Annotated in this window: 59 protein-coding genes and 2 pseudogenes (1 of these 61 running past the window's edge); 18 read left to right on the top strand and 43 right to left on the bottom strand. The window is 41.0% G+C overall.

From position 1 onward, the window contains the following. Positions 1–183 precede the first annotated feature (183 nt). Positions 184–531 (top strand): YgzB family protein, encoded by a 348-nt coding sequence (locus NST39_RS04810; protein ID WP_126741963.1) that lies wholly within the window; start codon positions 184–186, stop codon positions 529–531. A gap of 34 nt (positions 532–565) precedes the next feature. Here the strand turns inward: NST39_RS04810 and perR are convergent, their stop codons facing one another. Further along, positions 566–1,003 carry a peroxide-responsive transcriptional repressor PerR gene (gene perR / locus NST39_RS04805; protein WP_003217782.1) on the bottom strand — a complete coding sequence of 146 codons (438 nt, stop codon included), beginning with the start codon at positions 1,001–1,003 and terminating at the stop codon, positions 566–568. Positions 1,004–1,160: 157 nt separating this feature from the next. After that, positions 1,161–1,628, bottom strand: a complete 468-nt coding sequence (gene bcp / locus NST39_RS04800; RefSeq protein WP_065097425.1) for a thioredoxin-dependent thiol peroxidase — start codon at positions 1,626–1,628, stop codon at positions 1,161–1,163. A 128-nt stretch (positions 1,629–1,756) separates the two neighbouring features. Between bcp and NST39_RS04795 the strand changes: the two genes are divergently transcribed. Next, positions 1,757–3,052 (top strand): glutamate-1-semialdehyde 2,1-aminomutase, encoded by a 1,296-nt coding sequence (locus NST39_RS04795; protein WP_044139666.1) that lies wholly within the window; start codon positions 1,757–1,759, stop codon positions 3,050–3,052. Between the two features lie 246 nt (positions 3,053–3,298). Further along, positions 3,299–4,372, top strand: a complete 1,074-nt coding sequence (locus NST39_RS04790) for an FUSC family protein (protein WP_341027349.1) — start codon at positions 3,299–3,301, stop codon at positions 4,370–4,372. Positions 4,373–4,403: 31 nt separating this feature from the next. Here NST39_RS04790 and NST39_RS04785 read toward each other — a convergent pair whose 3' ends face one another. The 10 genes and pseudogenes from NST39_RS04785 to fabL form a co-directional block, all read right to left on the bottom strand. Then, a complete protein-coding gene (locus tag NST39_RS04785; protein WP_341027347.1) occupies positions 4,404–5,300 on the bottom strand; it encodes an ABC transporter permease in 897 nt (298 codons plus the stop codon). 17 nt (positions 5,301–5,317) lie between these two features. Beyond that, positions 5,318–6,319 (bottom strand): ABC transporter permease, encoded by a 1,002-nt coding sequence (locus tag NST39_RS04780; RefSeq protein WP_341027345.1) that lies wholly within the window; start codon positions 6,317–6,319, stop codon positions 5,318–5,320. 60 nt (positions 6,320–6,379) lie between these two features. Continuing rightward, complete coding sequence (locus NST39_RS04775) at positions 6,380–7,966, bottom strand: ABC transporter substrate-binding protein (protein ID WP_341027344.1); 1,587 nt, start codon at positions 7,964–7,966, stop codon at positions 6,380–6,382. Continuing rightward, positions 7,941–8,918: an ABC transporter ATP-binding protein gene (locus NST39_RS04770; RefSeq protein ID WP_106066790.1), complete on the bottom strand. Its 978-nt coding sequence runs from the start codon at positions 8,916–8,918 to the stop codon at positions 7,941–7,943. Before NST39_RS04770 ends, NST39_RS04775 begins: the two co-directional genes overlap by 26 nt. Beyond that, positions 8,887–9,909: an ABC transporter ATP-binding protein gene (locus tag NST39_RS04765; protein ID WP_106036200.1), complete on the bottom strand. Its 1,023-nt coding sequence runs from the start codon at positions 9,907–9,909 to the stop codon at positions 8,887–8,889. The genes NST39_RS04770 and NST39_RS04765 overlap by 32 nt, the downstream gene beginning before the upstream one ends. A gap of 112 nt (positions 9,910–10,021) precedes the next feature. Then, positions 10,022–11,764, bottom strand: a complete 1,743-nt coding sequence (locus NST39_RS04760; RefSeq protein WP_326287162.1) for an ABC transporter ATP-binding protein — start codon at positions 11,762–11,764, stop codon at positions 10,022–10,024. 95 nt (positions 11,765–11,859) lie between these two features. Beyond that, complete coding sequence (gene ntdP, locus NST39_RS04755; protein WP_003217818.1) at positions 11,860–12,390, bottom strand: nucleoside tri-diphosphate phosphatase; 531 nt, start codon at positions 12,388–12,390, stop codon at positions 11,860–11,862. Between the two features lie 147 nt (positions 12,391–12,537). Further along, positions 12,538–12,798 (bottom strand): YgaB family protein, encoded by a 261-nt coding sequence (locus tag NST39_RS04750; protein WP_003217867.1) that lies wholly within the window; start codon positions 12,796–12,798, stop codon positions 12,538–12,540. A 176-nt stretch (positions 12,799–12,974) separates the two neighbouring features. Continuing rightward, a pseudogene (locus tag NST39_RS04745) lies at positions 12,975–13,121 on the bottom strand (gamma-type small acid-soluble spore protein); the annotation flags it as partial. Positions 13,122–13,195: 74 nt separating this feature from the next. Next, positions 13,196–13,948: an enoyl-[acyl-carrier-protein] reductase FabL gene (fabL, locus tag NST39_RS04740; protein ID WP_024425211.1), complete on the bottom strand. Its 753-nt coding sequence runs from the start codon at positions 13,946–13,948 to the stop codon at positions 13,196–13,198. 81 nt (positions 13,949–14,029) lie between these two features. On the opposite strand from fabL, the gene NST39_RS04735 reads away from it, so the two are divergent. Beyond that, positions 14,030–14,254 (top strand): hypothetical protein, encoded by a 225-nt coding sequence (locus NST39_RS04735; RefSeq protein ID WP_044139672.1) that lies wholly within the window; start codon positions 14,030–14,032, stop codon positions 14,252–14,254. Here the strand turns inward: NST39_RS04735 and mutY are convergent. Further along, positions 14,241–15,341 (bottom strand): A/G-specific adenine glycosylase, encoded by a 1,101-nt coding sequence (gene mutY / locus NST39_RS04730; RefSeq protein ID WP_341027340.1) that lies wholly within the window; start codon positions 15,339–15,341, stop codon positions 14,241–14,243. The two genes, NST39_RS04735 and mutY, sit on opposite strands and share 14 nt — an antisense overlap. 191 nt (positions 15,342–15,532) lie before the next feature. On the opposite strand from mutY, the gene NST39_RS04725 reads away from it, so the two are divergent. Then, positions 15,533–16,513, top strand: a complete 981-nt coding sequence (locus NST39_RS04725; protein WP_341027338.1) for a metal-dependent hydrolase — start codon at positions 15,533–15,535, stop codon at positions 16,511–16,513. A 27-nt stretch (positions 16,514–16,540) separates the two neighbouring features. Here NST39_RS04725 and rsoA read toward each other — a convergent pair whose 3' ends face one another. Next, positions 16,541–16,762: a sigma-O factor regulator RsoA gene (rsoA, locus tag NST39_RS04720; protein ID WP_341027336.1), complete on the bottom strand. Its 222-nt coding sequence runs from the start codon at positions 16,760–16,762 to the stop codon at positions 16,541–16,543. Next, positions 16,710–16,972 (bottom strand): annotated as a pseudogene (locus NST39_RS04715) (sigma-70 family RNA polymerase sigma factor); the annotation flags it as partial. The pseudogene NST39_RS04715 and the gene rsoA, both read right to left, overlap by 53 nt. Before the next feature lie 204 nt (positions 16,973–17,176). Here NST39_RS04715 and NST39_RS04710 point away from each other — a divergent pair. Further along, entirely contained in the window at positions 17,177–18,307 is a 1,131-nt protein-coding gene (locus tag NST39_RS04710; RefSeq protein WP_341027334.1) for an FAD-dependent oxidoreductase, read from the top strand. A 22-nt stretch (positions 18,308–18,329) separates the two neighbouring features. Here NST39_RS04710 and NST39_RS04705 read toward each other — a convergent pair whose 3' ends face one another. The 3 genes from NST39_RS04705 to NST39_RS04695 all read right to left on the bottom strand — a co-directional run bounded on the left by NST39_RS04705 (position 18,330) and on the right by NST39_RS04695 (position 22,553). Then, positions 18,330–20,921, bottom strand: coding sequence for a YfhO family protein (locus NST39_RS04705; protein ID WP_341027331.1), 2,592 nt, complete (start codon positions 20,919–20,921; stop codon positions 18,330–18,332). Positions 20,922–21,008: 87 nt separating this feature from the next. Next, the gene (locus NST39_RS04700) at positions 21,009–21,992 is read right to left on the bottom strand and encodes a glycosyltransferase family 2 protein (protein ID WP_003217835.1); all 984 of its coding nucleotides are present in this window, start codon (positions 21,990–21,992) and stop codon (positions 21,009–21,011) included. A gap of 288 nt (positions 21,993–22,280) precedes the next feature. Then, on the bottom strand, positions 22,281–22,553 hold the full coding sequence (locus NST39_RS04695) for a YfhJ family protein (protein WP_326287160.1): 273 nt from the start codon (positions 22,551–22,553) through the stop codon (positions 22,281–22,283). Between the two features lie 116 nt (positions 22,554–22,669). Between NST39_RS04695 and NST39_RS04690 the strand changes: the two genes are divergently transcribed. Together NST39_RS04690 and NST39_RS04685 are read left to right on the top strand one after the other, a co-directional pair. Next, positions 22,670–22,819, top strand: a complete 150-nt coding sequence (locus NST39_RS04690) for a small, acid-soluble spore protein K (RefSeq protein WP_003217849.1) — start codon at positions 22,670–22,672, stop codon at positions 22,817–22,819. A gap of 25 nt (positions 22,820–22,844) precedes the next feature. Beyond that, positions 22,845–23,018: a YpzG family protein gene (locus tag NST39_RS04685; protein ID WP_003217811.1), complete on the top strand. Its 174-nt coding sequence runs from the start codon at positions 22,845–22,847 to the stop codon at positions 23,016–23,018. Positions 23,019–23,183: 165 nt separating this feature from the next. On the opposite strand, the gene NST39_RS04680 is transcribed toward NST39_RS04685, so the two are convergent. Continuing rightward, complete coding sequence (locus NST39_RS04680; RefSeq protein WP_044139691.1) at positions 23,184–23,498, bottom strand: YfhH family protein; 315 nt, start codon at positions 23,496–23,498, stop codon at positions 23,184–23,186. A gap of 3 nt (positions 23,499–23,501) precedes the next feature. Next, positions 23,502–24,293, bottom strand: coding sequence for a recombination regulator RecX (gene recX, locus NST39_RS04675; RefSeq protein WP_065097456.1), 792 nt, complete (start codon positions 24,291–24,293; stop codon positions 23,502–23,504). Positions 24,294–24,387: 94 nt separating this feature from the next. On the opposite strand from recX, the gene NST39_RS04670 reads away from it, so the two are divergent. The 3 genes from NST39_RS04670 to NST39_RS04660 all read left to right on the top strand — a co-directional run bounded on the left by NST39_RS04670 (position 24,388) and on the right by NST39_RS04660 (position 25,664). Further along, positions 24,388–25,284 (top strand): TIGR01777 family oxidoreductase, encoded by an 897-nt coding sequence (locus NST39_RS04670; protein WP_341027327.1) that lies wholly within the window; start codon positions 24,388–24,390, stop codon positions 25,282–25,284. A 52-nt stretch (positions 25,285–25,336) separates the two neighbouring features. Continuing rightward, on the top strand, positions 25,337–25,447 hold the full coding sequence (locus NST39_RS04665; RefSeq protein WP_341027325.1) for a YfhE family protein: 111 nt from the start codon (positions 25,337–25,339) through the stop codon (positions 25,445–25,447). A gap of 61 nt (positions 25,448–25,508) precedes the next feature. After that, the gene (locus NST39_RS04660; RefSeq protein ID WP_003217852.1) at positions 25,509–25,664 is read left to right on the top strand and encodes a YfhD family protein; all 156 of its coding nucleotides are present in this window, start codon (positions 25,509–25,511) and stop codon (positions 25,662–25,664) included. Positions 25,665–25,702: 38 nt separating this feature from the next. Here the strand turns inward: NST39_RS04660 and NST39_RS04655 are convergent, their stop codons facing one another. Continuing rightward, positions 25,703–26,290, bottom strand: a complete 588-nt coding sequence (locus NST39_RS04655; protein ID WP_341027323.1) for a nitroreductase family protein — start codon at positions 26,288–26,290, stop codon at positions 25,703–25,705. A gap of 274 nt (positions 26,291–26,564) precedes the next feature. On the opposite strand from NST39_RS04655, the gene NST39_RS04650 reads away from it, so the two are divergent. Further along, positions 26,565–27,821: a helix-turn-helix domain-containing protein gene (locus NST39_RS04650; RefSeq protein ID WP_282061941.1), complete on the top strand. Its 1,257-nt coding sequence runs from the start codon at positions 26,565–26,567 to the stop codon at positions 27,819–27,821. Positions 27,822–27,857: 36 nt separating this feature from the next. On the opposite strand, the gene NST39_RS04645 is transcribed toward NST39_RS04650, so the two are convergent. From NST39_RS04645 to mprF, 3 genes are all read right to left on the bottom strand, one after another. Then, positions 27,858–28,325 (bottom strand): thiol-disulfide oxidoreductase DCC family protein, encoded by a 468-nt coding sequence (locus NST39_RS04645; protein WP_003217856.1) that lies wholly within the window; start codon positions 28,323–28,325, stop codon positions 27,858–27,860. A 336-nt stretch (positions 28,326–28,661) separates the two neighbouring features. Continuing rightward, on the bottom strand, positions 28,662–29,210 hold the full coding sequence (locus tag NST39_RS04640) for a thioredoxin family protein (protein ID WP_341027318.1): 549 nt from the start codon (positions 29,208–29,210) through the stop codon (positions 28,662–28,664). 91 nt (positions 29,211–29,301) lie between these two features. Beyond that, positions 29,302–31,872, bottom strand: coding sequence for a bifunctional lysylphosphatidylglycerol flippase/synthetase MprF (gene mprF, locus NST39_RS04635; protein WP_044139697.1), 2,571 nt, complete (start codon positions 31,870–31,872; stop codon positions 29,302–29,304). A 168-nt stretch (positions 31,873–32,040) separates the two neighbouring features. Here mprF and NST39_RS04630 point away from each other — a divergent pair, with 168 nt between their 5' ends. Further along, positions 32,041–32,520 carry a MarR family transcriptional regulator gene (locus NST39_RS04630; protein WP_008341672.1) on the top strand — a complete coding sequence of 160 codons (480 nt, stop codon included), beginning with the start codon at positions 32,041–32,043 and terminating at the stop codon, positions 32,518–32,520. 22 nt (positions 32,521–32,542) lie between these two features. On the opposite strand, the gene NST39_RS04625 is transcribed toward NST39_RS04630, so the two are convergent. The 6 genes from NST39_RS04625 to NST39_RS04600 form a co-directional block, all read right to left on the bottom strand. Next, a complete protein-coding gene (locus NST39_RS04625) occupies positions 32,543–32,824 on the bottom strand; it encodes a hypothetical protein (RefSeq protein ID WP_341027315.1) in 282 nt (93 codons plus the stop codon). Between the two features lie 12 nt (positions 32,825–32,836). Beyond that, positions 32,837–33,364 carry a YfiT family bacillithiol transferase gene (locus NST39_RS04620; protein ID WP_341027313.1) on the bottom strand — a complete coding sequence of 176 codons (528 nt, stop codon included), beginning with the start codon at positions 33,362–33,364 and terminating at the stop codon, positions 32,837–32,839. After that, positions 33,361–34,386, bottom strand: a complete 1,026-nt coding sequence (locus NST39_RS04615; RefSeq protein WP_341027311.1) for a zinc-binding alcohol dehydrogenase family protein — start codon at positions 34,384–34,386, stop codon at positions 33,361–33,363. The genes NST39_RS04620 and NST39_RS04615 overlap by 4 nt, the downstream gene beginning before the upstream one ends. A gap of 89 nt (positions 34,387–34,475) precedes the next feature. After that, positions 34,476–34,979 (bottom strand): hypothetical protein, encoded by a 504-nt coding sequence (locus tag NST39_RS04610; RefSeq protein WP_113768309.1) that lies wholly within the window; start codon positions 34,977–34,979, stop codon positions 34,476–34,478. 95 nt (positions 34,980–35,074) lie between these two features. Further along, the gene (locus NST39_RS04605) at positions 35,075–35,821 is read right to left on the bottom strand and encodes an anti-sigma factor (protein WP_341027309.1); all 747 of its coding nucleotides are present in this window, start codon (positions 35,819–35,821) and stop codon (positions 35,075–35,077) included. Beyond that, positions 35,818–36,384, bottom strand: coding sequence for an RNA polymerase sigma factor (locus tag NST39_RS04600; protein ID WP_050944756.1), 567 nt, complete (start codon positions 36,382–36,384; stop codon positions 35,818–35,820). Before NST39_RS04600 ends, NST39_RS04605 begins: the two co-directional genes overlap by 4 nt. A gap of 355 nt (positions 36,385–36,739) precedes the next feature. Between NST39_RS04600 and NST39_RS04595 the strand changes: the two genes are divergently transcribed. After that, positions 36,740–37,066, top strand: a complete 327-nt coding sequence (locus NST39_RS04595) for a YnfA family protein (protein WP_341027307.1) — start codon at positions 36,740–36,742, stop codon at positions 37,064–37,066. Between the two features lie 79 nt (positions 37,067–37,145). On the opposite strand, the gene NST39_RS04590 is transcribed toward NST39_RS04595, so the two are convergent. The 7 genes from NST39_RS04590 to NST39_RS04560 all read right to left on the bottom strand — a co-directional run bounded on the left by NST39_RS04590 (position 37,146) and on the right by NST39_RS04560 (position 44,781). Further along, entirely contained in the window at positions 37,146–38,861 is a 1,716-nt protein-coding gene (locus NST39_RS04590) for an ABC transporter ATP-binding protein (RefSeq protein ID WP_341027305.1), read from the bottom strand. 12 nt (positions 38,862–38,873) lie between these two features. After that, a complete protein-coding gene (locus NST39_RS04585) occupies positions 38,874–39,803 on the bottom strand; it encodes an ABC transporter substrate-binding protein (RefSeq protein ID WP_111913218.1) in 930 nt (309 codons plus the stop codon). A gap of 134 nt (positions 39,804–39,937) precedes the next feature. Further along, positions 39,938–41,521, bottom strand: coding sequence for a helix-turn-helix domain-containing protein (locus NST39_RS04580; RefSeq protein WP_341027303.1), 1,584 nt, complete (start codon positions 41,519–41,521; stop codon positions 39,938–39,940). A gap of 272 nt (positions 41,522–41,793) precedes the next feature. Beyond that, complete coding sequence (locus tag NST39_RS04575; protein ID WP_106067558.1) at positions 41,794–42,837, bottom strand: NAD(P)/FAD-dependent oxidoreductase; 1,044 nt, start codon at positions 42,835–42,837, stop codon at positions 41,794–41,796. Between the two features lie 154 nt (positions 42,838–42,991). Beyond that, positions 42,992–43,621, bottom strand: coding sequence for a rhamnogalacturonan acetylesterase (locus NST39_RS04570; RefSeq protein WP_003217853.1), 630 nt, complete (start codon positions 43,619–43,621; stop codon positions 42,992–42,994). A gap of 150 nt (positions 43,622–43,771) precedes the next feature. Further along, a complete protein-coding gene (locus NST39_RS04565) occupies positions 43,772–44,236 on the bottom strand; it encodes a DUF6884 domain-containing protein (RefSeq protein WP_106033159.1) in 465 nt (154 codons plus the stop codon). Next, positions 44,233–44,781: a VanZ family protein gene (locus NST39_RS04560; RefSeq protein WP_341027302.1), complete on the bottom strand. Its 549-nt coding sequence runs from the start codon at positions 44,779–44,781 to the stop codon at positions 44,233–44,235. The genes NST39_RS04565 and NST39_RS04560 overlap by 4 nt, the downstream gene beginning before the upstream one ends. 173 nt (positions 44,782–44,954) lie before the next feature. On the opposite strand from NST39_RS04560, the gene NST39_RS04555 reads away from it, so the two are divergent. The 3 genes from NST39_RS04555 to NST39_RS04545 all read left to right on the top strand — a co-directional run bounded on the left by NST39_RS04555 (position 44,955) and on the right by NST39_RS04545 (position 46,273). Further along, a complete protein-coding gene (locus tag NST39_RS04555; RefSeq protein ID WP_088001729.1) occupies positions 44,955–45,533 on the top strand; it encodes a TetR family transcriptional regulator in 579 nt (192 codons plus the stop codon). An 80-nt stretch (positions 45,534–45,613) separates the two neighbouring features. Beyond that, positions 45,614–45,958 (top strand): DMT family transporter, encoded by a 345-nt coding sequence (locus NST39_RS04550; protein WP_003217798.1) that lies wholly within the window; start codon positions 45,614–45,616, stop codon positions 45,956–45,958. After that, positions 45,959–46,273, top strand: coding sequence for a DMT family transporter (locus tag NST39_RS04545; protein WP_003217878.1), 315 nt, complete (start codon positions 45,959–45,961; stop codon positions 46,271–46,273). Between the two features lie 53 nt (positions 46,274–46,326). On the opposite strand, the gene NST39_RS04540 is transcribed toward NST39_RS04545, so the two are convergent. The 3 genes from NST39_RS04540 to NST39_RS04530 are packed head-to-tail and all read right to left on the bottom strand — an operon-like array spanning position 46,327 to position 53,416. Further along, on the bottom strand, positions 46,327–46,653 hold the full coding sequence (locus tag NST39_RS04540) for a hypothetical protein (protein ID WP_217013002.1): 327 nt from the start codon (positions 46,651–46,653) through the stop codon (positions 46,327–46,329). Further along, positions 46,646–47,248 (bottom strand): class D sortase, encoded by a 603-nt coding sequence (locus tag NST39_RS04535; protein WP_341027300.1) that lies wholly within the window; start codon positions 47,246–47,248, stop codon positions 46,646–46,648. The genes NST39_RS04540 and NST39_RS04535 overlap by 8 nt, the downstream gene beginning before the upstream one ends. A gap of 21 nt (positions 47,249–47,269) precedes the next feature. After that, positions 47,270–53,416, bottom strand: a complete 6,147-nt coding sequence (locus NST39_RS04530; protein WP_341027298.1) for a SpaA isopeptide-forming pilin-related protein — start codon at positions 53,414–53,416, stop codon at positions 47,270–47,272. Positions 53,417–54,125: 709 nt separating this feature from the next. Between NST39_RS04530 and NST39_RS04525 the strand changes: the two genes are divergently transcribed. After that, positions 54,126–55,634, top strand: coding sequence for a helix-turn-helix domain-containing protein (locus NST39_RS04525; RefSeq protein WP_341027297.1), 1,509 nt, complete (start codon positions 54,126–54,128; stop codon positions 55,632–55,634). A 53-nt stretch (positions 55,635–55,687) separates the two neighbouring features. Here NST39_RS04525 and NST39_RS04520 read toward each other — a convergent pair whose 3' ends face one another. The 3 genes from NST39_RS04520 to NST39_RS04510 all read right to left on the bottom strand — a co-directional run. After that, complete coding sequence (locus NST39_RS04520) at positions 55,688–55,969, bottom strand: hypothetical protein (protein WP_003217864.1); 282 nt, start codon at positions 55,967–55,969, stop codon at positions 55,688–55,690. A 312-nt stretch (positions 55,970–56,281) separates the two neighbouring features. After that, positions 56,282–57,571: a hypothetical protein gene (locus tag NST39_RS04515; RefSeq protein ID WP_341027296.1), complete on the bottom strand. Its 1,290-nt coding sequence runs from the start codon at positions 57,569–57,571 to the stop codon at positions 56,282–56,284. Positions 57,572–57,588: 17 nt separating this feature from the next. Then, positions 57,589–57,671, bottom strand: partial view of a hypothetical protein gene (locus NST39_RS04510; protein ID WP_341027295.1) — the end only. Its footprint extends 484 nt past the window's final position; 83 of the gene's 567 nt are visible here — the last part of the coding sequence; its start codon lies beyond the right edge, outside the window; the stop codon is at positions 57,589–57,591.

Below are 57,671 nucleotides of genomic sequence, written 5' to 3'. Positions count from 1 at the left end.
TCCTCCAATACTCGGGTGTAAAGTTCTTCTCTAATGCTATGTATTTCTCCTCATAGAATCAAAATTCCTTCAATTCAAGAAAAAAGATCATTGAATCATTATAAGCAATTTATTCACAAAACTCTATAACTAATTCAAACGGAAAGGTAAAATGTGCTATATTGGAGACAAGGGGGGCTAGGGATGGCGAAATACTCCAGTAAGATTAATAAAATCAGAACATTTGCACTTAGTTTGGTTTTTGTTGGCTTTCTGATCATGTATATCGGTGTGTTCTTCAAGGAATCGATTTGGCTGTCGACTTTCTTTATGCTGCTCGGCGTCTTATCGATCGGATTGAGTACAGTGGTTTACTTTTGGATCGGTATGCTTTCTACGAAGGCAGTCCGTGTCGTATGTCCAGGCTGTGAGAAGGAAACAAAAGTGCTTGGGCGGGTGGACATGTGCATGCATTGCAGAGAGCCGCTTACACTCGATCAAGCATTAGAAGGCAAAGAGTTTGATGAATCCTACAATCGAAAAAAGTCATAAAAAAAGCTGACCATTTAACCGGTCAGCTTTTTCATTAATGATTTTCTTTTTTCGCACATTCTTGACAAGTCCCATAGATCTCCAAGCGATGATGACTCACTGTAAAGCCCGTCACATGGGATGCAAGCTGTTCAACTTCATCAAGGCCAGGATAATGAAAGTCCACTATTTTTCCGCAGTTTTCACAAATCGCATGGTAATGGTCAGATGTCGCAAAATCAAATCGGCTTGAGGAATCACCGTACGTTAATTCCTTTACTAATCCAGATTCCCGGAAGACTCGTAAATTGTTGTAAACCGTTGCGACACTCATATTTGGAAATTTCCCTTCAAGTGCTTTATATATATCGTCCGCGGTTGGGTGAGTCATAGAATTTACGAGAAACTCCAAGATGGCATGGCGCTGCGGAGTAATTCGAACACCGGTTTCTTTTAAAGCATCTAAAGCGTCTTTTAGTTCGTGAGCAGCCATTTCATCATGCACCTCTCTTCAAAAATATTCTTATATTATAATCTTTATAAATAGTGTACCCCCAGAGCCGAATCTTTGTCAATTACAATCCTCTTTTTTACCTATTCTTCTTCACAAAAAAGACCGGTGTGTCTGCCGGTCCTATCCTGTGATGATATTAAGCGTGAGCTTTCAGTTCCTCAAGCGCTTCTTCTACGTGGTCTTTCACCTTAACTTTTCTCCACTCTTTCACAAGCGTTCCTTCTTTATTAATAAGAAACGTTGAACGTTCGACGCCCATGTATTCTTTGCCAAAGTTCTTTTTCAGCTTCCATACTCCAAAGGCTTCAGACAATTTCTGTTCATCGTCTACAAGAAGTAAGAACGGTAAATCATGTTTTTCTTTAAACTTCTGATGCTTGTCCTGACTGTCTGGGCTTACGCCAATAATGACAGCATCTAATTCTGCAAAGCTTTGATGGCGATCTCGGAAATCACATGCTTCTGTTGTACAGCCGGGTGTCATATCTTTTGGATAGAAATAAAGGACAATGTGTTTTCCTTTAAAGTCAGAAAGCTTTACTTTCTCCCCGTTGTCACCGGTTAATTCAATTTCAGGTACTTGCTGGCCTACTTCGATTGTCATAACACAATCCCTCCAACCTATTTTTAAATAGCCTATCCAATTTTGAGAAGATATTCAACTAAGGACGCTTGCATCGGCATGTTAAAATAATGATAGACGACGTGATACGTTGAGATAGGAGGCTATTTATGAAATTCACAGAATCAGAAAAATTACATCAAGAGGCGCTGGAGCATATTGTTGGAGGTGTCAACAGCCCCTCTCGTTCATATAAGGCAGTAGGCGGCGGTTCACCCGTGGCTATGGAAAAAGGAGAAGGCGCTTATTTTTGGGATGTTGACGGAAATCGCTATATCGATTATCTAGCAGCATACGGCCCAATTATTACAGGACATGCCCACCCTCATATTACAAAAGCGATTACAAAAGCGGCTGAAACAGGTGTCCTTTTCGGAACGCCAACGAAGCATGAAGTCACTTTTGCTAAAATGCTGAAGGAAGCCATGCCTGCTTTGGACAAAGTTCGCTTTGTCAATTCAGGTACTGAAGCGGTGATGACAACGATTCGTGTCGCACGTGCATATACAGGCAGAACAAAGATCATTAAGTTTGCTGGATGTTATCACGGTCACTCTGATCTTGTACTTGTGGCAGCTGGCTCTGGTCCTTCCACTTTAGGAACCCCTGATTCAGCGGGCGTACCAAAAAGCATCGCCAATGAAGTGATTACCGTTCCATTTAATGATATTGACAGCTACAAAGAAGCATTGGATCGATGGGGCGATGAAGTCGCAGCTGTCCTTGTCGAGCCAATTGTCGGGAACTTCGGCATCGTGGAGCCTAAGGACGGTTTCCTGCAGCAGGTCAATGACCTCACTCATGAAAAGGGCGCACTTGTGATCTACGATGAAGTGATTACAGCTTTCCGCTTTATGTACGGAGGCGCACAGGACTTGCTTCAAGTAAAACCTGACCTCACTGCATTAGGAAAAATCATTGGCGGCGGACTTCCGATCGGTGCTTATGGCGGTAAAAAAGAAATTATGGAGCAAGTCGCTCCTCTTGGACCAGCCTATCAAGCTGGCACGATGGCAGGAAATCCCGCATCCATTCTTTCTGGTATTGCCTGCTTGGAAGTGTTAAAACAAGATGGTGTTTACGAGCGTCTTGATCAGCTTGGCGCTATGCTAGAAGAAGGCATTTTAGCCCATGCAAAAAAACATCAAGTAGATATTACAGTGAACCGCTTAAAAGGGGCTCTCACGATCTATTTCACAAAAGAAACCATTGTGAACTATGAACAGGCTGAAAATACGGATGGCGAAATGTTCGCCCGCTTCTTTAAATTAATGCTTTCGCAAGGGATTAACCTCGCTCCTTCTAAATATGAAGCTTGGTTCTTAACGATCGCACATACTGAAAAAGATATTTCTGAGACGCTGCAAGCAGTAGATCATGCGTTTGAACAGTTGAAACAATCATAATAGGGTCAAAAACAGGCGTAAAAAAATGCGCCTGTTTTTTTATTTATCAGCTCTTGTTTGTCAAAAGCGTGTGAATCTGTTACATTTCTTCTCAATACCTTCTTTTGATGTTTTCATGAACTTTCAAAAATCACTTGAATATTTCGGAAGACCGCTGTATATTACTTAGTTGTTCATCAAAATATTTATAATAAATGACGAGTGATCATCTATTATCTAAAAGAAAGGAATGCAGGGACAAAACCAATGAAACTTGGAGCCCGTATTTTAAAAACTGGTATTGCCATTGTACTCGCGCTTTACCTGGCAACATGGCTTGGGTTGCCAACGCCCGTCTTCGCGGGAATTGCAGCTGTATTTGCTATCCAGCCATCTATTTATCGATCTTTTTTAACGATTGTTGATCAAGTGCAAGCCAATATTATTGGAGCAGCACTTGCCATTACGTTCGGCCTGCTTTTTGGTACTGGACCAGTCATTATCGGTTTAACCGCCGTCATGGTCATTGCCATTAATTTAAAACTGAAGATTGAACACACGATTCCAATTGCACTTGTAACCGTCATTGCGATTTTAGAAAGTGCAGGGGATCATTTCCTTTCCTTTGCCTTAATTCGAACAGCTACTGTGGTGTTAGGAGTTCTTTCTTCATTTTTAGTGAATTTAATCTTCCTGCCGCCAAAGTATGAAACAAAGCTTGTTCATCACATTATGGAAAATACGGAGGAGATTTTAAAATGGATCCGTCTGAGCTCCAGACAGTCTACTGATCATTCCATTTTAAAAGATGACATCGATCAAATAAAAGAACGCATGATCAAATTAGATCACATTTACTTGTTATACAAAGAGGAACGAAGCTATTTAAAGAAAACAACCTATGTAAAATCAAGAAAGCTCGTTTTGTTCAGACAGGCCATTATGACATCGAATCGTGCCCTTTACTTGCTGAAAAAGCTTCATAAATTAGAAAATGAAATTCTTTTGATGCCAGAGCATTTCAAGGAAAGCTTAACAGATGAAATTGATTACTTACTGTATTGGCATGAGCGCACCTTGATGAAATTCGTCGGTAAAATGAAACCGCAGGACGATGAATTTCAAAATGAATGCTCTCTTCGCCTTGAAACGTTAACGAAATCATTTCTCCAGCATCAGCAAAACCAAGAAAACGACTTGCTCGATTACAATATGCTAAATGTCATGTCCAGCATCATCGAATACCGTGATGAACTAGAGCATTTAGATACATTGATTACAAGCTTCCAGACGTATCACCCAAAAGACAGTGAAATTGAGACAGAAGAAAAAGAAGCATAAACTGAGAAAAGACCAATTCCTAGAATTGGTCTTATTTGATTTTCTTCATTTTAGGATCCAGTGTGTCTCTTAATCCATCTCCCATCAGGTTAAAACCTAAAACTGTCAGCATGATCGCTACACCTGGGAAAATTAATGTCCAAGGGGCTTGAACGAGATAAGGTCTCGCATCGGCGAGCATTTTCCCCCACTCTGGGCTTGGTGCCTGTGCACCTAATCCTAAAAAACCTAAAGCCGCAGCCTCGATAATCGCTGTTCCGATCGCAAGCGTCGCCTGTACGATGATCGGCACCATACTGTTTGGCAGAATGTGACGCAGCACGATGCGGCGGTGTGACATCCCAATCGCCTTTGCTGCTAGCACGTATTCTTCTTGTTTAATACTCAGCACTTTTGAACGAACGAGTCGTCCAAAGGTTGGGACATTAATAATCGCAATGGCAATAAGGGCATTTTGTAAAGAGGGACCTAAGATGGAGACGATCGCAATCGCTAGTAGAATACTAGGAAAAGCGAGTAAAATATCAAACACTCTCGAGATCACAGCATCTAGCACTCTTCCGCCATAGCCTGCAATTAATCCAAGCAGTGTGCCTAAAATGACAGACCCGAGAACCGAGAAAAAACCAACCCATAAGGAAATCCGCGCGCCATGCACAACTCTTGAGAATATATCTCTACCGAAATCATCTGTACCAAACCAGTGCGCAGCTGATGGCGCACTAAATCGCTCACCGAGAGATTGTTCATTGATTCCAAAAGGAGCAATGAGCGGTGCAAATATCGCTAAAATGAGAAATAAAAAGACAATCACACTGCCAATGACCGCCAGCTTGTGCTGAAAGAACAGCTTCATCGATTCAAGAATCAATGATTGAGAGCGTTCTTCTTTTGGCTGAGGTGGTTCAAGCTCTTTTTGCGCTTCCATGTTATCACTCTCCCTCCCTAATATTTAATCCTTGGATCAATGACCGCATACAAGATGTCCACAATGAAATTGATCAGGACAAATATGAGCGCAACGACGAGAATGCCTGTTTGAATGACTGGGTAATCACGATAGCTGATGGCGTCATATATATACCGCCCAATGCCCGGCCATGCAAAAATGGTCTCTGTTAAAATGGCTCCGCCTAGCAAGAGACCTGTTTGAAGACCAATAATCGTCAAGATCGGAATAAGCGCATTTTTCAACCCATGCTGATAAATGATGAAAAATGAACGCACCCCTTTTGCTTTTGCTGTTCGAATAAAATCTGAATGAAGCACTTCCAGCATACTTGCCCTTGTTATCCTCGCAATAATCGCAGCAGGGATTGTAGCAAGTGCTGTACTTGGTAAGATCAAATGCTTGATGCTGTCAGTGAATTGATCAAACCGGCCTTGCAAAAGCGTGTCCAGCGTATGAATATAGGTGATTGATTCCACTGGAATTCTTACATTTTCACGTCCCGTTGTCGGTAAAATACCTAATTCAATCGAGAACAGCCACTGCCCCATTAAGCCTAACCAGAAAATCGGCATGGACACTCCAATGAGTGCAACAAACATCGCGACATAATCAAAGAAAGAATGTTTAAACCAAGCACTGATGATTCCAGCATTTACCCCCACAACAATCGCCAACACCATGGCAAAAAAGGTCAATTCTAACGTCGCAAATAAGTACGGCTTCATTTCCTGGGCAATAGCCGCTCCTGTTCGTATCGAAGTCCCTAAATCTCCTTTTAAAAGGCCCAGCATGTAATGTCCGTATTGAACATACCAAGGCTGGTTTAAACCGAGCTGGATGGTTAACTGTTCTACCGCTTCTTTCGTTGCCCGCTGTCCTAAGATGACCTGTGCTGGGTTCCCTGGAATAAACCGTATAATTGAAAACACGACCAATGTCATTCCGATCAATACTGGGATGAGCATTCCTGCCCGCTTCATACAATAAGCAAACAAACAGCTTTCACCGCCTTTTCTTTGTTTGAATAAGGGAGATACAAGATCTCCCTTATTTGCTTATTCGAAATACACGTCAGTCAAAGCTTCTGAACCAGTTGGATGCGGCTGGTAGCCTTTTAAATCACTAGATGCTGCAAGCATTGGGATTGAATGCACCAATGGAATCCAAGGTGCTTCATCATGAATGATTTCTTGTGCTTTTTTATATAGCTCATTTCGTTTCTTTTGATCTGTGTCTGTTTGTGCTTCAATGAGGATGTCGTGCATTTTATCGTTTTCGAAGAATGTATAGTTGTTGCCGCCAATGCTGTCTTTGTCCAAAAGTGTGTAGATGAAATTATCAGGATCGCCATTGTCCCCTGTCCAGCCTAATAAGAACACATCAGCCTCCCCTTTACTTGCCTTATCTAAATAGGTCGCCCAGTCGTAAGTCACAATTTCTGCTTTGACTCCGACCTTTTCAAAGTTTGATTGAATGACTTCTGCTACCTTCATCCCATCTGGCATATATGGACGCGGTACAGGCATCGCCCAAAGCTTGATGCGAAAGCCGTCAGGAAAGCCCGCTTCTTTTAAAAGTTCCTTCGCTTTTTCAGGATCATACGGATATGGATCAATGTCGTCATTGTAGCCTTCTAAAGCTGGCGGAAGAGGGTTTTTTGCTGGCTCGGCAAGTCCGCCATAAAATGACTTAATAATGGATTCTTTATCGACCGCGTAATTGAGCGCTTGACGAACGAGCTTGTTATCGAGCGGCTTCCTTGTGACGGTCAGTCCGATATAACCTACATTCATTGATGGTCTTTCAATGAGCTGGAGTGCTTGATCCGTTTTAATGCCATCTAAATCTGACGGATTCACGCCATCCATCAAATCGATCTCGCCTGTTTTCAAAGCATTTAAACGAGCCGAGTTTTCTGGGATCGAGCGGAAGATGATTTGATTCAGTTTTGGTTTATCCTTCTGCCAGTAATCTTGATTCTTTTCTAACACGATACGGTCGTTTTGTTTCCACTCTTTAAATTTGAATGGCCCTGTTCCTACTGGATTCTCGCGAAAGGAATCGCCGCTTTTTTCAACAGCCGCAGGACTCGCAATGCCAAACGGTGACATGGCAATGTTTTTAAGGAATGTCGCCTGCGGGCGCTTTAGCTGAAATTCAACTTCATGCTCACCTTTGACGATGATGTCTTTAATCACATGTCCTTTATCTTTTTTATAGCCACCAAACATGCCGTAGTAAGGGAATTTTTCTGCATCGCCATTCATCCAACGATCAAAGTTGAATTTCACTGCTTCTGCGTTAAAGTCTGTGCCATCGTGAAATTTCACACCTTCTCTTAAGTAGAATGTGTATGATTTTCCGTCCTTTGCAACATCCCAGTCTGTTGCGAGACCTGGATGGATGGTCGTGTCTTTCTCACCATAATTCAGCAGCTTTTCAAACATATTCTCTGTGACCTTGAAGGTTTCGCCTTCTGTTGTTGTGATTGGATCAAGTGAAGTGGAGTCTCCTCCTCTGCCAAATACGAGGGTATCTTTTGTTGCTTTTTCTTCTGATGACGGTGCGGACGAGCATCCCCCCAAAAACAGTGCAAGCGCCAGCACAAAAATGAAACTACTGAACAACCATGTCTTCTTCATTGTGTTCCTCCTTTTGATATAAATAACACGCCGCTGCGTGCCCCGGTTCCTCCTCATACAAAGCAGGTACTGCTTTTAAGCATTTCTCCCACCTTTTTGGACACCTTTTGTAGAAAGGACATCCGCCGCTTGGTGTCATGGCAGACTCTTCTGCCGACACATCTTGCGTCTCTAGCACGTGATCCATATGTGGAATGGATTTCAGAAGCAGCGATGTATAAGGATGAAGCGGGCTGTGAAATACGTCTTCGGCAGGCCCCACTTCGACAATCCGGCCAGCATACATGACTGCGATTCGGTCGCTCATATATCTGACAACACCAAGATCGTGAGAAATAAATAGATACGTTAGAGAAAGCGTCTTTTGCAATTCAAGCATCAAATTCAAAATTTGCGCTTGAACGGATACATCTAAAGCCGAAACGGGTTCATCGGCAATGACAAGACTTGGATGGGTAATGAGTGCTCTAGCAATCCCAATACGCTGCCTTTGTCCACCGCTAAATTGGTGCGCATAACGTTCTCCGTAGGAAGGGTCAAATCCGACAATATGCAACATCTCTTTTACCCGCTTCCGTCTTTCTGCTTTCTTTCCATGTCGATGGACAATGAGCGGTTCCTCTAAAATATCTTTGATTTTCATTCGTGGATTTAAAGAAGCGTATGGATCTTGGAAAATCATTTGAATGTCTTTTCTTAAAGAACGCATCTCTCTTTCTTTCAAAAGAGTGACCTCTTGTCCTTTCAGTTGAATAGAGCCTGACGTCGGTTCAGTCAATCTCATTAAGCTTTTGCCAAGTGTTGATTTCCCGCAGCCCGATTCACCAACAATGCCAAGCGTTTCCCCCTCCTTCACATGAAAGGACACTTGATTTAAAGCCAAAGTCGAATGGTTTTTTTTAGAAAAAAAAGCGGCTGTGTCATACCGTTTTGTCAGCTGATTCACTTGCAAGAGTGGGTGACTCAGTGTCTTCTCCTCCTTCCATTAGAAAGCATGCCACGCGGTGATCATGTTCAATGGATTGTAAAACTGGATCTTCTTCAAGGCATTGCGCCATTTGATAAGGGCAGCGCGCGGCAAATTGACAGCCGGATCGAATGGTCCCCGGCTTTGGCACATGACCTGCAATAGAGATGAGCTTTTCTTTTTTCTCTTTAAACGATGGAACTGAGGCGAAAAGACCTTTTGTGTAGGGATGCAGAGGTTTTTGAAAAATACGGTCAACGGTTCCTTCTTCTACGATTCGACCGGCATACATAATCATGACTCGCTGGCATATTTGCCGCACGACGCCTAGATCATGGGTAATAAATAAGATCGCGGTGTCCATCTCTTCATTCAGCTTTTTGAGCAGGCGAAGGATTTGCGCTTGGATGGTCACATCAAGTGCAGTTGTTGGTTCATCTGCGATCATGAGCTTTGGGTGACAAAGCATCGCCATCGCAATCATCACACGCTGACGCATGCCACCTGATAATTCATGTGGGTATTTTTTAAGCAACGATTCGGCTTGCTTCAATCCGACTGTCTGAAGCAGATCAACCGCCTTCGCTTTTGCTTTTTTTTGACCGATTGCTTGATGTGTGAAAAGGGCTTCCGTCATTTGTTTGCCGATGGTCATTAATGGGTTCAGAGAGGTCATTGGTTCTTGGAAGATCATCGAAATATCATTTCCTCTTATTTCTCGCCACTGTTTTTCTGAAAGCGACAGCAGGTTTTGCCCTTCGAATTGGATCTCTCCCGTTGTATGTGTTTGCTGGTTCAGTCCCATTAATGACATAGATGTGATGCTTTTCCCGCAGCCAGATTCGCCAACAATTCCTAAGGTTTCTCCTTTTTGAATCGAGAACGATATGTGATGGACGATGGGTACTTTTTGCTTTTTTTGCTGAAACGCAATGGACAGCTGTTTGACATCTAGCAGCACGTCTTGTTCTTTCACATATTCACCACCCCGTCATACTTTTTAAAATTGTATTGAGACAAGCTGGGAAATATGTCATGTTTTTGACAGGCATAAAAAAGCCTATCCGCTAGAATCGGATAGGCTTCTACTAATTTAATGTTTGAATGGTAAATAGATGGCGATAGTGGCTGTCTCGGTTCATTAATTCTTCGTGTGTTCCTTTTTCCACAATCTCGCCTTGTTCCATGACGACAATGAGGTCAGCATGTGTAATTGTTGATAAGCGGTGCGCGACAATAAAGGTTGTGCGGTCCTTTGCTAGCTTTTGCATCGCTTCTTGAATGTAATGTTCACTTTCTAAATCTAGTGCAGACGTTGCTTCATCTAAAATCAACAGCGGTGGATTTTTAAGAAAGACCCTTGCAATGGAAATCCGCTGTTTTTGACCGCCTGACAGCTTCACGCCCCGTTCTCCTACCTTCGTGTCATATCCTTCAGGAAGAGACATAATAAAATCATGGGCATTTGCCGCTTTTGCAGCCGAAACGATTTTTTCAAAAGAGGCTTCTGGATCTCCAACCGCAATATTTTCTTTAATCGTGTCACTGAATAAGAATGTATCCTGCAGCACCATTCCGACTTGATTTCGAAGGCTTCTTGCTCTGTACTCTTTTATATCGATGCCGTCAATTTCAAGTGATCCGTTTGTCACATCATAAAACCTTGGAATTAAGCTGACGAGAGTTGACTTCCCTCCACCGCTCATTCCTACAAGCGCAACCGTTTGTCCTTTTTCAACTTTCAAGGAGATATTGCGGAGAATCTCTTCCTGCGTGTGTTCATAACGAAATGACACATTTTTAAATTCGACCTCTCCTTTTAATTGATCGGCTTCTTTTGCATTCGGCCGATCTGTGACCTCATATGGCTCATCAATAAATTCAAAGATACGATCCATTGACGCTACCGACTGAGTTAAAGTCGTAGATGAGTTAATGAGGCGGCGAATCGGGTTGTACATCCGGTCAATATAACCAACAAAGGCGATCATGGTCCCGATCGAAAGTGATCCATTAATGACGGTGTAGCCAGCAAATGCAATGATCAATAGCGGTGCAATATCAGTGATGGTATTGACGACGGCAAATGTTTTAGCGTTCCAATTCGTATGGTTGATCGCTTTGTTTAAGAAATTTTTGTTTTCATCATGAAAATTTTCTTGTTCATATTCTTCAATGGCAAAGCTCCGAATGACTGGCATTCCTTGTACTCGCTCGTGTAGATGCCCTTGCACTTCAGCCAGCGCCTGTGACCGCTCTTTTGTCAGCTTGCGGAGCCTGCCGTAAAAATACTTCACTGCAAACGCATATAACGGAAAAATAATGACAGACACGATGGTGAGCTTGATGTCCAGTGTACACATAATGGCGATCACGATCAGCACGGTCATCAAATCTAGCCAAATGTTCATAAGACCTGTGATAACAAACTCTTTTGTCTGCTCCACATCATTGATGACTCTAGAAATGATTTCTCCTGTTCTCGTGTTGGCATAATAACGAAGGCTGAGCTTTTGAATATGCGAAAACAGCTTTTCTCGAATATCAAATAATACTTTACTGCCTGTCCACTGCGCATAGTATTGTCTATAATATTCAACAGGCGGCCTCATCACTAAAAATAATGCGAGCATGATTCCCATAATGATCAGTAGAGATGATGTCTTTTCTTCAGCCGACCCCGTGCCTTGAATGACATCATCAATGACATACTTTAAAAGCAGAGGCAATGTTAAGGGAATCGAGAACTTGATCATCCCGATGACCATTGTCAATGCAATCTGTTTTTTATACGGTGTAACAAAAGCCATGTAGCGTTTAATGACCCCCATGTAAATCTCCTTCCCAATCTATCAGTGCCTCTTATCCGTACGCAATCAAAAACCTGTTAGCCTAAAAAGCCAAACAGGTTTTTTGATGCTCTTGCTTATTTTGTATAATGTAAAAAACGTTCATACCACATATCCACAAATTCAGGAGCAAACGGACCTTTCCGCTGGTGAATCCAATGCAATAATGTATTCAGATGCTCTCTTAAGATACTATCAATTTCCTTTGGATAATTCATCTGCCTCTTATGATCTGCATATTCATCCTCATCCAAAATATTATACGTCATGTCTGGAAAGACTTTGACATCTAAGTCGTAATCAATATACTTAATTGCTTCTTCATCTGTTGCAAAAGGAGAGCTGATGTTGCAGTAATAATATACCCCATCATCTCTAAGCATCCCAATCACATTAAACCATTGTTTTGCATGGAAATAGCAAATAGCCGGTTCTCTCGTCATCCAAGTACGGCCGTCGGATTCAGTCACCATTGTCCGGTCGTTTGCACCAATGATACACAATTCCGTTGCTTTCAGAATGGTGGTTTCATTCCAAATCCTGTGGATCAAGCCATTGTGTTTATAGCTTTGAATTTGGATGCTTTCTCCTTCCTTGGGATAGCCCATATTTTCTCCCCTACTTTCTATAACAAACAAACATAACAGTCCAAAGACCTAATTTCCCAACTAAACATGTCTCTATCATATTATACCGTTACATCATTAAAAAATGAAATGAAAAAGCCATTCAACCCAATTGAACGGCACACTGTTTTACATCACGGTTGAACTCTTTTCCATCTGCTTATATGAATTGATGACCTCTTCTGTCTGTTTTGTAAACAAGGTTTGGATTTTTTGCAGTTCCTTACGTTTCTGTTTGATTTGATCATGAATCCTGGTCCACTCTTCTTTTTTTTCATCTTGCAGCAATTGTTTTTCTGTTTCTAAGCATAGATCGAGTTCTCCCTGTACATTGAGTAGTTGATCCATGAGCTGCATTTGTTCTTTTACAAGCTGATCGAAATCAGACATCTAACTCCTCCCTTTTATTTTCATCCACTTTTTGTCTGTATACCATTTCTTGAAAGATTGCAGAAATCCTTTGACTGTTTATGTAGAGGCTTTACAGGTTTTGTCGGATGGTGGGGGGAGAGGCAAAAAGAAAAGCACTTCATTCGTAGATGAAGTGCTTCCCTCTGTTTCAGTGATTAGCTGTTTTGTTGTTTGTTTTGCTCAGCTTTTTGGTTGTATTTTTTTACTTGCTGTGCGTCAGTCTCGCTAGCAAATTCTGTACCATATTGACCTTGAGCAGTAGCTTGGTTTTGTTTTTTCACTTGTTGTGCGTTTGTTTTGTTTTGTTGTTTATCCATCATTATCACCTCCACGCACATTAATTTGTGCAGAAGGTGTACTTCCTATTCATGATTTTTTAAACAAGCAAAGAACGTCCGCCATCCACAATAATCGTCTGTCCTCTAATCATGTCTGCTTTGCCTGATACAAGGAATTCGACGCTGTCGACCATGTCTTTAATTTCCACCATTCGGCCAGCTGGTGTATTTTTCTTGGCGTCTTCTAAAAGCTCTTCTCGGTTCGGGAAGTGCTTAAGTGCATCTGTATCAATCGCGCCGCCAGATACGGCATTCACGACGATATTTTTTTGTGACAGCTCAACAGATAGATAACGCGTCAACGCTTCTAATGCTGCTTTTGATACGCCAACTACTGTGTAATTTTCAAGGTAGCGGATGGAGCCTAGTGAGCTAATGCTGACGATATGTCCGCCGCCGTTTTTCTCCATTAATTTCGCCGCTTCTTGTCCGCAGAATAACAAAGCTTTCGCATTGATATTCATCGTCCAGTCCCAATGATTTTCTTCAAGGTCCATGATTGGACGCTGAACACCAGATGCCGCATTGTTCACAAATACGTCTAATCGGCCAAACGTTTCGTCAATTTGCTGGAACATGTCTTTGATTTTCTCTGGCTGACCTACGTTGGCTTTGACAACCAATGTTTTAACACCCATCGCTTCAATTTCTTCCGCTGTTTCAAGTGCGGCTTTTTTGCTTCTCGCATAGTTAATGACAATGTCATATCCTTTTTCAGCTAGGCGAAGGGCAACTTCTTTCCCTACACCTCTGCTGCTACCTGTAATTAATGCACATTTACGTTGACTCATTATGGTTCATCTCCTGATTTGAATAGTTTTCGTCCATTCGCTTCACACTAATAGGAAAGTTCCTATTAGGAGGTTACATTCATGTATGTCGGACGCGATTTAAGCCAGCTTGGCATGATGTCCAAGGATCAATGGAAAGATACTGAGCTTGCTTACTTTCATCATGCTTTCCAACAAATTTTACCTTATTTGAATGAAGAAGGGCAATCTAAGTATCGAGAAATCATTTCTGAAATTGAAAACCGCGGGGGTCTGCACCGAAATGAAGCTGATTATACCCACGGTACAACGGTTAAATACGACTAGGCTCTTCAAGTGCCATCTTCCAAATTTTTTGGTGTGAGACTGGCAAAGCATATGCCTTAAATTCTTCTGTTGTCACTTTTTTCAGCATCGTGTCATCAGATACAGATGTCACACGTCCAAAGAAAACAGAAATATTCCAGATGAGGTGGGTAAATACATGCTGAATGGTGCCTTCTAAGTCACCAAGCTCTGCTTGTACACCTGCCTCCTCATTTAAGAAATCCATTAGCTGCTCTTTTTCCGTTTTTCTCCCCTTTATGGTTTCCAAGTTAGGGAATTCCCATAAATTCGCAAGAAGGCCTGTACTTGGCCGCTTATGAATATAAAGGTTGCCTACGTCATCAAATAACACCACTGCTGCCATTGATTTTGCAGTCGGTTTTTTCTTTTTGCTTTTCACTGGGAGCTCATGCTGAACGCCTTCCTCGAGTGCCGAGCAATGCATGTTCACAGGGCAAATAAGGCAGGCAGGAGATGTTGGGGTACAAATGAGCGCACCTAACTCCATCAGCCCTTGATTGAATTCAGACGGCTTTTCCCGGGAAATGAGCTGATCGACCGCAAACTCGAAAATATTTCTCGTTTTTGGTTTTGCAATATCATCCCATATGGACAAAATACGGGAAATGACCCTCATAACGTTGCCGTCTACCGCAGGGTACGGCTTGTTATAAGCGATACTCAGTACTGCGCCGCTCGTATACGGGCCTACACCTTTGAGCTTTGAAAATTGCTCTTTCGTATCAGGGACAACGCCCTCGTAGGATTCATAGACTTCTTTCACAGCGGCCTGTAAATTACGCACTCTTGAGTAGTAGCCAAGACCTTCCCATGCTTTCATGACTTTTTCTTCATCAGCTAAAGCAAGATCTTTCACTGTCGGGAATTGCTCCATAAACCGGTTGAAGTACGGAATGACCGTATCCACCCTCGTTTGCTGAAGCATCACTTCTGATACCCAGACGCGGTATGGATCTTGATTTTCACGCCACGGAAGTGTTCGTTGTTCTTTTTCATACCAATCAATTAAATCATGCTGAAAGCCCGCAATATCTTTGCGGTCCAGCTTTTCTTGAATGTCTTTCATATCTATACTCCTTCTCATTGAACCGAGGGCTAACGTTCTGAAAAGAACCTTATTTGTTGTATACTGTTTGTAGATACGTTAACATGTTACATTAAATCAAGACAAAGCAAAAGTGCTTTTGCACATAGTCTTGAAAGAAGGCGTATACTTTGTATGATTGTTCCTAAGCATGACAACTAGGAGGTAATCAATTGGATACTGGTACTCATGTAGTAATGGGCATTTCTCTTGGGGGACTTGCACTTTTAGATCCAGCCGTCAGCGCAGATCCACACATGGCACACGCCGTGATGATCGCGACCATCGCCGGCTCCCAAGCACCAGACATTGATACTGTGCTAAAACTAAAAAATAATGCGGTTTATATAAGAAATCACCGAGGATTTACACATTCCATTCCGGCTGTACTGTTTTGGTCATTGCTAATTCCAGCTGTGATTTTCCCATTCGTGCCGGAGGCGAATTTACTTCATCTTTGGTTATGGACACTATTAGCTGTTGTGCTTCATGTGTTTGTCGATATATTCAATGCATACGGCACACAGGCCATTCGTCCATTTTCAAAGAAGTGGGTAGCGCTTGGGATTATTAACACGTTTGATCCGTTTATCTTTTTTACACATCTTGTCGCCATTGTCGTTTGGGCGATTGGCGGACATCCCGGCTATACGTTCATTACGCTGTATGCCGTGATTTTTTGTTACTATATCGTCAGGGTCATCATGCAGCTTCAGATTAAACGTCAGCTGCGTGCACGATTCGATGAAATTGAAGACATTATTATTTCGCCTACAATGAAGTTCAGACAATGGCGCATTGCCGTGAAATGTAAATCCTCTTTCCATGTCGGGCGCAGCATGAATGGAGATGTCGTCATTTTAGACACCTTTAACCGTGTGCCGGTCCCTGATACTGAAATTATGAAAATTGCTAAACAAGACGAAAACATTTCAGCCTTTCTCTCCTTCTCCCCTGTCTACCGGTGGGAAGTGGATAAATACAAGGATCATTATGAAGTGCGGTTCATTGATTTGCGCTACCGTAGCAAAGGTCACTATCCTTTCGTCGCGATCTGCCATATCGACATGGACCACCAAATCAAAAATTCCTATACTGGCTGGATTTTCAGTGAAGAAAAACTGCAAAAAAAATTAAGACTCGGCTCTGTGTGAGCGAGTCTTTTTTTGTGCTTACAACTCTTACAACTTCGTCATATATTCCACAATAAACTCCCAAAAGCCAGGTCCTTCTTGGTAAATCAGCCGGTCTACTTTTTCGATGAGTTTGATGTAGAGTTCTTGTTCGAGGTCTTCTCTTTCTTGATATGCCGTGTTTTGTAGTTTCTTTTTGATCAAGGGTGTGAAGGTTTCAATGAGTTCTTCCATTTCTCCATTGGTCATTTTTTCTTCGTTCACGGACATCTCCCCCTGTTTCTTCTTTTAGTTTGTTGAGTGCTTTTTTGTGGATGTTTGAGATGTTTTGTCTCGTTTCGCCTAGCCGGTCGGCTATTTCTTTCATTGTTTGACCTTCAACATAAATATGGGTTAAGACCATTTTTTTTTGTCTGTCAGCTGCTGGTAGGCCTTGTACAATGTTTGATCTTGCAGGTGCTTCCCTAAGTCTTGCTGGTTTATTCAAAAGAAGATGAACAGAAATTGAAGGGTTTCATTCTTGCGAAATCATTAATAACATATTATCATATACTTTAATTACCAATTAAATAGAATGAAAGGGGGAATTTTTTGATATGTTGACCTAAATGGAAACGAACCTATGTTATTTTTTGCACAAAAATAAACCGACCGGTCTGTTTGTAAAAAGAGGAGGGAAAAGTGATGAGGAATAAAAATGTGATCATTATCGGCAGTGGTGTAGCAGGATTAGCTGCCTCTTTATTTTTGAAAAAGGCTGGAATTGAAAGCACTATTTACGAGAGTAGATCAAATAAATTAGAAACAGGTGCAGGTTTTTTACTGTCTCCAAATGGTGTAAAGATTTTGGACGAAATAGGGTGTAAGGATGAAGTTATAGCAAATACAGCAGTGATAAAGAGGATTCATCAAATAAACAGTGAAAATAAACTGGAAGCTATTTTCAACAATTATAGCGAAACATATTATCATGCCCCTTTACTGAATGTCATGAGAGACCAAATCATCAAATCACTTTTAAAGGAAGTTCACCGTCAAGGAATCAAAGTGAAATACAACAAAAAGTTAACTTCGGTCAACCAGACATCTCATTCCATTGAGGCTTTTTTTGAAGATGAAACTGTCATAACAGGTGATATTTTAATAGGAGCAGATGGAACTTTTTCGAAAACAAGAGAGGCTATTGCGTTTAATGCTAAATTAGACTATAGCGGTTTTTGGGGACTTCAAGGAGTATCGTTTGTGAAGGATTTTGTATTGGATGAGGCAACAAGTTATTTTTACAATGACGGAAACTTTCAATTCATTTTTGGAAAAGCGCATCCAACAAATAAAATGAATATTTTATGGCAAGCTTTCTCTCAGTGTCCTGAGAAGTTACCTACAAAACATTTTGAGAAAGCCAATAAAGAAACAATCCGACAGTTATTATATAAACAAATGGAACATTGGAACATTCCTAAACACCTTTCTGACATCATCGATCATACAGACATGTTCTTTCCAAGAAGTATCTATGAAATAAAGGATCTTCCTGTGTGGTCAAAAGGACGAGTTGTTCTTATAGGTGATGCTGTACATACAGCAAATCCTTTTGTTGGTCAAGGAGCATCGTATAGTCTAGAAGATGCCATGGTCATAGCAAAGATGCTAAGAGATCATGATTATCGAGATGCGTTCTATTATTATGAAAAGGATCGAAGAAAGAGGACAGAAGAATTGAATGCGCTATTTCAGCACATGGGTATTCAGAATGATATTGATAAAAAAATGAACGAATACAATATTGAATGGGATGAAGAAACATACGTATGAGATGAAAAATAAAAAACACCACTTATGATGAAAAGTGGTGTTTCTTGTGTTTTCTTCGTGCATATAGGATCGCACCAATCAAACTGATGAATGAAATCAATGCAAGAATTCTGATATAAGGCGGATAGTAGGTTAACACAATCTCATTTTTGCCTTTTTCTATTGGAAAGCCGATGAATGCGTAGTTGGCTTTTTCAATATCGGTTTGGTGTCCGTTCACCTTGAGCTCCCAGCCTTTTTCATATGGAACAGGCAGAATCATGTAGTCATCGCCGCGCTTGTTATCATATGAAATCGTAAAACGATTGTTTTGAAGCTTCACCTGCTGGCTACCATCATCCTGTTTTTCTTTTTCATCTGCTTGCTCTAAGATGCGATATGGTTCGTGATACAGCTTTAATTGACTCAGTTCATACGTCCCTTTTGGTACTCGAATGGAGAGGATCTTTTCCGCAGGGACCCGAATCGTCACTTCATTGACACCTGTTTTGTAGATGGATGTATTGCTTTTTCGTGATGTGACATAGTCGTCAACGGATAACTGAAATCCTTCGTTACGGTCGGTCCGCTTCACATAAAAGCTCACATACACATCCCCAGCGCGAGCGATGTCATCTGGAAGTGTGATATTCAGACCGCCCATTTCTCCGTATACATCAAGCACGCCATGTTCGTATGCAGCTTGTTCCGTATGAATATTCGTATCTTTGAGTCGATCTGCTGCGTGCTCGATTTCAGCGTTTCCTTTTTTGTCTAAAATGACGCCTTGCAGCATCGCATGCTCTTTATCAAGTGCTGAGGCATCTTTTAAGGATTGTTCTGAATAAACGGTGCTCGTTGTTCTTGCAAATGGCAGTGACCGCGTATTTTCATATACCTCATAATGCTCACTTTTCAAGATTGGCTTAAAATAAGCTGGCGGTGAGTAAGACATTGTGTTGTCTCTCATATAATACTTTCCGTAGGTCAGGCTGTATAAATTCGCCCTGTCCCCCATTGTTGCATACCGGCTGACACTTTCCCTCCCCATATCGATTTGCAGGTCATTCCAGTAGAAATTGAGCAAATGCTGATTCAATATACTTGAATACACACTCATTCCTTGGAAGCCTTCAAATAATGGGGTATTGTTGCGCACGCCATTCATCCAATCAATCCGGGCAAGCGGATCTTTTGAGCGGCTTTGAATCTGCTGAATGAGCTTCATTTGTTCATGTCCAGCATATGCTTCACTATTCAGATACGTATCTGATACGCTCTTAATATTGCTTCTTTCAGATAAGTATCCCTGCTGATACACGCCTGCTGTCAGTAGGCTAATGGCAATAAGTACTGCTGAAAAGAGACGAAGGTGCTGACGTTTTTCGGCATGCATCCATAGGAAGAACAAGCTGATCACAAGCAGTCCTATACCTGTAAACACAACGACATCCATGTTTCCCTTTGCTCGTTCTGAAAGGACGACAGCAAGAAGGAACACGATCCAAGCGCCTAAGACCGCACGCTTTTTCCACTTCCACTCGATTTGTGAGAAATGCTTGATCGTGATGGCAACGACCGCTCCAACTGTAAAGGCAAGAATGTATTCAAATCTGTACTGCGGTGCTGAAAAACCATTAAACACACTCGCTATCTTTGGACTGTAGTGAAAAACAATGAGCAGAACGCTGATCGATGTAAACATGAAAAACCATCTGTTCCGGTAAAGCGGTACGAGAAACAGACAAATCAGAAAAATCACGGGTAATAAATACACCCTGCTCGTAAACAGCAGATGATCATGCAGCTCGAACCAAGGAATGGCCTGTTCATACGGCGGTCTTATATTGTTAAGAAAGCCATAAACAGACGGGATAAAAAAGGCGGCACTGATCCCAAAGGATAACAGTGTAGAGATCGCAAGCGTCCAAAACACCTTCCACCCGCGCTCCTCACTTCGCAGTTTGATCATATATCTGAAGACAAGATATATCGCTAAAAAGATAAAGTGAATGTAAGCAAAGTAAAAGTTGTTGATCAGCATCAGGCTGCACGCCAAAATAAACCAAGCCGGCTTACCCGTTTTGAATATCCGTTCAACCCCAAGTACAAGCAGCGGAAGCCACATCATGCTGTCGGTGAAAAATTCCCAAAACGTTTGATGCCGGAAATACACAATAGATAGTCCATAAATTGCGGCACCTGTCAGGGCACCCAGTCTATTTTGAACCATTGAGAGAAGCACACGGTAAGCAATGAATAGAATGAGCGTCAGCTTAATCACGCTCAGCCAAATCACAGCATTTGCCCAGAAATGAATGTCCGTTGATTGTATGAGGTGAAGCGCATTCATCAGCCAGACGACAGCGACTGTCACCATAAAGACCGTCGACGTTGTGAAATAATACCCTAATTGCGTGTATGTACCGCCGCCTAGACCGAATTGATAGGAATAAAAGAAATTCCCTTTGACATATTCGTCGTAAAGCAGCTTTTTAAATGGGAGCATTTGCGAGATGCCATCCCCATCTCCTGTCATGTACCGGCCTTGCGTATATTCATATAAGAAAAAGGAGTGGCCTAATAATGCGAGAATGAGGCACATTCCAATGATTATCCATCTACGTTTCATCATCTAAATCCTTTCCACAAAAGATCCATTGTTCTTTGAAACAAAACAACCCAGCAAGCGATTCGTGCTTGCCGGTTATTTGACTCCACGTTATTTAAATAACTGTGTTAACACTCGGTCTTGTTCCTTTGAGCTTGTCTCTTGCTGCATGACATTTGATTCTTGGATCAAATAATGCGGCCTCTTTTTCGTTTCATAATAAATACGGCCAATATATTCTCCAATCACACCTAGACTCAAAAGCTGGACACCTCCGAGGAAAAGCACAGCCGATATTAAAGTGAAGTAACCAGGTACCATCACGCCCGTTCTGACGATTTGAATAAAGGTGGCAACGATGTAAATCAAAGAGAGGAATAAGATCAGTATGCCAGTATAAAAACAAATACGCAGCGGGCGGTTGTTAAAAGAAATGACGCCATCTATGCCGTAGTTAAACAACTTCTTTAATGACCATTTTGTATCACCATGCTGTCTTTCTACATTTTCATAATAGATGACCTTTTCTTCAAACCCAATCCAGCAAAAAAGCCCTTTTGAAAAACGATTTCCTTCTTTTAGCTGAAGCAATGCATCGATTGCTTGGCGCGAAATCAAACGGAAATCTCCGACGCCATCACGCAAGTCCACTTCGACTACCTTGTTCATCACTTTATAGTACATGGATGATAAGTAAGAGCGAAGCTTGCTGTCTCCTTTACGGTTCCGTTTGGCAATGACTTGATGGTAGCCTTCTTCATATCCTCTGACGAAGTCCTGAATCAAATACGTTGGGTGCTGCAGGTCGGCGTCCATGATGATCGCAGCTACTCCCTTCGCATATTCAAGTCCTGCAAGTATAGCGGCTTCCTTCCCAAAGTTACGTGAGAAGGAAATGTATTTGACCTTTGCACTTTTGCGAGAGAGCTCTCTCATGTATTGAAGTGTATTATCTTTGCTTCCATCATTCACAAAAATGATTTCAAAGTCATAATGAAAATCGCGAAACTCTTCCTCGAGTGCCTCAAAGATTCGTCTGATGTTTTCACCTTCATTGTAAGAAGGAATTATAACAGAGAGCAATTCTCGTTCCATATCGCACCTTCTCTTCACTTTTTTCACAGTCTGATATGTTCATTATTCCTTTTTTGTTAGGAAACGAAACCCTTTTTTATTATCCATAAATTACATGTCTCTTTAATCGTTCTATTATATCAGAGTTTTATTTCCAGTGATTTTCAGTAAGATGAATTTAATGTAATTTTAAGTTTAACCATTGTAAAAAGCCTGTAATTTCGATCACAGACTGGGTATTGTCTCTTAAAATTGTTTACTCATTTATATATTTTCCTATTTCTTGAAAAAATGAGCGGGGCACTTTTTTTAATGAAGCAGCCCTTTATTCTGCCCTTGTAGATGCTCGTTTGCCTTCGATTGTTTATTTTGGAATAAATGCAGCTGCGCACCGTAGCTCTCAATCCACTCTTGGACAATCCGTTCAGTTGTTTCCTGTCCTTTATACTTGTGGCCAGCCTTTGCATAGGTCGTTTCAAAATCACTCCAAAGCAGCTCTACCCATGTACGTGCTTCGTCATATGTCAGCATATTGTTTTTTTCCATGAGTTGTTCTGTTAGTCGCTCAAAGTATTGTTCCATGTCGGTTCCTCCTTCATCTAGCAGAAAGTGCCTTTTTAAAAAAACCTCTTTTTTCATATACTACCCTTACGTCTTCAAAAGACGCAAATGATTTGTATTGTTTGGAGGGAATCGATATGCGTAATAAAGCAAAAGGTTTTCCAAATCAAGTGAATCACAAATTTGAAGGCGAGCCAGGCGCCACAGATGCTTATGCGTCTAAAAGGCCGAATGGTGAGACGAATACACGTCCGCAGGAACGTATGAGGGCATCAGGGAAACGCTAATTTTTCCAAAGGGAGTGCTTGAGATATGAGTTCAAATGGGAAATCGTATATGGAAGACTTTGTTCAATTAAGGACAACCGCTTACCCTCAACCATGGGCGAATGCAAAGCATTCTGCCTCTCAGGTCAACGGAGAAACGCAGCAAACGCAGCACGACATCGTACTTCAGAACAACGTCCGTAAACAACGTTCGAAGTAAAGAAAAGGACTGATCTCTAGGATCAGTCCTTTGTCTTCTTTTCAGCGTGATAGAAAACCTTTGCAGCCCTAGGAAGGACGAGTACCGTAGCGGAGCGATTTTGACATTCGTGAGCACCGGCACGCAGGACTAGCGCCGAATGCGATGGTTTGCCTACACGCTGGATCAGTCCTTTTGCGTAAGCATTGAAATTGGCAGTGCATCTTCCTTATTTGGAGCTGATACTCTATGTCCCCACGCAAATACACCATTTAAATATTCCACGTAAAACTGCTCGTCTGTATCTTTGATTTGATAAGTCGTTTTCGTTTGAATCAAGGCTGGATCTAATAAGTAGGCTTTGGCCATATCGATTTTCCGTTCTAAGACGGCATATTCATTCACAATGCCAAGCTGCTCAGCCTTTCGTGCTTTTTCAGAAAGAGAGGCAATCTCCTGCTTCAATTGGTATTCCGTCATCTCACTATAACGTTTGTCCATCTGTCATTCCCCTTTGTCTAAAACGTGATCAATTGTGTCGAGATCAAAACCTTTTCTGAATAAAAATTGCTTCACCTTCATCTTTTTTTCAAATGACCCGTCATATCCTACCTTGCGTTTTGCCTTCTCCAGCATATAGAGGAGGGCTTCTTCTTCCTTTTCCTCTTCTTGTCCATCATAGGCTTCTTGAATGGCTTTATCAATGATCCCAAACGAAAATCCCTTTCGCTGTAGCTGCAGCTTGATGCGCTGCTCGATCTCTTTTGCGGAACGATTTTTTTCTTTTCTCACAAGCTTCTGAACCTGCTTCACAGCTTCCTCCAGCTGTAAGTCATCAGGATATTGCGATAGTGCTTGTTCAATGTTGTCATCATCTATTCCTTTGAGCTTTAGCTCTTTTTTCAGGACAGACGGCCCTTTGCTGTTCGTTTTACGGTGGGTGTTTACATAGGCTTCCGCAAATTCAAGGTCATTTACATACTTGTATTGCTTTAATTTGTGTATAATTTCACTAATAGCAGGTGCCGGGATTTCTTTTTTCGTCAAATAATCGGTTACTTCTTTCACCGATCTCATTCGGTAGGATAAATAATCGACGGCCTGTTGAAATCCTTTTTTCACAGCATCACCGAATTGAATGTCGATGATATCTGCTTCGTCCAGCTCTTTCCCTTTTTTCAAATCGTGCTGGACGAGCACATCTAGATCAACGCTAAAGGCGTATTTTTCATCTAGAAAAATGTTCACCCGCTCTGTATTGTTTTTCTGAGCGGAGATTTTTGTAATATAGGGCATCCTGTGATCACTCCTTTTTTAAAACAGTCAGGATGTTTCTTCTGATTCAAAATCGTGAAAGATATAAGTATGTATATGAGAGGAGAGATGTCAATTGAATATCGCCATCACCGGAGGAACCGGTTTTATCGGCCAGCACGTCACGAAAGTGCTGGCTGCTGAAGGACATCATCTATATATTTTAACAAGAAATCCAAAGGAATCCGAACAAAATCATTTACACTATGTACAGTGGCTGACAGAAGGTGCTGCGCCTGAGCATGAATTGCCTGCGATTGATGTCTGGATTAACCTTGCTGGAAAATCCATTTTCACCCGCTGGACAGACAAGGCAAAAGAAGGCATCCTCTCTAGCCGTATTCAATCCACACAAGAAGTAAGACGCATTATAGAAGCGCAGGAATCGAAACCATCTGTGCTCATTCAAGCAAGTGCTGTCGGAATTTATGGCACGTCTCTAACAGGAGATTTTACAGAGGAATCACCTCCTGCGGATACTGATTTCTTAAGTCATACATCAAAGCGTTGGGAAGCTGAGGGGCAAAAAATTGAAGCACTCGGCATTCGTACGGTCTACACACGCTTTGGCGTCGTATTAGGAGAAAAAGGTACACTGCCACTGATGACACTGACATATAAACTATTTGCCGGCGGAACGATTGGCTCCGGTTCGCAATGGGTTTCATGGGTTCATGTCGAAGACGTGGCACATCTCATGGCTTATGCAATACACAATGACGACATCTCAGGTCCACTCAATGTCACATCACCGAATCCTGTTCAAATGAAGCAGCTCGGACAAACGATTGCGTCTGCCCTTCACCGCCCCCACTGGCTAAAGGTCCCGTCCTTTGTCATTCAAACGGCACTTGGCGAAATGTCATTACTTGTTTTAGAAGGACAGCGTGCGCTGCCGAAAAAGGCTTTGCTTTCTTCTTATGACTTTTTGCATCCTGAATTAAAAGAAGCGATTTTACATTCAAAGGAATAATTTTTGTCAAAAACACCCATCCTATTAGAAATGAGATGAGGGGGCGATTTTGATGAAGAAAAAAGAACACCAGCCAACTTCAAAGCTGAAGAAAACCCAGGAAGTCCTGTATCAGCAGGAATTCAAAAAAGCAGAAAAAGCAGCAGAAAAAAGAAACAAATAAGATGGATATTCCACTCCAACAAGCACATAACTAAAGTGATCTTGTAAAGGAGGGAAAGGCTTTGAAAAAAGACCAACACCAAAAAGCCAATCACGAGCTTGCAGCACAAGAGTCGGATGGCGAATATGTTGAATTTTCCAAAGAACTTGCAGATCCGAATGACGTAAAAGCAATGGCACGTATGAAAGCAGCCGACCAGCGCGCCAAAAAACAATAAGTCAAAAAGCAGACCTTATTCAGCGGTCTGCTTTTCTTTTATTTAATTTCAGTAAGAAGACTTGATGCTTTCTGACGTGATTTTTCCTCAGGCACCTCTTCTGGATAACCAATATGAAGGATGGCAGCAAACCGCTCGTTTTCCTTTAGGCCCAAGTCCTGTTGAAAGCCTTTGTCGTATAAGATGCGGCCGCTCTTCCAGACCATACCGATTCCTTGATCCCAAGCAAGCAGCTGGAAGTTTTGAATGAGCGCGCTCACAGCGGCAAAATCATCATTTCTCACGACTGAATTCTCGTCTTCCTTTAACACTACAAGTAAAAGGGCTGGGACTTTTGAAAAGTAATCTCTATATTGATTGATCTTTTCTTCCTTTGCATCTGGATTGTTGCGCTTGAAGAACGCAATGAAGCGATCAATAAATGTCGCTTTCGCATCATCCGTCACCGCATATAGAAAGCGCCAAGGCTCCGTCATTTTATGATTCGGTGCATAGACCGCATCCTCTAATAACGGCTGAAGCTGCTCAATGGCCACCGGCGTTTCTTTAAATTTTCGAATGGATCGTCTATATCTGACAGCGTCTCGTACCGTTAACGCTTCTGTTTGTTGTTTGATTTCTGGCATATGTGTCATCCTTTCAATCAATCTTAATTGAAATTGATTCTCATTCACATTATAAACATCATTTCGAGCAGTTGCAAATGGTGTTTCCCATCCCGTCTGCTAAAAAGTTGTTTGAGTTTTTCAAGTAATGTTACAATCATATTACGTTTTAAACAAATTTTGATAAAAAAGCCAATATGATGAAATGATTTCAGGTATATTCCCATTTTGTCTGATTCGGTTATTTTGTCAAAAGGCTTTCAACCCATGATTGGAAGGGAGGCTTCTGGATGGAATGAAAATCAATATCGGGCAAATCATTAAGCTCTACCGTTATAAACAAAATATGACCCAATCTGAATTGGCAGAAGGAATTTGTTCTGTCTCTCATTTAAGTAAAATCGAAAATGGCTCAAAGGAGGCCAATCAAGATACGATCAATTTACTGCTTGAACGACTTGGCATCAGTCAAGAAACGCTGTCACAAAAGGCGCGTCATCTGCTGTCACTCTTGGATGAGTTTCAAATGAATATGTATTTCTATGCACTCGATCAAGCTGAACAAAATGCAGAAATGATCATTCAGCACGAGGAACAGTTCTTTTCTCTGGATTTAGGCATTCAGTATCATTTGTCCTTATTTCAATTTTATTTATTATCGGACAAGCAGCCGCTTGCCTTAAAAACACACCGCGTGCTTAAAAAGTTTGAAAAAACCTTTATTGAAACGGAAAAAGAAATATTTGAATATTTAGATGGCATTCATCTCATTAAAAATGGTCAGCTTGAAGAAGGCATAAAGAAACTTGAGAGCTGCTTTTCTTACGCGTCTGTTGAACAAAGTGACCTCTATTATCACTATGCAAAAGCACTTGGAAACATGGGACTTCTTGGCGATGCGCTTGAAGCAACCCATCAAGCCATGGATTTATATAGACAAAAGAACAATTTCAAGCGGATCATTCACTGCACACTCATTCATGGCGTGATCTCACTGGAACTAAAAGCCTTTCAAACGGCGAAGAAATATTTAAAAGAAGTGATTTTGCACACGTCCCTTTATCCTGATGCCTATATTAAAATGACTGCTTATTTTTATTACGGGGTGCTCTTAAAACGTGAAGGCGATTTCTCTTCAGCTGTGCCTTATTTACTAGATTCACTCAATTACTTTAATCAAGAACAGATAGAAGACCATTACTGTGAAACACTGTATGAAATTGCAACATTATATGCTGAATACGACCGCAAAAAGGCACTACCCTACATACATGAGCTGTTAAAACAGCCTCGTATTCAGCCAAACTGTTTATATATGATCAAAATCTATAAATTGATGATTGAGGAAAACCCTCTTGATTTGAAAACCTATTTGATTGAAGCAGCCCTTCCTTACTTTAAACAAAATGAGCTGCACAATGAGTACTTGTTTGCTCTTAGAACCTTGCTTTCCTATGCGGCTTCTGAGCTCGACGAACATGCGTTTATGTCCTACACGAGAACGCTGCTCCATCATCTTGCATCATATGTCCCCTATTACAAAAAAGCATGACCTTCTGCCGATCGAAGGTCATGCTTTTCCTATTCATTAAATGGTCTTCTGTTGATCTGTATCAGGACGGGTGACTTGTTTGACTGAATGAACATACCGTTTTCTCGCAAAGTAATCGTACGCATGCTGACCAAAACCTAACCAAATGCTGAGCACGATGAATGGGATCGTTCCCCATAATGCAGGGATATTGCAAGCAATTTTCAGCCATGTATAGATCCCTGAGTTTTTTTGGTTTTTGGCTAAGGAAATTGACACGATTCGCTTTTCTGCCTTTTCTTCACTTATTTTGTTCAGTTTGAGCAGCTGCGAGTGTCTAAAGGATTCAAAATGAATACGGTTCTTCCAATCGAGAGCTTTCAACAAGTCCATCGCTTTTGCACATGAAGGACTTTGCCCGTCATAAAACACAAGCAGCCTAAGTGATTTGATGGAACGCTGTTCTCTTTTTTTCGATTCAGCGAGCTTCTTTTTTTCTTGATCGAGATAAATGATTTTTTTCATAGATTGATCGCCAGCCCTTTTCCGTCATTTGTTTTTTAGTTCGTTCAAAGGAGATTACAACTAGATTACTATAGTTGCTGGGCCTCTTGTATTGGGAAAAAGCAAACCAACGTGCGTTATATGAGCCTTTAGATAAGGGCAAAATTAAGGTTTTCATGGCACATATGAGGTTTTTCAACTAAAAATGGTTGGGAAAATCGTGATGCGTTGCGGTTTTCTGCGGTTTTTTGTAGAATTCTGCGGTTTTTCTACATCTTTATGCGGTGTTTTGTAGGTGAGACGCAAAAACAAGATAAAAAAAGACTACTTCCCGTTGCGGCGAAGTAGTCTTTTGGTTTATATTTTTTCCAAAACTTCTACTATTTCTTTCTCAATATCTTTCCATAAGTAACGATCTGTCGTATAGTGATGTGCGGCTTCTTTCGCAAATACTTGAAAAGCTTCCTCAAAATCAGGGGCATCCTTGTCGGGTTTTTTCTCATCAACAAATCGCTGTGCTTCTGTTGAGCGTGGTCCCCATTTACCTACTTCATTCCCATCCTGATCAATGATTACGATAATCGGAATCGATCTTGCGGTCCCGTTCGTTAAATACTGATCCATCAGATCTAGATGCTCGTCCCGAATGAAATAGCGCGCATCAATGAGTGCTTCACTTGCAATACGCATGAAAATTGGTACATTGACCATCGCATCTCCGCACCAATCCGCTGTGATGACAAGTGCTCTGAGCTTATTCTTTTGCAGCTTTTGAAGCAGCTCTTTTTCTTTTTGATGAATTGCGTACTGGTTGTACACCGTGAGTAGATTTTCTCGGTTTTTCTCCATGTTGTGTACATATGTACGTTCAGTTAATCCCTTTTTAAACCATTCATTTAATGTCATATTTACATCCCCCTTACTCTTCAACTTTACCACTTTTGCTATTCTTTTGTCTAAAAAAACCTTTACCTAGTGAAAGGTAAAGGTTTTTGATCTATGGACGCCGGTTGCGATTTGGGTCCATCCCAATCAGCTTGGTGACAAGCACCATTGTGACAGGTAATGATGTATTCTTTTTATACGCTAAATATTTTCCGCGCCATTCAGGTTTATATTTCTGTTTAAACGACCGTAATCCGCTGAAGCTGTACATAAATCTGACGTTGTTGAAAATAACACTCGCCAAACGCTCCGTGAGGAAAGATTGATGAAATGTTCCTACATTTGATAAAGGCGCCATTCCCATGTTAAAGGATTTGTAGCCTTTTTCTTTCGCCCATTGAAAAAGGTGGATAAACAGCGCATCCATCATCCCGTTCGGTGCATCATGCATATGACGCATTAGGTCGATGGAAATCTCCCCTTCTTGATACATCGGCATTAGTGATACAAAAGAAATGATCTCCCCTTGTTCATCCTTCAGAATCGCAATCGGTGCTTTTTGAAGATAATCTTCTTGAAAATAGCCGAGCGAAAACCCTTTTTCATTTTTCTTTCCGAGCCAGCTGTCAGAAATCCGTTTTAAAGTTGAGATAAGCTCACCTGAAAAAGGCGGTTCCAGCATTTCAAACGTATAGCCTTCTCGTTCAAACTTATTGGCCACAGCCCGTAAATTTGATTTTTTCTTACCGGAAAGAGAGAACGTTTCTAAATCGACCATGGCTTCTTCTCCAAGCTTAAAGAAATGAAAGCCTAAGTCATGGTAGAGCGCCATCCCTTCCCGTTCTACTTGATAAAAAGCAACGCGATAGCCTGCTTTTTCTGTCTGCTGTAGAAACTCTTCAAGTACAAGTGGATAGGACGATTTACGTCCAGATGGATCTCCAAGCACAATGACGCAGCGGCCAATGCGCCCAAATTGAAGCATCGCCTCTCCATCACTTGAGAAAAATAATTTTTTATCGCCTAAAAAGCCAAGATGACTGAGGGCATTTCCACCCTTTTCCTCTAAAAACGTTTTTAATTTTTCCTCATCTGCTATTTCTCCAATCGGAAATGCTCTTTTATTAAAAATCAATCTGCTAATGAAGAAAAAAAGCGGTACACCGATGAGCGCAATCATGCTTGTCATTGTGATATGCCGTTCATTATGCACCAGGTAATCCCTACTCAAGAAATGTCCAATTTTTGTCCAAATAAAGTTGCCGATGACATTATAGTTAAACAGCACGAGTAAATAACCAGCGGCAGCCGCCACAAACTGATACAAGGAATAAGGGGCCTGCTGCTTCACAAATTGATTTCGAAGAGAGAAAAATACAACCATGATGACTGGCAGAATAAAGATGAGACTCAGGTTAAATCCTTTTAACAAAGTAAACACAAAGCCGCCTGCTAGGGCGATCATCGTCAGCACATACGATCTTTTCGTTCGTTTATACACTTCAATGGACAAAATCATCAGGATGATGCCGAACATTAAAGAAAGACCATTAAATCCTGATAATAGAAAGCGTGGAATGCTCGTAATCACGCCTAATCGATCGACAGGAAGCACAACAGACGCCATGATGAGCAAGCCGCTTCCGAAAGTTAAAATTGATACTGATCCGTACAATAAACGGATTAATAAAGCACGGTGCAACACAATTAAGACGTTTGTTGTTTCTACGGCAGGTGCCATTCTCGGATTGCCTTCAAGACGTCTAAGCGTCGTTCCCGTTAAATCGTAAGCAGCTAGACAAAGCCCAAGGATAAACGGGAAGATCGAGTACACGAAGCGGTACAAAACGAGCGCCGTCAGCACCATCTCTTTATCAAACCCAATGTACTGCATGCTCAGTAAAAAGATGAGGTCAAACGAACCAAATCCGCCCGGAACCATACTGATTAAACCGCCGATTGACGCAATCGCAAATACGCCTAATACAATCCGTACATCGACATTCATCCCCATAGAGACGACAGCCATGTACATGACGAGACCAGCTGCCAGCCATTCTAAAAATGATGCTCCGATATAAGCGTAAATCGGATGCTTCAGTCCGCTTTCACCGCTCTCAATCGAGCTTTTTCGTACGGATGCCATAATGATGTAAATAGGCACAATACAGGCAAAGATGATCACAAAGGCCCATAACCACGGCTCTTGGCTGATAATACTTTCAACAGGAAGCACCCTCACCAGGATTAGATCGCTGAAAATAGATAAGCCCAAAAGGACCGAGGAAGTCAAAAGGGCAATGCCTTTGAGCAGTTTTTTCGTATCGGTTATGTACTCCTTGTATAGAAGTGTTCTAAGCCCTGCTCCTGATAGACCGCCGAACCCAAGGACACTGTTAAAAGAGTTCGCAATCCAAGAAATGCGAATCGTTTTCCAGCCGCTGATGGGCATATTCAGGCTTTTTCGTAAAATAAAATCATATAAGGACATCGATAACACTGCGACAAGTCCAAGAAAAACAAGAATAAACAAGTCCATTCGATTCAAGCTGTCAATGATATAAAACGTTTTTTTAATGGAAAGGCCGCTCAGTTCCTTCTTGGCGACAAAAATTAAGACAAGGATAATCACGATCGGAAAAAGCATTTTTAAGATCGTCATACCCGTTTTTTTGTTCCACATGTTTTTCCCAACTTTCTAAGTTGCTTCATTTATTTCGACTGACCATTATTATACAACAAATACCACTTGATTCATGCAGTTTAACATTCAAAAGCTTGACGAACCTTTCAATTAGAAGTAAAAATCAGTAATATAGAGAAAAGAGCCGCTTAAAGGAAGTGAACAAGCGTGGAATACAATATTCATGACACCACTGTATTAAAAGAAGAGATTCTATCTCCAGAGGAAAAAAAGACATGGGTGCTTTATATGAAAGTACTCACAGCTGCAGGTCTTGGAGATGTGTCAGAATGGATGAAGCTTGATATGAGTATGCCTCAAATGAAGGTACTCATGCTGCTCAATAACCATGGCTCTCTCAAGGTATCCGAAATCGCTGAAAAAATGGGCGCATCTTTGTCCAATATGACAGGCTTGCTTGACCGTTTAGAACAGTCTAACTTTGTCGAGCGAAAGCATTCTGAGCGTGACCGGAGAATCATTGTCGTCGAACTAACAGAGGAAGCGAAAAACATTTTCAGAAGCATTTATCAAAAAGGACACGAAAAAATCAAAAACTCCCTACAACGGCTCAATGACGAGGAAAAAGAAAAAGTCAACGAAGGGCTGGCTATTTTAGAAAAAGCACTGCGTCCTGAACGCGGCTAAACATGAAAAGGAAAAAAGACGGTCACTTGAGATCCGTCTTTTTTAGTTCTTCTAGTTTTCGATCTGGGGTGAAGAGATTTTTACGAATGACTTCCCTGTCATCCCATAAGAGATATCCTACACCGATGATGAGAAAAATGATGCTGATCCACGTCCCGCCAGGCAGCAGTTGTTCAAGTTCCTCAATCGTTCTTTCTGAGCCTAGGCTGTTACTATAGCGCATCTCAAACAGAACGTATTTTGCTATATAAAACAATGCCGCCATACAGATAAACATGGCGCCGACAATTCTTCTACCAGACATGTGTTTACTCCTTTAATTCCATTGATTTCTTTTGATTAATTCCGTGATATGGGCAAGATGATGCTTTGAGTGCCAGACATACATACCTGTTGCATCATGTAAGGACACCGTTTGTTGATAGGCTGGGTGATAATAAGACGCAGTGAAGTCTTCCTCTGACATCCCTCGAAGTAATGTAACCCACCTGCGATGCAGACTGCTGATTAAGGGCAGTGATAGGCTGATGGGCGCTTTGCTATCTGGAAGCTCGGCGAATCCCGCCTGATCATATGGACGGATGTGCGGTATTTCTTCTGTGAGCGCAAGCTTGAATCGTAAGTATGCATTCAAATGGCTGTCTGCTACGTGATGAATGAGCTGACGGACGGTCCATCCTCCAGGCCGATAGGGTGTATCTAGCTGAGCATCTGTCAATTGATTGGTGACCGTTTCATATTCTTGAGGAATCGCAGCCAACTGATCAATCCATGCCACAAGCTGTTCTTTCGTTTTTTCTTCAGCCGGTTCATATAAGCCAATCGGATATTGTAATGACGTCATACACTCTCCCCTTTCTCAAATCCTTCTAGTACAAATTTGCCAATCATCTTTCCTTGCTCAAGTGTTTGATGTGCCTGCTTCAAATGAGCAGCATTCATCGGACTGAGAACCTTTGTTAATGTATGCGTCAATGTCCCCTGTTCAAATAACTCAGCCGCCTCTGTTAAAAGCTCATGCTGTTTGATCATGTCCGCTGTTTTGTACATAGGGCGTGTGAACATGAACTCCCATACAAATGAAGCACTTTTATTTTTGAGTAATTGAATGTCTAAGTTGTACTGATTCTCGACAATGGTACAGATCGTGCCTTGCGGTTTTATGGCTTCTGCCATGCCTTTGAAATGTCCGTCTGTATCATTTAAGCATAAAATAAAATCCACTTCGCCTATTCCTTTTTCCTGAAGCTGCGCAAGAAGCGGCTCATGATGATCAATGATATGATCAGCACCTAATGACAGACACCACTCTTTTGTTTCAGGTCTTGATGCGGTGGCGATCACAGTGGCATTTGCTAATTTGGCTAGTTGGATGGCGATAGAACCTACTCCGCCTGCACCGCCGATGATGAGCAGTGTTGCCCCTTCTGCATTTCGCTTCATATGCATCCGGTCAAATAACGCTTCATATGCCGTAATCGTCGTCAGAGGCATCGCGGCTGCTTCTGCAAAGGAGAGATTGACAGGCTTTTTTGCCACAATCCGTTCATCCACAAGTTGATACTCACTATTTGAGCCTTGACGCGTGATATCTCCCGCATAGTACACGTGATCACCCGGCTGAAATAATGTACACGCTTCGCCGACTTCAACAACCGTACCGCTTGCATCGTAGCCAAGAATTTTTAGTTTTTCTTCCTTCTGATCCTTCGGTGATCTCACCTTCGTATCAACTGGATTCACTGACACAGCCTCTACCTTCACCAGTATATCCTTGCCCGTTGCTTTAGGCTTTTCTACTTCCTGATCCATCAAGCTTTGCTCATGCTCGATCGGTAAGTACTCCAATAGTCCAACAGCTTTCACTCGTTCGCACTCCCTTTCTATATGCTTCTTTTCCACATTTTATCATAATTTTCTGATGTTTATGGATAGATCAAACGAGTGATTGCACATTAAGAACTCTTCAAAGCCTTTCTCTCCCTCGCTATATAAGAAGGACGTGCCTTTTGCAATGAAGGAACATAGGAGAACCAGCTTTTGGATTTAAAGAATAGCTGAACGTAATAAAACTGGATATGCTGAAGTGAAAAGAGCATTAATAGAAAAATAGCTAGTAAAAGAGTTAGGTGATCAGCTGCTCCATGCGTCCATTCCGTGATAAAGAAAACAACAAAACCGATCATGATCAACTGTTCCAGCCTTTGCATGAGCTGGGTCAAAATATGTCCTCGTTTCGATAGATCCCCAGACTGGCGCTTCCTGATCTTTCTCGATTTATAAAACCAAATGGTACATTCTACTAAGTTATGAGTCATAAAAAGAGCGATGAGGGCGATCAATAAAGGTGATGGGGTATAAAGGACTTGTGCAACGAATGGAAACACTAAAAAATAACATGCAATACATGCGTGTCTCACTGATAAGAGAAATAGTTCTTTTTCTATGTATGGTTTCATCTGTTTCACCTCCATATGTACTACGTCTGATTTGCCAAAAAGTTCCCTCTGCCTATCAAAAAAGGATGCCCAAAGGCACCCTTCCTGAATCACATTTAAAATGCAGCGCTTAGTACGACAGGTCCTTGTGGCAGGTTGTTATCCTTTTTTGGTTCAAGGGTAACTGCCACGGTATCCCATGATTCACTCGCTTCTTTTTCTGATAATGCATAGGTGACGGTTCCTTCTCCTTTGTTATTTGTTTTAAAGGCACCGGCTGGCACCGGCTGATCGCCTTTAATAAGCCATACTTGATAAACAGCAGATGAATCAAGCTGATCCTTTAATCCGTCTGCACTCACCACCAACTCTTTTTTGCCGTTATGCTCAATCACTGAGAAAGCACCCGTTGTTTTTGGTGATGCGGCTGATGCCAGTGATTTTGTCGCTACAACCCTGACAGGTTCTTCCGCCTGTTCTTTTACATTCGATAAGAAATACACGTTTCCAGCTGCTGAAATGAGAAGCAGTGCGGCAACGAGCGGCAAGAGCCATTGATTTCGTTTCTTTTGTAGTGGTTTGATCTCGTTTTGTTCACGTACTGCCTTGAGCTCTTTCCTATGGCTATTCTTTTCTTCGGCCGTCTCTTCTTCAAACACCTGGGATAAAATACGGTCTTTCATCCCTGCCGGAGGTGTTTGGTCACCTGCTAGAAATGGAATGTCAGACATGAGCGATGTCAATTCTTCAAGCTCTTCTTTGCAAGCTGAGCAGTGCTTGAGGTGCTCTTCAAATTGTGCTTTTTCTTCTCCTTGGATATGCCCGTTGAAATAATCAATCACTTGATGTTTACACTGAGTCATGCCTCTTCCTCCTTTCCTCCGCGAGACAGTCTCGTCCGTAAGTGCTTCAATGACAATCGAACCCTTCCCTTCACCGTTCCAATGGGGATGCCTAGCTTTTCAGCAATACTTTTTTGTGTCATTCCTTTAAAATAGACATCTTCTATGATGGTTTGCTGTTCTTTTGACAATGTAGATACTGCTTCACGTATGATTTGTTTTTCCTCGTTCCATTCGACTTCCTTTGATACATCTTCTTGATGATCGGCTAAATATTCAATATGCTCATCTTCTAGTGCCGTTTCGTTCCGGTGCTTTCTTAGGAGATCAATGGCCGTGTTGCGTGACATCATGAATAACCACGAGGAGAATTTGCCTTTATCCGTATGGTATTCTCCTATGCCGCGCCAGAGCTTGATAAAGACTTCTTGAAGCACTTCCTCCGCAAGCTCACGGCTTCCAGTCATTTTATAAATAAACGAATATAACACACGTTCATAGCGATCATACAGCACTTCAAGCGAAGGCTTGTGACGATCAAATTTGATCTTGTGATACAGCTCAGAATCTTTCAGTGTATCCATGGTCATCTCCTTCCTTTTCATGAGAAAGAGCATGCTGCATTCATCATGAAATCCTTCACGTATTGCTTATCACTCGATTTGCTGAAATAAGCCTACTTTGTACTTTACTCTTTTTTCAAGGAGAAAAAAAGAGCGCCGAAAAAGGAAGTATGCTCCTCATGAGAATGTACTTACTGTACGAAAAACAAGGCCATTTGGATCACTTCTATCTGAAAAGTCAAGAATCCATGTGTTTCCATTCTCTGTTCAGTTGATTCTAGCAAACTCTCATGTCCCTCACAATGTAAATGAAGTAGAACGCATTTTTTCAACATGTCATAATAGAAGGTAACGAAATGAATTGGAGTGTCCTTACATGATGTTGACGATCATTCTTTTTTTATTAGCAGGAATAGCAGAAATTGGCGGCGGCTATCTTGTGTGGCTTTGGCTGCGTGAAGCCAAACCGGTCAGCTTTGGAATCGCCGGCAGCCTCATCCTCGTCGCTTATGGGGTCATTCCTACCTTCCAGCAGTTCCCGACTTTCGGACGGGTTTATGCGGCCTATGGCGGTGTGTTTGTGGTTCTTGCTGTGTTTTGGGGCTGGTGGGTCGATCGAAAAACGCCTGATTTGTACGATTGGGAAGGCGCTCTTATTTGTTTAATAGGTATGAGTATGATGCTCTTTGCCCCTAGAAACTAGAGAAAAAGATTGCAATACATGTCATGAGAAAAAAGCCGGCGCTCTTTTGCCGGCTTTCACATTTCTCCTAATGAACTTTTTATGCACCGAATTGTGTTTCATAAAGGCGCTTATATAAGCCATTTTGCGTTAGTAATGTTTTGTGATTTCCTTGCTCTGCAATGCCACCTTTTGTCACAACAACAATTCGATCTGCATGTTGAATAGTTGCAAGGCGATGCGCAATGACTAGCGTCGTTCTACCTTCTGAAAGCTCTTCTAGTGATCGTTGGATCGAAGCCTCTGTTTCAGTATCTAGTGATGAGGTCGCTTCATCCAGTATTAAAATAGGTGGATTTTTCAGGAAAATACGTGCAATTGATACACGCTGCTTTTGTCCACCTGACAGCTTGACGCCTCTTTCACCAATCATTGTCTCAAGACCTTCGGGCAGGGATTCGACGAGTTCTTTTAGCTCTACTTTTGACACTGCCTGCCATATTTCTTCCTCAGTTGCATCAAGCTTTCCATAAAGAATGTTCTCTCGAATGCTCCCATTAAATAAATAGACGTCTTGTTGGACTATTCCAATTTGTTGGCGCAGTGAAGACAGCTTCATCTGTCTACTATCAATGCCGTCTATCGTAATGGTTCCAGATTGCCATTCATAAAACCTTGGTAATAAACTGCATAGCGTGGATTTACCAGCACCGGAAGGACCTACTATGGCAACCGTTTCCCCTTGTTTGAACTCCAGATTAATATGCTCAAGGATCAAACTGTCCTTCTCATAACCAAAGCTGACATCATGAAATGTGATTTCACCTTTTAGGCCATCGACATGAATCGCATCAGGGACGTCCTTTTCGTCTGGGGCTTGATCTAAGAGCGAAACAAATCTCTTAAAGCCTGCGACTCCCTTTGGATACGTCTCAATCACTGAATTAATTTGTTGAATGGGTCCTAAAAAGATTCCAGACAGCAGGACGAATGAAATGAATTCACCATAGGTCATATTCTTTTGCATCACAAACCATGTCCCGCATACAAGGCCAAAGATGGTGACGCCCTTCATAAGCAGATGACTAATCGAAGCGTGTAATGCCATCATTTTGTATGTGGTTAATTTCGTTTGTTTAAACTGTTCATTGTGTTCAATAAAGCGATCAACCTCATGCGTTTCATTCCCAAATGCCTTCACTACTCGAATTCCGCTCACATTATTCTCAACCCTGGCATGGAATTGACCAATACTTGAAAACATGTGATCAAAGGCAATCGACATTTTCTTCGTAAAATAAACCGATAGCCCTATTAAGAATGGAACAATGAGAAACGTGAGGACGGCAAGCTGCCAATTAATTGATAGCATCAGGGCAAATGCACCTGTAAGAGTCATCATTGCAATAAATAAATCTTCAGGACCGTGGTGAGCGATTTCACCAATATCCATTAAATCGTTTGTCATGCGTGAAACAAGCTTTCCTGTTTTCTTTTGATCAAAGAATCGAAAAGACATTTTTTGTACGTGGGTGAATAGCTGACTTCTCATATCTGTTTCAATATTGATACCTAGCTTATGTCCAAAATATGTCACCACATAATTCATTGCTGAGCTGACAACATAGACTGCCAGTAAAATTCCACTCCAGATGAGAATCATTTCCCAGTTTCTGTTTGGGAGCAGGTCATCTACAACCATACTGATCGCAAGTGGAAATGATAATTCAAGTAGTGCCGCTATGACGGCACAGGAAAAATCTAATATAAACAGCCCCATATATGGCTTATAATAGGAGAAAAATCGTTTTAACAAAAAGCAGCCCCCTTACTTCTGAGATAATTCTGTCAATATCTCAACGTATTTTTCTGCTTGATTGGCGATAGCTATTGGATCAAATGGCCAGAAATACGCAATATCCAAGTCGTGTACTTGATTCTTTTTCACTGCTTTTAAGCTTTTCCATATTGAATTGCTCTTATCGAATGTACCTCCGTTGGCTTCATCAACAAATATATAATCACCTGCATACTTTGGTAGCACTTCATATGAAATATGTTCAAATCCTGACTTTCCATTTAAAACAGTGTCTGCAACATCTTTTGGCGGCTGAAGCTGCAATTGTTCGTAAAGTGCTTGTCCACCTCGATAGATACCATTCCCATACACATAGACATCATTTTTAAATGCACCCAAGATTGACACTGTTTCGCCTTCTTTGATGACTGTTTTCACTTTCTTTCTAGCAGCTTCTATACGTTGATCAAATTTTTTCAAAAACGCTTTTCCTTCTTCTTCTTTATTCAAGATGCTGGCTAATGTAGTGATCTCTTCTTGTGAATTTTTAAATACACCGAACGGATAAACAATCGTTGGGGCAATTTTTTTGTAGACATCAAGTACCTTTTCATCGTCTACAGCTGAAATGATGAGGTCTGGTTTTAAGCTTGCCACCTTTTCGGCGGAGCGTTCATCACTAATGTCTGCCACACCATCCACTTTGCCTTTGAGATGTATGTTTTTTAAATCTTGTGTTGTGGCACCAACCGGTTTTACCCCTAGTGCAACAGCACTACCCAAATAGCCATCTACGAGAATACGCTTTGGATTTGCTGGAATCTCGACCTTGCCTTTCACTGTGTCAACCGTTTTTGTTTTTTCTTCGGCTTTTTTACTTTCTTCCTTTTGACCGCAGGCTGCTAGTGCGAATAACAACACTAAAGTCATTAAACTAAGAAATATGCCTTGTTTTTTCATACTTTTCTCCTCCATATCATGATGAATCATTGAGAATCATTATCATTTATTTGTCTCTCGTATTCTATCAACCGCTTGTCTATCGGTCTATGGATAATCGTCATAACTTGTTTATGGACAATTGTTAGAAACACTTATTCTTTTATTAAAAATTGAGAGAATCGTTTCATGATTTCTATCGCTCGTTCCCCTTCACCAAATCTAAATTCTTCTAGTTTTAACAGGTAGAATGTATCATTTTGCACTGCGGGTAAATTACGCAGGACATCACTTTCCTTCATACGTTTGTCCATATGTCTGTACCATCCATTTCGAACAGCCACAATAAAAAACATATGATCTGCTGCATAATCTGCTAAACGCTCAAGCGGAATCACAACATGTTTATCAGGTTTCAGCACCTCCTCTTGAATGGCTTCAGGGGGCTTCAACTCCAACGTTTTATATAGGTTGATTGCTCCTCTCGCATGAAAAGACCACATATACACCTTGTCATGTCCCCTTACTTCATATAAAGCAACCGTTTCCTTTTTTTTCAAAAATGGCGTCAAGCGCTCTCTTTCCTTCTGTGCTTGCTTCTCATAACGCTCCACCCATTGCTTTGCTTCTTCGCTCCTTCCGATGAGGCTACCTAAACAAAGTACCTCCTCTACAGGACTCAGGCGACTATATGGAAAAACAAGCACAGGAGCGATTTTCTCCATGCGTTTCATCCATTCTATATTTGTATAGAAATAATCAGGCATTAAAATGAGGTCTAAGTTCATGTCCTTCAAAACGTCGTCAGATGTATGTTCATGAATGACGAAGACATCACTGAGTTGACCTTGAAGCAGATCTGAATAAAGAGCAATATCTTCTTCCATGCAAATTGGTTTCACTCCGAGCGCAAGCAGAGAGCCTACAAACTGAAAAGCGGCAATTCGTTTTGGTTGGCGACTCAGTCGATACTGACTAGGCGATCTGCCCGTTTTTTGACGAAACTTTCTGCTGAAATAGAGGCTATCAGTATAGCCTACTCTTTGTGCAATCGCCTGAACCTGTTCATCGGTTTTGAACAATAGCTTTTTTGCTTCATCTATTCGAATTTGTGCAATATAATCTGTAACACTCATCCCAACGCTTTTCTTAAAAAAAGTTGAGAAATAGCTTTCATTAAAGCCCATTTTATGTGCTAAATCCTTACGGGTCAGTTCTTGTTGGTAATGCTCTGCAATGTATTGAAGAATCATTTGAATTGAATAATGATCAGCATGAGTTGTTTTCTCATTTTGTTGCTGGAATATTTGCAGTACTAGCCTTAGTAGCTTCACTTGGCTACTTTCTGAATAAGAGGGATCACTTAAACGTTTAATATGATGAAATAATACCGGTGAGCCCATCACCACTTGCCCGTTATCAGGCAGGGTATCATAATTGATTTTATAAATTAATTCATCATCAGCATCATTTGTGAGCATGTAATGTTCAAATGAAACAGCAAAGACTGTGACTTGCTGATTAGATAAAGAACGGATGACAACAGGGATGTGAGATCGTATAAACAGGCTATCCCCACCGTCAAGCTCGTACTCCATTCCTTCTAGCTGAATGACAACGGTACCATCAGCTGTTAAAACGCTTGGAGATTTTGTCTGCCATCTGTTCGTTTGTTTTGCTTTCAGACACATCTGAATTTTCTTTTTCACATGTAGCATCGTTTCCATTTGTGCGTTCATCTTCAGATACCTCCTTTCAGCGATAAAAAAGGTGATGCCGTTGTGGCACCACCCCAGCGTGTAGACAAACCCTCGCATTCGTTGTCAGATCTGCGCGCTGGTGCTCACGAATGTTGAATTCGCTCCGCTCCAGTGCTCAATCTTCCTAGACTTCAAGGGTTTTCAATTCACGCTGAAAAGAAGACAAAGGGCTAAAATAAAAATCATTTTAGCCCTTTGTCAACAATCTGAGGTGATGCCGTTGCGGCACCACCCTTCTTGTTTTGTTTTTTTTAGCGATCCGCACCGGCTGCCAGCAATTCTTTGTTTTTTTCCTTAAAACGTTCATTATGAGAAGATACATACGCCACTTTCTCCGCATCTGGTTCGATATATAATTTCGCACTATTTAGTGCGTTCACACCATCTACAAACGTTCCTGCAATCAAGCGGACCTTGCTTTTATGTGTACATAAATCACCTACTGCATACACACCTGGTAAATTGGTCTCCATCTGCTCATTCACTTCAATGAGCCCCCATTCACCTTGCTTTAATCCCCATTCTGCAAGAACACTTAAATCGCCTTTCATGCCGTGGTTGACAATGACTGCGTCTGTTTCAATACGTTCTTTTTCACCTGTTTCTAAATGGTGAACAGTGACAGCTTCGATTTCTTTTCCGTTACCATGTAGGTCAGTTAATTCATGTGGGGTTAAAATACGTGCACTTGATGCTTTCATATTCGCCACGTTTTTTTCATGTCCACCAAACATATCTCTGCGGTGTATAACAGTGACACTTTTCGCAATTGGCACAAGGGCATTTGCCCAATCCACCGCAGAATCGCCGCCCCCAGAGATGACGACTCTTTTTCCAGCGAAGGTTTTGAGCTCCTGAACCGTATAATAAAGGTTTGTTACTTCATAGCGATCTGCATTTTCAACCTCCAGCTTTCTTTGAACTGGAATACCATGCCCCATTGCCAGAATCAAGGTTTTGGTTAAATGACGATCACCATTTTCGGACGTAATCAATATATTTCCATCTTCTAAGCGATGAAAGTCTGTTATTTTTTGATTTAATGCAATGACAGGTTCAAATGTTTTGGCTTGCTGTTCAAGCTGTTTAATTAATTGCTCTCCTCTTGTTGGCACTAATCCACCTACATCCCAAATGACTTTCTCTGGATACAGTAGGATTTTCCCACCAAGGCTTTCGTTATACTCCAGTACCTTCGTCTTTAAATCCCGCATCCCACTATAAAAGGCGGTGTACATTCCTGCTGGACCGCCGCCAATAATGGTGACGTCAAACAATTCAAGCTGCTCTGTCATTTGAGTCCCTCCAGTTTTTCATCGATTGATCTATTTACAAGTGATATTGATTCTCATTATCATATGTACCTATTGTAGTCTACTCTGGTGAAGGGAATCAATAGCTTTCTGCAAAAAAAAGAACAGGACGAGCTCTTTCTCGTCCTGTCATCCATCACACAATCGTTAATCCAAGGTCTTTTAATTCAAGCGAAACAAGTCTTGCAATCGCATCTGCTCCTTCTTTTGTAAAGTGCGTGCGATCCTCTACGCCTGTTGACAGCATAAAGTAAGAAGTCGTTTTCTCTATGCCAGAAATTTGATAAAATTGAAGGCTTGCCGTATTTAAATCAACAAGAAGGACTTCTTCTTCATCAGCTAGTTCTTTCATAGCGGCACAGTAATCAGGGAAGTCATTGATATATTCTCCGTCTTTTTCATGAAAGCGGCCGACTGGCGTTAATAAAAGCGGTGTAGCTCCTTTTGCTCTTGCTCCGTGAATATATTGAGACAAATAGCTTTTATACGTCGTGAAAGGGTCTGTATGCCGTTCAGGCTTCTCCGTTGAAGCATCATTGTGCCCCATTTGTGTAAGCAGCCAGTCCCCAGGCTGAATGTCAGCCAATATTTTATCAAGCCGTCCTTCTTCAATGAATGTTTTTGAGCTTCTTCCACCGATTGCGCGGTTGTCGACGCTCACGCCTTGCGCTGTATAGCGATGTAAAAACTCTCCCCATCCTCCTTGAACAGGACGATCCGGGTAAGATGCAACGGTTGAATCACCAGCTAAATAGATGGTTGTCATGTTCATACGCCCCCTTGTTCATATAGCCACTTTTATAAGCGATGCGGACATCCAAGTGGCTGCTGAAAAGATATGAAACAATCAGCATCGCTACTTCATTCATTCTCTTTTTAATGATCAAAACCCTGCTTACCGGTAGATGTGAATACGTTAAATATGCGGCGGAAGTTCTACTTTTGTCTCAACGGCTTGCTTTAATGCCTGAAGCATATAGCCAATTCCTTTATATGGAGCTAGCGGATAAATCGCTGTTTGATGAGGAAGTAATAAAGGATCGATCACCTTTCGATATTTCTTTCCACCTAGTATCACTAGTTCATCATATGCAGTGAGATGTTTTTCATGAAATTGCTCACTTAGTGCTTCTCTTGTCATCTGATCAGCATGCGGTGTACCAAAAGCCACATCATAATTTTCATGAATGATTTCATCTGCTTTTAAGAATCCATGCTTCGCTGATATGATCAGCCAGTCTGAAAAGAACGTTTGGGCATAGCTTTTCGTACGCTGATGCAGTGGACTTAAATAAACGAGGTTCGCCGGCTGGCTCCCTGCTTCTGGATGGACGTCCCAAATTTTCTTCGCCCCACATGGAATGATACATACTCGCTTCACTTGATTTTCTCCTTCCTTCGTCGATACATCCGATACAACATACAACCTAGCGCTGTGCCGAGTGTATTTAAGAGAATATCATCAATATCGCTGCTTCTTGTAATCATACCAGATTGCGAGAAAACCCATTGAAGCACTTCAATCATGGTTGACAAGAAAAAGCCAGCAAGAATCGCCTTTTGCCAGCGCATGGTTCGGAATGCTTGATAGAGAAAAAAACCAAGTGGCACAAATAACAAAATGTTCCCTGCCAAATTTAAAAAAACAAGATTGGGATAGCCGTGATGATAGGCATGGAGATTTTGATAAATGGACTGCAAAGGCACGAGGTTGACACTCACCTGATCCCTTGGTGCGGAAAAACGATTAGGAAAGACCGTCAAATACAATAAAACATTCGTATACATAAACAGACAGGCAAGAACGATTTCTGTTCGTAAATAGATAAATCGTTTTTGCTTTTTCGCCTGTCTGTATCTCATATGTAAATAGAGCGGGACGAGCAAGAGAAAATAAGCAATGGAAAACATCGCACTGAATGTCATACGGAGAGCTGCCCCTTTCTCACATGATGCTTGACCATATTTACAGCTTATTCAGGCCTGCCCGCATCTATTCATCACTTATTCTCCTATTCAATAACGAGACACCCATATTGACAAATCGTCAGTTTCCCGCTAAACTGACTGACATTCAGTCATTTAAGGTCGGTGATGATGTGTCGAAACGAGAAAAGATTATGCTTGCTGCCATTGACGCGTTTAAAGAAAAAGGAATCGAAAAGACGACCATTTCGGATATTGTGAAAGCAGCAGGAGTGGCGCAAGGAACATACTATCTATATTTTCCTTCAAAGCTGTCTGTCATGCCTGCTATCGCAGAACATCTCATCTCGCAGATGGTCCCAGCTATTGAAAAGGAATTGACTCAGCATGCGGATGTCCTCGATCAAGCAGATGCGCTTGTTGAATTCATCTTCTCTTTTACAAGACAATACCGTGACGTCCTTGCTCTGACCTACTCAGGTTTAGCTGCCACGGAGCATTTAAAGGAATGGGAAGATATTTATGAGCCGATTTACAAATGGGTCGCTGCTTTTTTAGAAAAAGCAAAGCAGGACAAAAGGGTTCGTGCGAATTTGAACTGTCAATATGCAGCCAAATTCATTATCGGTTTACTTGAATCGTCTGCTGAGCAAATGTACTTATTTACAGAAACAGATACAGAAGAGGTTCTGATTCAAAAGCGAGAGGTGAAGCAATTTCTTCTTTACGCACTTGGCATAGAGACATCTTAACTTAGTACAGCACTTGCTGTACGCTCTTTTTTGGTTTCGAAATGACGAATCGTCAGTTTTTAGTTTTAGGAGGAAATACGATGAAAAAAAGCTGGATGTATGTCGCACTCACTTGTTTATTCGAATTACTTTGGGTGTTTGGTTTAAATAGAGCTGATGCTGTGTGGGAGTGGGCGATCATTATTTGCCTGATCCCGGTTGATTTTTATTTTTTAATGAAAGCCTGCGAGAAGCTGCCGACAGGGACCGTGTACGCCGTGTTTGCCGGAGTTGGAACGATTGGTACGTCTTTGATGGATTACGCGCTGTTCGGCGGTTCGTTTTCATTAGAAAAGCTCTTATTTATGGGCATTTTAATTCTCGGCATTATTGGTCTAAAAGTGTCTGATGGAGATGCACATGAGCAGAAAGGAGAAGCGGTATAAATGGGTTGGTTTTTTGTACTATTAGCCTCTGCCTGCGAAATCGGCGGAACCATTGGCCTCAATATGTTTAGTAAGAAAAAGCAAATCACGACAGGCATTTTATTTGTCGGCGGATTTGCCTTATCCTTTTTGTTTTTATATGCCTCGTTCTCTTCCGTTCAAGTATCTGTTGCCTATACGGTCTGGATTGGACTTGGAACGGCGGGCTCTGTCTTGTTTAATATGATTCTATTTAAAGAGCCGAAGAACATGATTCGTATACTCAGCTTGCTGCTGATTGTGATTGGTGTGGTTGGGCTGAAGTTGTTTGCGTGATTGAATGACAAAAAAGGAAGGGAGTCAAAGCCCCTTCCTTTTTTAGTTCTCGTTTAATGGGTATCTTGCTGCTCGAGCAAGAGATCCATTGCGTAAATCGATTCGCCTTTTTCATCTAATAAAAAGTACACAATCAAAGGTTCTCCAAAAGTTGCTGTCTGCTGCGTGAACAAAACACAGGTGAATTTTTCGATACCAATTGGAAGCTTTTTTTTCAATATAGGATGAAGAATAGGCGAAGTCCGAATTGTATCTACATCAACATCCCAACGTTCGTTTTTTAATGTTGGATAATGCTCTGATAACATTTGGTGTAACATGTCGGTCGTCCACGCTGCTCTTCCATTGTACCCATCATCTATTATGTTGATGTTATACATCCGACGGTTGCTCACCCTTTGAAGCATTGATTCGTATTCCTTTTAAGACAAATCGTTTCTGACCATCAAGAGTACAAGTGATCAATGTCAGTTCATTTTCCCCGCGATCCTTTAGTACATCAACGTCCGTCGGTTCAATCGTAGCTGAGCTGACAATTTTGTATTCATATGTTTCCGCTTGATAATGTAAGACGACTTTTTCTCCTTTCGGCACCTCTGGCAGCTGCCTGAAAAGCCGATCGCCTCTATACCCTCTATGGCCTGCAATCGTGAAATTCCCTTCACCTGGCATTTGATGAGATTTGATCTGAGTCAGTGCAATACCTAAATTTTCTTTTGATGTAACAGGAAGCACTTTTTCGTTTAAATCAATTGACGGGATCTCTAGCTCCATCACATCTCGAAGGTCTTCTTCTGACACAGTTAGATGTGGAATAGAAGAAAGGGCATCACTGTCATTTTCTTCAATCATCTTTAATGCCTGTTCCATTGCTGCTGTCTCTTGAGAAGTTCGCCACTCATATATAAAAGGAACGGAGATGAGGATTAGCCCCGCGACCACCAAAAAGCTGCCTAATAAGGTTCTTTTTTTCATCAATACACTCGTTCCTTCCTTTTACTGAATGGGTCTTCTTCTAAGAACAAGAAGAACAGTTCCAGAAACTACTAGTAAAATCCCTGCATACATCATATAACGCAGCCATTCTTCTCCAGTCTTTGGCAGCTCACCGTTTGAGTCATGAGGTGGATGTTGATCCCCTTTAGGTGAGGCTGGAGGATTCGTGTGGTCCTCTTCATTCTTCACTGGAGCATTTTTCACAATCATTGTCTTGATCTCCATTTCGCCCATTTGAATTGTAAAGATGAGTGGTTTCTTTAAAGCTACATAACCATTTGGAGCTTTCGTCTCTGTGAGTGTATATTCACCAGGTTTAAGCCCTTTGACAATGGCTTCTCCGTCGTTTCCTGTTGTCACAGATTTTATGGTTTTCCCGGCTTTTGTACGAATGTCAAAGGCTGCACCTTTTAAAGTTCTATCTGTCTGCTGGTCTACCTTTATGATACGCAGACTTCCTAAGATCAAGTGATTCTTCGCTGTTAATTGAAGTGGCTTCTGCTGATTTTTCTCAATTGTAAACAGGATCGGCTTATGATCCAATTGATAGCCATGAGGTGCTTTCGTTTCAACGAATTGATATTCTCCCGGTTTTAGATCGTTGATGCGAAGCTTTCCTTTCTGGTCCGTTACAAGTGATTTCTTCAACGTTTTCCCTTCTTTACTCAGAAGAGCAAACTCTGCATTTTCGAGCGTATGTCCCTCATCATCCACTTTGGTCAGTTCCACTGCCCCCGGCGTCAGTTTGTTGATCATTTCTACTTTTGCTGGTTTGTCTTGACCTAAACGGATCGTAAATGAGACAGGTGTCTGATCCAATTCATAGCCGGCAATGCTTGCTGTTTCGACAAATTGATAGGTTCCTGGCTTCAGTTGATCGACTGTCAGTTGACCGTTTTTGTCTGTCTTTAATTCTTTCTTCACACGCTGATCGTGCGCATCAATCAGGTCAAAGGTCACGCCAGCGAGCAGCTGACCATCCTCCCCTTTTTTCTGAAGCTTCACAGCACTTGTCGTCCGAATATTTTCTTTTGTCACTTTTACCAGTTGATTTGGATTGAAATCAATCTTAAAGTCTACTGGTTCTGCATCAAGTTTATGTCCAAAAGGAGCCTTCGTTTCAACCAATTGGTAAGCGCCTGGTTTCAAATCGTTGACAGTGATGATGCCTTTCTCGTTGGTTGTTAAACCTGACATCAATTCTTTACCATCGTCATTGAAAAGTGTAAATTCTGCGCCTTTCAATCTTTCTTTTTCTTCCCCTATTTTTGTTAGTTCTACAGAACCTTTCTTGAGCTGATTGATGGCCTCCACTTGAATCAGTTCTTTTTGACCTAATTCAACTTGAAAGACAAGTGGTTTCGCACTCAATTCATAGCCTTCAAGACTCTTTCTTTCAACAAATTGATAGGTTCCAGGTTTTAGACCTGTGAAGGTGATTTTTCCATCCTGATTGGTTGTAATCCCTTCTCCTCCTGCCACTATCTTTCCTTTGGCATCAGATAGATCAAAGACAACCCCTTCTAATGATTTCCCATCTTCGCCTTTTTTGTGTAACAGCACTCCGCCTGTTGTGCGGCCATTTTCTTTTGTCACACTGACCAGCTTCTGAGGGTTAAATGGAATAGCAAAAGTGACAGGTGTTTTGTCAAGCTCATGACCGAATGGAGCCTTCGTTTCAACAAACTGATAGGTTCCAGGTTTAAGATCGTTGACGATGATTTCCCCGTTCTGATCAGTGACGAGACCTGTTTTCATCTCTTTTCCATTTGCATCTACAAGCTTGAATTCTGCTCCTTCAAGCACTTCATTCTTTTCACCAAGCTTCGTGAGCTGGACAGCTCCAGTTTTGAGATCATTGATCACTTTGATCTCTGCCGGTGTTTTTTGTGCGATTTCGATGGTAAACGGATAAGGTTTATTTTTCTTTTGATAACCATCAATACTCTCTGTCTCTACGAGCTGATATTTGCCCGGTTTGAGGTTATCGACCAAAAGCTTCCCATCTTCATCTGTTGTCAAATCTTTACGTACAACTTCGTCATTTTGATCCGTGATTTCAAATCGAACACCTTGAAGCTTCTTACCATCTTCCCCTTCTTTCATCACTTCTAATGCACTTGTTTCATATAGGTTCTTTTGTGAAATGATGACTGGTTCTGTTGGATCGAGTGGTACTTCAAATTTGATTGGTGTTTCGTCTAATACATAACCATCAGGTGCTTTTGTTTCAATGAGCTGATACGTACCCGGTCTTAGTTCGTTTATCGTGATCTTGCCATTTTCTCCTGTAACAAGCGAACCATTTAGCTCATGCCCGTCTTGATCTAAGAGCTTGAACTGTGCACCTTCTAGTCTCTCTCCACCTTCACCTATTTTGCTCAATTCAACAGAGCCTTTGATGATGTCATTTACTGCAGTTACAATCGTTGTTTCTGTTTGATTTTCTTTGATTGTGAACGGCCATTCTTGCTGATTTAATTGATAGCCTTTCGGTGCGTTTGTCTCAACAAAATAATAGGAACCTGGCTCAAGATGTTTGAAAAGGATTTCTCCTTTTTCGTCCGTTTTCAAATGGGTTCGGACGGTATCTCCAGATTCATTTTTCAGTTCAAATTCTGCATTCTCTAATACCGCACCCGTCTCTTTGTCTTTTTTCGTTAACTTGACATGCTGGCGGATTTCTTGGTTCTGCACCGTCATGCTATTTCCTGTTTTCGCTTGATCTCCTGATTCGTAGGGCTGATCAATCGTTACATTGATTGGTTCCTTCGTCTTAATATAACCATCAGGTGCTTTCTCTTCTGTCACGATATAGTCACCATATAGAAGACGATCAAATCGAAGAGCTCCTTCTTCATCTGTTGTCTTTGTTCCAATGACGATACCGCTCGCAGCATCTGTCAGAGAAAAGCTTGCTCCTTTTAGCGCTTTTCCACTACTCGCATCTACTTTATTAATGGTTAAAGCGCCAATCGCTCCTGTGCCATCTCCCATGCCAGCAGTGCGTTTGACCACAATTGAGGCTTCGGATTCCTTTTTGATTTCTTTTACATTTTCACCTCTAAACGTTACTTCGTTTTGAAGTGTACTTCCCACCTTATCTAAAATGAGAGATTGGTATTCTAAAATATATGGTCTCGTGATTTCTTCTTTAAATTTGATTTGAAAAGAATCTGGATCGAATTCAAGGTCTAGTTCATAATCCTTCCCTTTTTCCAGCTCTTCCTTTTTGGTCACTTGCCCCTTTTCATCTATTGTCGTTGAATACAGATGAAATGAGTTTTCTATTATCGCTTGATTACTGCTTGGATGGTCTATAATCGTCGCATCTTGGACTGTTGATTGACCAAAGTTAATATTCAGTTTCCAATCAATGACTTTCCCTTGTTGATTTCCTGATTTGCTCGTGTATTTCCCTCCATTTGGAATGGACACCTCAGCATTCACGTCTGATTCTTTCGTCTTTCCATCATAAAGGGTCGCTTTATTTTCATAGGTTTTCTGTACTAAATCCATTCCTTCAACACTTGTTTGATACGTGATTTTGTATGGGGAATCAATGGCATGTTTGAAAATGACTTCGAAGCCTGATTCTCCTTTTTCATTTTCAAGGAATTTGATGTCATAATGTTCTTTCGCTAATACCTCTTTTTCTTCCGCTCCATTTTCCCCGCCTTGTAAATCAAGCGAGTAGATGGTGATTGAATCTTTAAGCAAACGCTGATTTCCTTGAATGAAATCCTCGATTTTCGCCTCTTCTAAATGTTTCAAGTTATAGTTCACACCGATATTCCATGTGATCTCTTTTTTCTTTGCATCATAGGTTCCGTTCTTGAACCCATTTGACTGTGTGTATGTGTCAGGCGTGAAGACAGATTGATTTTCCTTCGTCAAATCCTTGCCATCTTCATTTACCCATTCAAGCTTTACATGGTTACGCAGGTTCTTTTGATCTTTATCTGCTCTTTTTTCATAATCAAAAGACGTTGTATATGTGACGGTATGTTCTGTCTTAATTTCTTTCGTAAATTGAATATCAAATCCATTTGCATGTTCAACTATTTGATAATCTGTGCCTTCTTCAAGCACTGTATTACCTGTCGTCACTTTTAAACTATCTTTTTGCAGCGTCAATCCTTCGTTTGTAAACGTATCTTTTAATATCACGTTGTTCATGGTTTGTTGATCTTTGTTGAAGGTGATACGCCATGGAATGGTCTTGTTCTTGTAATTCGGTGTTCCATGATTTTTCGTTAAGATTTGCTGGTCAATTCTTTGCTTCCCTTGTTTGCTCTCTTTGCCAGCTGTTACAGTATTGATAATGTCTTCAGCTTCAAAAATCCGCTCGGTTGCTTTTGTTTGATATGTGATGAGATAAGCCGATTGAATATCTTGATTGAATTGCAAGGAAAACCCGTTTTGTTCATCCTTTTTTTGAGGTTGAACCACATAATGTTCAAATGCTTTTGTTCCTGATTCTTTGCCATCCTGATCAATTGTGACTTCCTTGACTTGAATTGAATCAGAAATCAGCGCCTGTGTGCCATTAAAGAAGTCTTCTAGCAAAGCATCCTTTTCAGCAATCTTTTTTTCGTTATAGTTATAACGAATTTCCCACGTGATTGTTTGTGTGACTGGGTCGTAGTGGGCGGCTTTTTTATTTAAAGGACTGCCTCTTGTCACATTCACTGTTCCTTCTGCTGAATTAATCACTTTATCAGCAGAGACAAGGGATGCTTTATTACGAAACGCAGACTGATCTTGATTCGTAATGTCCGTTTCATACATTAAACGGTAAGCTAGATGCACGTCATCTTTAAATTCAATCGTGAAATCTTGACCATCTGCTGTTTGGCCGATTGTGTAGTGGTTTTCGTCAAGCAGCTGACCAAGCGATGTTTCACCATTTAGCTTTGTATCAACACGATAAAGCTTGATTGAATCTTTTTTTAACGCTTGACCTTCTTGAATCGGATCTAAAAGTCTTGCTTGTTTCACATCGTCTAAGTCCATATTAAAATCGATTGTCCATTGAATGGTTTCAGCATTGTAAGATCGATTTGGTTCTCCCTTTTTAGAGACGTTTGGACCATTTGGAATGTATTGAATCGGGATCGATATCGTATCTTTGCCTTCAATCGGGGTAATGACCACTTCTTTTTCTTCAGTAATGACTGTTTTTTGATCTAATTGCGTCCACACTTGAAGTGTTCCATGGATATTTGAAAATTGTTTGATAAAATCAGTGAATTCGATGGAGGCATTTCCACTCTCATCTACAGAAAAATAACCAATGGTTGCCTGATTAAATTTCATCTCGAGACGATCGATTTTTTCATAAATCACTAATTCCTCTGGAACCTTGAAATGGAATTCATCCCCGCCATTATAGCTATGACCATTTGGGATCGCCCACTCATAGTTAATGGAAATAAGCGAGTTGATGTCAGGCTTATCAATTGAATTTCCTTCTTGATCTTCAAAAATTAATTTCGCATCAGTGAGAAGATTTTCTTGTATCTGCATTTGTTTTGAAACACTTTGCAGCCCTACACGCTTAGATACGTTCACTTTGTTTTTTAGTAATTCCTCTTCATCGCTTTGTTTCGTTTGAGCGGCTTCTTGATTCTTATCGTTTTTTTCAGATGAGGTTGAGTCATCTTTTGGAAGGCTTTCTTCACGCTCTTTTTGCTTTGTTTTCTCTTTTGGCTCAGCTATACTGGTGACATCGATGTTTATTGATCCTTCTAAATTTGGATCAAGCTCAACATCTTCTTTAAATATGACCGTTACTTCATTTTGTTTTGAAACGGTATACTCACCAACAAGTATGTCACCTACAGTAATGGGTTCCTTCTGCGCCTTCTCTACCTGTATGGCTGAAGGAAGAGAGAGAACATAGGGATGTTGCTTTTTTAGATCCATACCTTTTATCGACCAATGGACAATTGCCTTTCTGACTTGCTGGTCTTCCATGCTTGATAATTTGTTTCCTTCGCTGTCAGCAAACTCAATATTCCCATAAATGTTTTCTTGGCTTTCTTTTGCTTGTGCCCCTGCTAAAGGCAAGATTCCTAATATAGTAGACTGTATGACTAACATCGCGATGAGAGCCAATGACAATATTCTTTTCAATACATCCACCCTTTTCTAAAATTAATTTTCAACAATGATAAAAAAATCATTTGTATACTGTCAGATCAATCACTCCGCTTCTGATCAAATATTTTCTAAAAATTTGCACCTTAAGACCCTATGAATAAAATGAGTTGATCATCATGAGCTTGAAAGGGAAACATGAGTAGTGGATATAATAACTGGATAGGGGTCTACAGAAATGGGAAATAGTGAGAGGATCGTGAAAAGAATAAATGTGAATTTTTCTATTTATACTGGAATGAACAATAAATAATGTGTACATGCATATATAAGCATGTACTCACATATGGTTCGTTCATATGAAACAAGCATGTATCATATGGTATGTATGGTGAGACAGTTCAGCATCATATAGATCGCATTCCTTTCTACTCCCTTTCATATGGTAATCAAAAAGTTGCTGCGTTTTATTCTTACATTTACCGTTTCAACAGCAAAAAAATAAACGAAATATCTAAAATGATCCATTTTTATAGGATTCATGGCTTACTTATCACCTTTTAAATGAAAAATATGGGGAATCAGGGCATAACATTTGTTTTCGTCTTTTTTTTTTCTCTTTTATCATGAAAAGTGGAGACAAAACGATTTAGCCTAAACATTACAATCATTTCATGCCTATTTTGAGAATCAAATGTTCTTTAAGTGAACTTCATAATATAGAGGCAAGCCAAAGGAAGGAGTTAGTTGTTTGATGGAGCTCATTGATAATAAATCAAAGAGATGGATAAACATTTTAAAACTGCTTGTATCCAAAAATAAGTGGTGGAGCCTTCAAGAGATATCGAATGAACATATCGGTTCGGTTCGTGCCATTCAAAGCGATTTAGAACAAATGAAATCGTTCAAAACAGAGAACGGTGAGCCGTTAATCCACATAAAGCCGAGACAAGGCATATCCATTTGTTATACACAGACGATACGAGTGGACTACTATATCAAGGAAATTTTAAAAGATACGATTGAAATTCGATTAATTGACGGCATTTTTTTCGAACAAAACAGGTCTTTCTATGAATGGATGGACACGCTTAATATCAGTAGATCCACATTGTATAACACCATTCATAAAATCAATTCGATTCTTGTCTCTTATGACATTGAGCTACGCCCAGATAGTATGCAGTTCCATGGAAATGAGAAGGAGATTCGTCAATTCTTTGTTGAATTTTTGTTTGAAGTGTATGGAAGCCGGCTTTGGCCATTCGATGATATTCAAAAGCAAGATGCAGTTGATTTATTACAAGAGCTATTTCAGGTGATCGAAGTCAATGTACCAGATGTGGCGATAGATAAATACTGCCTGTGGTTCGCCGTTTCCATTCACCGAATGAGGAAAAATTTCACAATAAGCCGTAAATATACGTACTCAATGAAAGAGGAAAAACAAACTTCTGCAGCCAAAGGGATCTATGATCAAATCAAAACATGGGAAGAGCATATTTGCCGAATGACCAAAGACGTATTTGATGTGACGCTGGATCATCATGAATTTGTCTTCTTGCTATTGATCGAACCAGCTATTGGACACTTTAAATCAATTGAAACTGTCGAAGAAAAATTGACGTTCTTCCAGTCACATACACCACGACTTTATGATGCCATTCATTCATTTATCAACCAATTGGAGTCGATTTTTCATCAAGAAATAGCGAATCGCAAGGTGATGACACTCGTTCTTCTCCAATATTATGTGTATTCCAATGAAATTACCGTGAGAGATGGATTCCTTTTCAAAAAGAAATCGAGCTATTTATTAGAGGTGAAAAAACAGTTTCCTTATTTCTATTCGAGGATTACTCATATCATCCAAGAGTTAAAAACAGACGATATCCTCGGTCCTTTTGTGAAAAATGAACGGGAATTGATTCGTATGATTACGTCTTCCTGGAGAGGGCTTGTTCAATTGGAAATGGAACGGAGAAACGTGTTGAACATATTTGTTATTTCAACATTAGGCTATTATCATAGTTTGTTTATTGCGGATTTAATTAAATTAAGCGTGCCTCCTCTCATTCACATTTTCACAAGTCCAGAGAATACATTAAATGATGTCACGATGGAGGAACTTGGGATCGATATGATTGTGACCGATACTGAGCTGCCTCTTCAATTCGGACAATCTACGCTGCTGATCAGCTCTTTTCCAACAAAGAAAGAATTGGACAACTTGCACTCAAGATTGGTTGATATGATCGACTAATGTATATCAAAAAAAGCTGCTGAGGAGCTCTCAAGCAGCTTTTTGCTTCTGTATTAATGAAGCACTATTTGTTCATTCATCAAATCAATGGCATAAAGTGATTGCTCATATTCATCTAATAGAAGGTATACTTTGAGCGGTGCAGCCGTTTGATCTGTCTGCTGCGTGAATAGGACACAAGTGAATTTTTCGATCCCCTCTGGCAGCTTGCTTTTCAGAAAAGGATGAAGAATAGGAGAGATTCGAAGGGTATCAACATCTTTTAGCCAAAGTTCATCTTGTAACGCAGGATAATGGTCAACCAAAAACTGACGAAACACTTCCAATGTACTCAAGGTAGATATCCTCACTTTCTTCTATCATGGCTTCAAGCTTACCTAAACCAAACATGTTCAAAGTCATCCTATGATGTCAGCCCACCAAATGTCGTATACTACTAGAGACACGATTTCATTTTTTTCAAAACGCATTGTAGATCAACTTGACTGTCATGAGTGTTTCATATGTATGACGTCTACTAAATTCCAACCGATGGACCTATGATCATATTCTTATCTGTTTCTTTCGTGATGAAACGACAACTTCCTGCTACAAAATTCCAAATTTCTTCAAAAAATTGGTGCATTGAGACAAAAAAGAACAGCTCCTCACTGTTCTTTCAAAGAAAACACTTCGCCGCTCTCTGCATCAACACCATCATGGCAATCGAGCTTTCCGCATAGAACATAATGTTTTTGCGCTTCGTCATAGACGTAAATAGGTGTAAGTTCAAGACCTTCTCTCAATTTTTCAAAGGCTTCTTTCTGAGATACAGAAATTTCACTTGCCGCTTGAGAAGGATTGAGTATCCCGCACACTTGAAACATTTCTTTTTTATCTATGTAATTAATGGCTTCAAACGAGCTGGCGTCAATGAAGACCTTGATCTTGTCCATAAACCCAATGCCTTCTTGCTCGTTCGTTTTTAATATCGCATGGATGTATCCATGATCACGATGGAGTGTTTTCAGAACCCACTTCCCTGTATCCTTTGGATATTTTTGCGCCAAGAAGGTTCGGACTGCTTTGATACATTCGGCTTGCTCTTCTTTTGATATCGGGAAGGTATCTGGTGACGGTTCCAATGAGAAAGCTTGTTCAGCTGAAATGTTCTCATGAATGTTCATTTCCTTTTTTTCAAAAGCATTGTTTATCGGTTCATTCCACTCAATGACCTCATTCATGTGTATACAATGCGTTTCTTCACGCCCAAGTTCAAACGGAAGCGTTCCTGTTCCATCGTTCTTCACATAAATTTCTTCTAACGCATAAATAGATCGGATTCGATTGTGCTCGAAGGAAGGCCATTGAAACAGCTGTACTTGCTGCTCGGCTAAGTTCTCCAGCTTATCAAGAGAAAGTGCATATTCCTCAGCTTCCAGTAATGTTTTGGCTAAAAATGGGCCGTGGTGTGTAAAGTACATGAGCTGTCCATGTTCATTCCATTTCACTTCGATTCTGCCTGATGGCGTCACTTTCACACCATCTATTGCTTCTTCGAAAAAAAGTTCTCCTCTTTCCTTGTGATGCATGTGAAAATGCTCACCATAGATCAACCCTGTTTCTTGTTCGATCCATTGAATGACATGAGCTGGATAAGGTCTCTTAAACGTGACACCATGCTGCGCATAGGTTTTGTCCATGACAAAAATAACCGATTCGATCTGTCCTGTATTCAAATTCACTTCAATGACAGCTGTGCCGTCTGGGTTGATATCGTCGTCCTCAGGTTCAGCTTCATGAGAGGGGAACCATTCCATATTCAAAGTATAAATCGTTTCATTGAACATGTTGACGTAACGATGAAAGCTGTGTCTTTTTAGATCATAAAGATCTAAGCCAAATTTCGCCTTTGTCTGATCAATCAATTGTTGTATGTTTGCATTCAATGATTTCACCTCAAAATAATGATGTTTTATGGAAGAAGAAAAATGACGATAAAGATGAAGATGATGATTACAGTAAAGAACCCTAAAGCTATTGCCATTATGTTTGACT

It is taken from the genome of Bacillus sp. FSL W8-0645 (assembly GCF_038007905.1).
In the GTDB taxonomy this organism is placed as follows: Bacteria; Bacillota; Bacilli; order Bacillales; family Bacillaceae; genus Bacillus; species Bacillus pumilus.
This window is presented reverse-complemented; position numbering and strand designations above follow the sequence as displayed.

Coding starts and splice junctions, on each gene's coding strand:
- NST39_RS04810 (WP_126741963.1), top strand. CDS start 184: ATGGCGAAATACTCCAGTAAGATTAATAAAATCAGAACATTTGCACTT.
- perR (WP_003217782.1), bottom strand. CDS start 1,003: ATGGCTGCTCACGAACTAAAAGACGCTTTAGATGCTTTAAAAGAAACC.
- bcp (WP_065097425.1), bottom strand. CDS start 1,628: ATGACAATCGAAGTAGGCCAGCAAGTACCTGAAATTGAATTAACCGGT.
- NST39_RS04795 (WP_044139666.1), top strand. CDS start 1,757: ATGAAATTCACAGAATCAGAAAAATTACATCAAGAGGCGCTGGAGCAT.
- NST39_RS04790 (WP_341027349.1), top strand. CDS start 3,299: ATGAAACTTGGAGCCCGTATTTTAAAAACTGGTATTGCCATTGTACTC.
- NST39_RS04785 (WP_341027347.1), bottom strand. CDS start 5,300: ATGGAAGCGCAAAAAGAGCTTGAACCACCTCAGCCAAAAGAAGAACGC.
- NST39_RS04775 (WP_341027344.1), bottom strand. CDS start 7,966: ATGAAGAAGACATGGTTGTTCAGTAGTTTCATTTTTGTGCTGGCGCTT.
- NST39_RS04760 (WP_326287162.1), bottom strand. CDS start 11,764: ATGGGGGTCATTAAACGCTACATGGCTTTTGTTACACCGTATAAAAAA.
- ntdP (WP_003217818.1), bottom strand. CDS start 12,390: ATGGGCTATCCCAAGGAAGGAGAAAGCATCCAAATTCAAAGCTATAAA.
- NST39_RS04750 (WP_003217867.1), bottom strand. CDS start 12,798: ATGTCTGATTTCGATCAGCTTGTAAAAGAACAAATGCAGCTCATGGAT.
- fabL (WP_024425211.1), bottom strand. CDS start 13,948: ATGAGTCAACGTAAATGTGCATTAATTACAGGTAGCAGCAGAGGTGTA.
- NST39_RS04735 (WP_044139672.1), top strand. CDS start 14,030: ATGTATGTCGGACGCGATTTAAGCCAGCTTGGCATGATGTCCAAGGAT.
- mutY (WP_341027340.1), bottom strand. CDS start 15,341: ATGAAAGACATTCAAGAAAAGCTGGACCGCAAAGATATTGCGGGCTTT.
- rsoA (WP_341027336.1), bottom strand. CDS start 16,762: ATGTCCGTGAACGAAGAAAAAATGACCAATGGAGAAATGGAAGAACTC.
- NST39_RS04710 (WP_341027334.1), top strand. CDS start 17,177: ATGAGGAATAAAAATGTGATCATTATCGGCAGTGGTGTAGCAGGATTA.
- NST39_RS04705 (WP_341027331.1), bottom strand. CDS start 20,921: ATGATGAAACGTAGATGGATAATCATTGGAATGTGCCTCATTCTCGCA.
- NST39_RS04700 (WP_003217835.1), bottom strand. CDS start 21,992: ATGGAACGAGAATTGCTCTCTGTTATAATTCCTTCTTACAATGAAGGT.
- NST39_RS04695 (WP_326287160.1), bottom strand. CDS start 22,553: ATGGAACAATACTTTGAGCGACTAACAGAACAACTCATGGAAAAAAAC.
- NST39_RS04690 (WP_003217849.1), top strand. CDS start 22,670: ATGCGTAATAAAGCAAAAGGTTTTCCAAATCAAGTGAATCACAAATTT.
- NST39_RS04685 (WP_003217811.1), top strand. CDS start 22,845: ATGAGTTCAAATGGGAAATCGTATATGGAAGACTTTGTTCAATTAAGG.
- NST39_RS04680 (WP_044139691.1), bottom strand. CDS start 23,498: ATGGACAAACGTTATAGTGAGATGACGGAATACCAATTGAAGCAGGAG.
- recX (WP_065097456.1), bottom strand. CDS start 24,293: ATGCCCTATATTACAAAAATCTCCGCTCAGAAAAACAATACAGAGCGG.
- NST39_RS04665 (WP_341027325.1), top strand. CDS start 25,337: ATGAAGAAAAAAGAACACCAGCCAACTTCAAAGCTGAAGAAAACCCAG.
- NST39_RS04655 (WP_341027323.1), bottom strand. CDS start 26,290: ATGCCAGAAATCAAACAACAAACAGAAGCGTTAACGGTACGAGACGCT.
- NST39_RS04650 (WP_282061941.1), top strand. CDS start 26,565: ATGAAAATCAATATCGGGCAAATCATTAAGCTCTACCGTTATAAACAA.
- NST39_RS04645 (WP_003217856.1), bottom strand. CDS start 28,325: ATGAAAAAAATCATTTATCTCGATCAAGAAAAAAAGAAGCTCGCTGAA.
- NST39_RS04640 (WP_341027318.1), bottom strand. CDS start 29,210: ATGACATTAAATGAATGGTTTAAAAAGGGATTAACTGAACGTACATAT.
- mprF (WP_044139697.1), bottom strand. CDS start 31,872: ATGTGGAACAAAAAAACGGGTATGACGATCTTAAAAATGCTTTTTCCG.
- NST39_RS04625 (WP_341027315.1), bottom strand. CDS start 32,824: ATGTCTGGTAGAAGAATTGTCGGCGCCATGTTTATCTGTATGGCGGCA.
- NST39_RS04620 (WP_341027313.1), bottom strand. CDS start 33,364: ATGACGTCATTACAATATCCGATTGGCTTATATGAACCGGCTGAAGAA.
- NST39_RS04610 (WP_113768309.1), bottom strand. CDS start 34,979: ATGAAACCATACATAGAAAAAGAACTATTTCTCTTATCAGTGAGACAC.
- NST39_RS04605 (WP_341027309.1), bottom strand. CDS start 35,821: ATGACTCAGTGTAAACATCAAGTGATTGATTATTTCAACGGGCATATC.
- NST39_RS04600 (WP_050944756.1), bottom strand. CDS start 36,384: ATGGATACACTGAAAGATTCTGAGCTGTATCACAAGATCAAATTTGAT.
- NST39_RS04595 (WP_341027307.1), top strand. CDS start 36,740: ATGATGTTGACGATCATTCTTTTTTTATTAGCAGGAATAGCAGAAATT.
- NST39_RS04585 (WP_111913218.1), bottom strand. CDS start 39,803: ATGAAAAAACAAGGCATATTTCTTAGTTTAATGACTTTAGTGTTGTTA.
- NST39_RS04580 (WP_341027303.1), bottom strand. CDS start 41,521: ATGAACGCACAAATGGAAACGATGCTACATGTGAAAAAGAAAATTCAG.
- NST39_RS04575 (WP_106067558.1), bottom strand. CDS start 42,837: ATGACAGAGCAGCTTGAATTGTTTGACGTCACCATTATTGGCGGCGGT.
- NST39_RS04570 (WP_003217853.1), bottom strand. CDS start 43,621: ATGACAACCATCTATTTAGCTGGTGATTCAACCGTTGCATCTTACCCG.
- NST39_RS04560 (WP_341027302.1), bottom strand. CDS start 44,781: ATGACATTCAGTGCGATGTTTTCCATTGCTTATTTTCTCTTGCTCGTC.
- NST39_RS04550 (WP_003217798.1), top strand. CDS start 45,614: ATGAAAAAAAGCTGGATGTATGTCGCACTCACTTGTTTATTCGAATTA.
- NST39_RS04545 (WP_003217878.1), top strand. CDS start 45,959: ATGGGTTGGTTTTTTGTACTATTAGCCTCTGCCTGCGAAATCGGCGGA.
- NST39_RS04540 (WP_217013002.1), bottom strand. CDS start 46,653: ATGTATAACATCAACATAATAGATGATGGGTACAATGGAAGAGCAGCG.
- NST39_RS04535 (WP_341027300.1), bottom strand. CDS start 47,248: ATGAAAAAAAGAACCTTATTAGGCAGCTTTTTGGTGGTCGCGGGGCTA.
- NST39_RS04525 (WP_341027297.1), top strand. CDS start 54,126: ATGGAGCTCATTGATAATAAATCAAAGAGATGGATAAACATTTTAAAA.